The organism is Streptomyces sp. NPDC000878 (genome assembly GCF_053599695.1).
On sequence record NZ_JBSFMT010000058.1, the window covers coordinates 1 to 55540 of the forward strand.

Sequence of the window (55540 nt, forward strand, 5' to 3'; positions counted from 1 at the left end):
CCTGGGACCGGTGCGGGGCAAGCGGGGCCGGCCCCGGCGCAAGCCCCGCACGTTGTACGCCGACCGCGGCTACGACTACGACATCTACCGCCGCCTGCGCGAGCGCGGCATCACACCGAAGATCGCCCGACGGGGCGAGCCGCACGGCTCGGGCCTGGGAAAGGTCCGGTGGGTCGCCGAGTCCGCCATCGCCTGGCTCCACGGCCCCCGCCGCCTGCGAATCCGGTGGGAAGCACGCGACGACATGCACGACGCCTTCCTCCAACTCGCCCACTGCATGACCCTCGCCCGCAAACACCCCGCTTTCTGAAAGCACCCCTTAGGGTCGGCTGCGGCCTAGCATCTTTGTAAGTGAACGTACGTATTGGAAGGCGCGCCATGGCGAAGGCAGTTGAACGGCCTGCGCGGACCAGTGTGTGGCTCGAAGGGAAGACGCGCCGGAGCAACAGTGGCCGGGGCGGGCAGCCCTCGGGGCTCGACCGGGACCGGATCACCGAGGTGACCGTGCGGCTGCTGGACGCGGAGGGGCTGGCGAAGTTCTCCATGCGCCGTCTCGCCGCCGAGCTGAACGTGACGCCGATGTCCGTGTACTGGTACGTCGACACCAAGGACGACCTGCTCGAACTCGCCCTCGACGCGGCCTCCGCCGAACTGCGCCTGCCCGACCCGGAGACCGACGGCGAGGACTGGCGCGACCAACTGCGCATGCTGGCCGGCGAGTACCGCTCCCTGCTGGTCCGCCACCCCTGGGTGTCGCCGCTCGCCGGGACCTACCTCAACATCGGCCCGCACTCGCAGGCATTCTCGCGTGCCGTCCAACGAGTGCTGCGCCGCACCGGCCTGCCCCCGCGGGGACTGACGGGGGCCATCGCCGCCGTCTTCCAGTTCGTGTACGGGTTCGGCACGGTCGAGGGCCACTTCATCGCCCGCTGCGCGGACGCCGGTATGACCCAGGACGCCTACTTCCGGCACGCCATGAGCGCGGTCGGGGCCGCCCCGGAGACCGCCGAGTTCATCCAGGAGTCGGCGGACATGATGGCGGCGCGGGGCGGCGGCACGGTGGAGGAGATGAGAGAACGGGACTTCGACTTCGCCCTGGAACTGCTGGTGGCAGGAATCGAGACGATGGTGGACAGGGCCTGATCTTGTTCTTTGACCTTGGTCGCGGCTGAGTGCTTGCCGTGGGCAAAATTGCGGTGCGTGCGGGCACCACGCCGGTCAGACTCGCGGACATGACTGAGAAGATCACCCGTATCAACCCTGAGCAGCTGCATGAGACGCCCGGCTACCACCACATCACAGTGGTGGAGGCAGGCCGTACGGCCTATCTGGCGGGGCAGTGCCCGCTTGATCGGAGCGGTGACCTCGTCGGGCCCGGTTCTCTCGATACACAGATCGACCAGGTTGTCGCGAACGCGCTCGCTGCCCTGGCGGCGGTAAGTGCCCCGCCGCAATGCGTGGTGCGGTCAGTGATCTACGTGCGGAGCGACGAGAGAGACGTTCTCGGAGCCGCGTGGCGTCGGCTCGCCGACTCTGACCTGGGTCCGGCGTTCACCACGGCCAGCACGCTCTTGGGCGTCGCCCAGCTGGGCTTTTCCGGACAGCTCGTCGAGGTGGATCTCACTGTGGCGCTGCCTGACTGAGAACGGAGACTACGTCCTGGCGAGATCGGCGGTGTCGTCGGCGCACAGTGGGTAGAGGGCTGACCGGGCTTCCTACATCCGACCCGCCAGTTCGTTGGCCCCGGCGCCGTCGTCACTCAGCTGCGTTTCCCGAAGGTGGTCGACGAGCTGGACCACGGCGGTGTTGAAGCCGACCCCGGCCTTCAGCTTCTGTTCGCGCACCACATGTGGTCCTGTCGGCGCGCAGTGAACCAAGACCCGAACACGGCGAGTGCACAACTCGATGGGCGATCCGAACGAAAGGAGCCCCGTTCGAATCTGAGCCGGGCGAACTCAACCGGGCTCGTGCTGCCTACGCCTCCCCGGTCACCAACCGAGCCGGGAACCCACCGGTCGCCACCGGCCCCCACTTCACCGGCGTGACCCGAATGATCGACTTCCCCTGCTTCACCATCGCCGCGCGATACTCGTCCCAGTCCGGATGCTCCCCCGCGATGTTCCGGTAGTACTCCACGAGCGGCTCGACCGACTCGGGGGAGTCGACGACCTCCGCCGTACCGTCGATCTGGACCCACGGCCCGTTCCAGTCGTCGCTCAGGACGAGCAGGCTGACGTGCTCGTCCCGCTTGGCGTTGCGCGTCTTGGCGCGCTCGGGGTACGTCGACACGACGACCCGCCCCGAGTCGTCGACCCCGCAGGTCAGCGGCGAGGCCTGCGGGGAGCCGTCCGCCCGCCGGGTGAGGAGGATCGCCCGGTGGCGGGGCCGCACGAAGTCGAGCAGCTCGTCCAGGGACACGGCGGTGTTCGTAGCGATGTTCGGTGCCATACGGCCAGCCTAGGCGCAGAGGGTCGCAGGGCCGGCCGGACAGGCCAGTGCGGGCTTCGAGTGGTTCGGAGAACAGGTCGCACGTACGGCTGTGAGTGAGACCGGCCGGTTCTGGAGAAGGATCCGAGCGGACGGACAACGGAAGCCTGGGGGCGGGGAGCGGATGGACAACGGTTCGAGCAACCGTGAGAACGACGGCGAGAACGACGGCGCCGCAGACCAGTGGCCCCTTCTCCCCGACTGGATGTGGGACTGCGCCGACTGCGTCCGGCTCTACGAGGAGATGCGCCACGTACAGGCCGAAGTGGCCGGGCTGACGGCCGAGGACGCCTCCGTCGACTGGGACTTCACCGACAGCGTCCTGGGAACGCAGATCAGGCTCGGCCGTCATCTCGCCGACGCGCACGCCGAGTTGCTGCCCCCGTGGGATCCGGGCTGCGGAACCTGCGCCGAACGCCAGGAGTCCCTGGTGAAGGCGGAGGGACGGCCCGACTGGATGCCCGCGGCCGTGATGAACGCCGAGGAGCACCGAGCCCGGCACCTCTTCGTCCCGCCCCGCCTGCTCCGCCTCCTCTAGCCCGGCTCCATCAGCTACACCGTCGGCAGCGCATCCCCCTGCACCCCCTGCACCGCCTGAACCTCGATCTCCACCCGCAACGTCGTACCGATCGCCGCGATCCCCGCCCGTACCACCTGGTTGTAGTTCATGGCGAAGTCCTCGCGCCGCAGCTCGGTCGTCGCCCGGAACGCGGCCCGCGTGCCGCCCCAGGGGTCGGCGCCGGTGCCGAGGTAGACGAGGTCGAGGTCGACCGGACGTACGACACCGCGCATGCTCAGCTCGCCGTGGACGGTCCAGCGGTCGGTCCCGGCGGCCGGGGTGAGCCCCGTCGAGCGGAACGTGACATCCGGATACCGTTCGGCGTCCAGAAAGTCGGGGGACCGAAGGTGATCGTCCCGCGTCGCGTTCCCCGTATTGATCGAGGCGGCCGAAATCACCGCCTCCACCCGGGACTTGGCGACCTCGTCCGGCGCGATCTCGATCGTCGCCGTGAACTCGGTGAACCGCCCGTGCACGCTGGAGATGCCCAGGTGCTGGGCGACCGCCCCGACGGACGAGTGGGCCGGGTCGACGGTCCACGCCCCCGGCGGCGGCAGTTCGGCGCCGCCGCCCAGCCGGGCGAGGGTGACGGTCCCGACCTCGGTACGCCCTCCCCCAGAGGGGGTACCCCCAGCGGTGACGATCGCACTGGACGCGGTGGGCGCGTACCCGACGGCCGTCACGATCACGGTGTACGCGCCGGGCGCGAGCGGGGTCGCGTCGCGCACGACCCCGTCCGCGTCGGCCCCGGCCCGCAGCACCTGCTGCCCGGTCATGTCGGTCACGGTGACGACGGCGTGCGAGACCGCCCACCCGTCACGGGTACGAACCCGTGCGTTGAGGCCCATGTCCCGCTACTCCCCGCCCGGGTGGGCGAGTTCGATGTCGTGGCCGTCGGTTCCGTTGCCGGTGACGGTCAGGGCGGTGGCCGCCGGCGGGTAGCCGGTCGCGATGACCGTGTACTCGCCGCTGTCCAGATCGGTGAAGGCGTACGCCCCGTCCGCACCGGTCGTCGACGTGCCGACCACGTTGCCCGCCGCGTCGACGAGCGTGACCCGCGCGTCCCCGAGCGGCCCGTGCGGCGCCCGTACGACACCCTGGACGTGCGCCCCGGACGCCAGTTCCACCTCGACCCGGGTGACCCCGGCGCCGCCGACCTCGACGGGCAGCGCCCGCGGCCGGTACCCGGCGGCGTTCACGGCGACGGTGACGACACCCGGCACCAGCTCGGCGAACGTGAACTCGCCCTGCTCACCGGTGGTCCCGGTGGCCAGCACATCCCCGCGCACATCGGTCACGATCACCATCGCGTCCTTGACGGGCGACCCCGACTCGGTGGCCCGCACCAGCCCGCCGAGCCCGCTGGTGCCGCTGAGCAGGATGTCGTACGAGACCGGCTCGCCGTTCACGACGACGGTCGAGGCCTGCGGCTGGAACCCGTCCGCCGAGGCGATCAGGACGTACGAGCCCGTGCCCGGCGCGTCCAGCGCGTAGCCGCCGTCGACCTGTGCGACCGCGCGGCCCAGCTGACGTCCGGAGAGGGAGATCAGCGTGACGGCGGCCTGCGGAACGGGCGCGCTCTCGGCCCCGCGCACGTGACCGCGTACCGGAATCCCGGCGGGGGCGGCGGGTGAGTCGGCAGCAACCGTGGCGACGGCGACGGCCGCCGGCTCCGTCTCCGTGACCGGAGTTGAAGGGGCACCCTTCTCCTCGACAGCGGCCCCCGAGGCCTCCGCAGCCAGCGCCAACGCGCCCTTCGTCCGCAACGGGACCTCCTTGATGAAGACGGAGAAGACGAGCGCGAGCAGGGCGGCCGGGGCGGCGTAGAGGAAGACGTCGCCGATGCCGTGGCCGTACGCGCCCTCGATGACCGTGCGCAGCGGCCCGGGCAGTGAGTCGAGGTCGGGGATGGTGTTGGAGGTCGAACCGGAGAGCGCCGAGGCGTACTTCGGGTCGAGGGTGGTCAGACCGTCCTTGAGGTGGTCGGCGATGCGGTGACTGAGGACCGCGCCCAGTGCGGAGACGCCGATCGCGCCGCCGAGGGACCGGAAGAAGGTGACGACGGAGCTGGCGACGCCCAGGTCGGAGGGGTCGACCTGGTTCTGCGTGCACAGCACCAGGTTCTGCATCATCATGCCGACGCCGAGCCCGAGCAGGGCCATGTAGATGGCGACGTGCCAGTACGGGGTGTCGTAGCGCAGGGTGCCGAGCAGTCCGAGCCCGGCGGTCACCAGCACACCGCCGGCGAGCAGCCAGGCCTTCCAGCGTCCCGTACGGGTGATGACCTGGCCGGAGACGGTCGAGGCGACGAACAGGCCGCCGATCATCGGGATCGTCATGACGCCGGACATGGTCGGCGACTTGTCGCGGGCCAGCTGGAAGTACTGGCTGAAGAAGATGGTGCCCGCGAACATCGCGACGCCGACGAAGAGCGAGGCGAGCGAGGCGAGGGTGATCGTGCGGTTGCGGAAGAGGCGCAGCGGGATGATCGGCTCGCTGGCCCTCGACTCGACGAGGACGAAGATCCCGAGCAGCGCGACCGTGCCGCCGAGCATCGCGTACGTCTGCCAGGACACCCAGTCGTACTTGTCGCCGGCGAAGGTCACCCAGACGAGCAGGAGGCAGACGGCCGCGGTGATGAAGAAGGCGCCGGTCCAGTCGACCTTGGCCTGGCGCTTCACGACGGGCAGGTGCAGGGTCCGCTGGAGCACGATGAGGGCTATGACGGCGAAGGGCACGCCGACGTAGAAGCACCAGCGCCAGCCGAGCCAGCTGGTGTCGGTGATGACACCGCCGATCAGCGGGCCGCCGACCATCGCGGTCGCGAAGGTGGCGCCGAGGTAGCCGTTGTAGCGTCCGCGCTCACGCGGGGAGATCATCGCCGCGAGGATGATCTGGGCGAGGGCCGACAGACCGCCCATGCCGATGCCCTGCACGGCACGGAAGCCGATGAGCATGGCGGCGTTCTGCGAGAGTCCGGCGGCGGCCGACCCGAGCACGAAGATGACGAGCGCGAGCTGGATCAGCAGCTTCTTGGAGAAGAGGTCGGCGAGCTTGCCCCACAGCGGGGTGGACGCGGTCATCGCGAGCAGCGACGCGGTCACGACCCAGGTGTAGGCGCTCTGGCCGCCGCCGAGGTCCTTGATGATGTCGGGCAGAGCGTTGGAGACGATCGTCGACGACAGGATCGCGACGAACATGCCGAGCAGCAGTCCGGTCAGCGCTTCCATGATCTGCCGGTGCGACATCGGCGCGCCGTCGGCGGAGCCGTGGGAGCCTCCCCCGTGCTTGGCGTGAGCCCGCACACCGGCTGGTGTGGTCGTTGCCATTGAGCTTCCTTGTCTGTTTCCGCGCGTGTACGTCTTCTGTGTGTTGCTGCTGTTACGTGTGCTGCGTCGTCTGGTGGGCGTGAGGGTGGGCGTGGGCGTGGGCGCCGAAGCTGTCCCGGAGCCGCGCCATGAGCCGGACGAGCTGTCCGACCTCCTCGTCGCTCCAGTCGGCGAGCCGGTGGGCGAGCAGTTCGGTGGTCCGCCGCGACAGCTCACCGATCTGCGCGTGCCCGGAAGGGGTCAGCCGCAGGATGCGGGAGCGCTTGTCGGCGGGGTCGGGGAGCCGTTCGATCCAGCCGCGCCCGGCGACGTGGGCGACATGGCGGCTGGTGACGGACATGTCGACGGCGAGCAGCTCGGCGAGCCGGCTCATCCGCATGTCCCCGTGCCGGTCGAGCAGCGTCAGCACGGCGGCGGAACCGCCGGGACACTCGGGCGGCATGATCCGCCCCAACTCCCGCTTCACGGCCCCGAAGGCACTGAACTGACGCACCAACTCCTCGTACTGCGCCTGCTCGGCCATCACACCCCCTGAGTTGGGCCCTCTATTCGTTGCTTGGGGCAACCATAGAAAAGATTGGTTGCTACAGGCAAATTAAATAGGGAGGAGGCGGACTAAAAACTTGGCAAAGGCAAGTATTGGCGAACGTAAACGCGCAGGTGGGAGCGGTGAGGAAGGGGCCCCACTTGGGTGAGCCCCGCCAGGTTCGCTAGGGTCTCCCACCATGGCCAACACCCAGGGCCCCGAGGGCAACTACGACCCCGCGGGCAGCACCCAGATGTTCCGAGCGTTCGTCGACGAGACCCCCCAGGGCGGCAGCCGCCAGGCACCCGCCCCGGCGGGCCCCCGCATCGGCCTGATCATCGGCGTGGTCGTCGCCGTGGCGGTTGTCGCCGCGGTGGCTTGGCTGGCGCTGAAGTAGAGCTGAAGAAGTAGAGCTGAGGCAGCGGCGCCAGGACGTACGCCGATGGACCCCGGAGTCGACGGAGACGACTGGGTCAGCACCTCCATGCCCTATCTGGCGCCTCGGGCGAACGGGCAGGGCGACGCCTGGAGCGAGCAGGCCGCGGCGCAAGGGCGCCGGGGAACCCAGCGCATCGTCCACGCGGGGGAGGTGCCGGCCTCCGACGAGGTCGCCGGCCTGCTCGGCGTCCCCGAGGGCGAGGCCGTGGTCGTACGCCGTCGGGTCATCGAACTCGACGGCGAGCCCTGCGAGTTGACGGACACCTACTACCCCGCGCACATCGCCGGCGGCACCGGGCTGGCCGGCGTCGCCAAGATCCCCGGCGGGGCCGTCACCCTGCTCGCGCGGCTCGGACACGTGGGCGTGCGGGTACGAGAGGACGTGACGGCCGGGCTCCCGAACGCGGCGGAGCAACAGGCGCTGCGCATCGGCCCCGACGCCCCCGTCCTACGGCTGACCCGGCTCACCCTGGACGCCGAGGACCACCCCCTACAGGCCGACCTGATGACGATGCCGGCCCATGGGCAACGGCTGCGCTACGAACTGCGGATCGGTTGACTCGCCCCCCACCGCACCGCAGCCTCGACGCCTCATCGCGACGGCCGGCTGAGCGACCGGGCCGAGCAGGCCGCCGGAGCAAGGCCGACCCTGGTGCCTGAGAACCGGACCGACCTTCAGCGGGGCTGCGGATATCCGATCTCGGAGATGTCCTGGGCCAGGTCCGCCAGGTCGACCTGCGCGTTCAGCGATGACACGAGTTCCTGGCCCAGTGGGCGCAAGGCGTACACGTCACTCACCGCTCCCAGGTCCACAGAGACCTCGTAGTAGTCCTCGGCGAAGCGCTGGAACGCTTCAGGGGAGCGGTTGACCAAGAGTTCGAACAGACCCGCGGCCCCGTCAGGGTCGGCACGGTCCGGAGGAAAGTCGATCGTGCCGTGGTGCCACTGATTGTCCGTTGCCTCTCGCCACATGCAAGCCGTCGCGACCGGCACGCCGTCCTCGTCGGTGAACGCTGCTTCCTCGACGAAGGGCTTGAAGACACCCGGAACGTCGTCGATCACTCCTGGCCACGGCTCGCCGTCGTTGCCATACGGGCTCATCGGCGATTCGTGATCGAAGCCGCGTACGTAGGCTCCGGCCGCCGAGAACACGATGGAGTACTCGTCTCCCGACCCGTTGCGCATCGAGGCCATCTCCTCGCCTTCAGCCCAAGCGGCGTTGAACGAGTAGTACCGACTTTCCCAGTCCGGGCTCAGGATCGCATCGAGCATCGCAAGGGAGCGGCACAGGTCCCGCAGGTCGGCGATGGTGGGAAGCCGGCGGGCCACGTCATGGACAGTCACGGGCTCATCCAACCGGATGCCTCTGACACCAGTGTCGCCCCTACCCCCACTCCACCCCGACGACGCGCGTCTCCACCCGCATCCCCCAAGGCACCCGCCACGCGTCCACGCACACCGTCCAGGACCCTTCCCTCGTCTCCCCCGCCCCGATCGGCACAGGAAGCGCCACCCTCGACTCGATCGTCGCCCAGTCGATGCCGAGCAGGTCGATGATGTGCGTGCCGAAGGTCACCGTGCCCGAACGGACCGGTGTGCCACCGGTGTTGTGGAAGGCGAGCGTCACTTTCTCGCACCAGCGTTTGTCCGTGGCCTCGCGTACGGGCGCATCCGTGGTCAGGTGGGCGGGGCCAACGGGCGGGGACGGTACCGGTTTTGGTATCGGTGTTGGTGTCGACGTCGAAGTGGACGCAGGCGCAGGTGCAGGCTCGGGCGCAGGGTTCGGCGTCGTCGACGGGGAACTCGTGCTCGTACGGGCGGAGTTGCCGCCCTCGTCCTCAGAAGCCGGTGATCCGGGGCCCGTTGTGGATTCGCGTGGCCGGCTCTGCTGAACCGGGGGCGAGTCGGGCGCCGTTGCCCGCTCGCGTCCCTCCAGCGGTACGAACGTCACCTCCCCGGTGGGAGCGACCGCCGTACCGCCGATCGCCGGGCGCTCGACCGCGACGTACCCCTCGTCCTGTCCGTCACCGCCCGCGCAGGCCACCAACAGCCCTGCCAGAGCGCAGGTTGCGACGGCCGCCGAGGTGGTCAGGGCGAGGGTGCCCCGGCGGGCATGCGTGCGCGTCGGTCGAAGCATCGCGACATCGTCGCTGATGCCTCGTCAGAAGTGAACCCTTGGACGGGGATCGCGCCGAGCCGGCGGGCCGGTGGCCGTCCGGCTCGGCCGTCGGCTCAGTCGGAGATCAGGCCCTCGCGCAGCTGGGACAGGGTCCGGGTCAGGAGGCGGGACACGTGCATCTGGGAGATGCCGACCTCCTCGCCGATCTGCGACTGGGTCATGTTGGCGAAGAAGCGCAGCATGATGATCCGGCGCTCGCGCGGCGGGAGTTTGGCCAGCAGCGGCTTGAGGGACTCGCGGTACTCCACGCCCTCCAGCGCCGTGTCCTCGTAGCCGAGGCGGTCGGCCAGGGAGCCCTCGCCGCCGTCGTCCTCCGGGGCCGGGGAGTCCAGGGACGAGGCCGTGTACGCGTTGCCGACCGCGAGGCCGTCGACGACGTCCTCCTCGGACACGCCCAGGACCACGGCGAGTTCGGGGACCGTCGGCGAACGGTCCAGCTTCTGGGAGAGCTCGTCGCTGGCCTTGGTGAGGGCCAGACGCAGCTCCTGGAGGCGGCGCGGGACGCGCACCGACCACGAGGTGTCGCGGAAGAACCGCTTGATCTCGCCCACGACCGTCGGCATCGCGAACGTCGGGAACTCGACGCCGCGTTCGCAGTCGAAGCGGTCGATCGCCTTGATCAGACCGATGGTGCCGACCTGGACGATGTCCTCCATCGGCTCGTTGCGGGAGCGGAAGCGGGCCGCCGCGTAGCGCACGAGGGGGAGGTTCAGCTCGATGAGGGTGTCCCGGACGTACGCACGTTCGGGGCTGTTCTCGTCGAGGGCGGCGAGCCGCAGGAACAGGGAACGGGACAGGGTGCGGGTGTCGATGGCTCCCGTGGCCGGCGGAGCCGGCGGGAGGGCCGGGACGGCCGGGGCTGCCTCTGCCTCGACCTCCACTACGAGGGCCGGGACGTCGTGAAGCTCGGCGGGCGCCGACTCGCTCTTCGTGAGCGTGAGCACCTTCGAGCTGCCCTGGTCTGCGGACATGCCACCCCCTTTGGGTCGCGGACGGTCGCGGCGGACGCTCCCGTCTGAGGAACGCAGCCTTCACCTGAATACCGGAGCCGAAGCCACGGCAAACGCTCTTCCGGCAGAATGTCACATGTCGGCAACACGCTGTAGTGACATGTCGACATGTAAGACACGAAACAGCCCTGGAAAGAGGGGGTCTGACGGTTTTTCACCCCAGAACTGTCAGGAAGTACGCCACTGGGCGATTCGCTCTCCCAGGTGACGTCTCGATCCTGTGTCCGGTTGTCCCCGGACCGCCCCCTGGTGACTCGTGTGACTCCTGCGGCAAGGCCTGCGGCTAGGCCCGCGGACAGGCCCTACGCCTCGATGCGGTTCGCCGAGCGCAGTCGCGCGAAGCTGCGGGCCAGCAGCCGGGACACGTGCATCTGGGAGACACCCAGTTCCGCGCTGATCTGAGACTGGGTGAGATTGCTGTAGTAACGCAGCAACAGGATCCGCTGCTCGCGCTCGGGGAGCTGGACCAGGAGATGGCGGACCAGGTCGCGGTGCTCCACGCCGTCCAGCGCCGGGTCCTCGTAGCCGAGCCGGTCGACCAGACCGGGCAGGCCGTCGCCCTCCTGGGCCGCCTCCAGTGAGGTCGCGTGGTACGAGCGGCCGGCCTCGATGCAGGAGAGCACGTCGTCCTCGGAGATCCGCAGCCGCTCCGCGATCTCGGCGGTCGTCGGGGTACGCCCGAACGCCGTCGTCAGATCCTCGGTCGCCCCGTTGACCTGCACCCACAACTCGTGCAGCCGGCGCGGTACGTGGACCGTGCGGACGTTGTCCCGGAAGTACCGCTTGATCTCGCCGATGACCGTCGGCATCGCGAACGTCGGGAACTGCACACCCCGGTCCGGGTCGAACCGGTCGATGGCGTTGATCAGCCCGATGGTGCCGACCTGGACGACGTCCTCCATCGGCTCGTTGCGGGAGCGGAAGCGGGCGGCGGCGTAGCGCACGAGCGGGAGGTTCGCCTCGATGAGCGCCCCCCGCACGCGGTTGTGCTCCGGCGTACCCGGGTCCAGCACCTTGAGCTGGCCGAAGAGCACCTGGGTGAGCGCCCGGGTGTCCGCGCCGCGGCTGCGCTGTGGGGCGGGCTCCTGGGGAGCGACCTCCAGGGGGGTGGCCTCCTGCGCTGCGGCCTGCGGTGGTGCGGCCTGCGCGGGGGCGGCCTGCTGTGGTGCGGCTTCCTGGGGTGGCGCAGTACTGGCCGACACGGTCAACGCCACCTCTTCATCGGTCAACTCATCCGTCAAAAGCGGTCATAGCATCACAAGACATGTGCACTGTGTGCAAGCACCCCATAACACCGTGTTGAGGGAGGGTTGGTGCATAAGACGCGAAAAGGCCCCGCACCTTTCCGGTGCGGGGCCAGTTCGCGGGGCCGGTTCCGTGCTCGGCTCAGAACTCGTAGTCGGCGATCACCCACGTGGCGAACTCACGCCAGAGCGCGGCGGCTGCCTGGTGGTCCGGGTGCTCCAGGTACCGCTTGAGCGCGTCCGCGTCGTCGACCGCCGAGTTGATCGCGAAGTCGTAGGCGATGGGGCGGTCGGTGATGTTCCAGGCGCACTCCCAGAAGCGGAGTTCGTCGATCCGGCCGGACAGGGCACGGAAGGCGTCGGCGCCCGCGACGACCCGCGGTTCGTCGCGCTGGACGCCCTCGTTGAGCTTGAAGAGGACCAGATGGCGGATCACTTGTACTCCCTGTACTTCTCGTACTCCCCGTACCCCGGGACTGTCACTTGGCGCCGTCGGCGATCCAGGTCATGAAGTCCCCTATGGCACTCGCCGCGTTCGAGATTCCCTCGAACGCCATCTGGACGTAGTCGGCCGCCTTCGACGGGTCCGTGATGATCACGTACAGCACGAAGACCACGAGTACATAGACGGCTATCTTCTTCGAATTCACCGCCACCGCGGCCTCCCCTCGGAACCGACCAGACCCCACCCGACTGATGTCGCACGAAAGGCCCCGCCGTCCGGCGAGGCCCTTCTACAGCGGTAGCGGAGGGATTTGAACCCTCGGTGACTTGCGCCACACTCGCTTTCGAGGCGAGCTCCTTCGGCCGCTCGGACACGCTACCGAGAGAGACCTTACAGCACGGTACGGCGTGGTCTGAAATCCGTATTCGTTGATCCTCGACGATGCGGCCGAGGTCAGCGGTCGTGTCGGGAGGAGTTGCGGAAGAAGTCGGTCAGGAGGCGCGCGCAGTCGTCCGCGAGGACGCCGCCGATCACCTCGGGGCGGTGGTTGAGGCGGCGGTCGCGTACGACGTCCCAGAGGGAGCCGGCCGCGCCCGCCTTCTCGTCGCGGGCGCCGTAGACGACCCGGTCGACCCGGGACTGCACGAGGGCGCCCGCGCACATCGTGCAGGGCTCCAGCGTCACGACGAGCGTGCAGCCGGACAGCCGCCACTCCCCGAGGTCGGCCGCGGCCCGCCGGATCGCGAGGACCTCGGCGTGCGCGGTCGGATCGCCCGTCGCCTCGCGCTCGTTGTGCCCGGTCGCGAGGACGGTCGTACCGTCGGCGGCCAGGACGACGGCACCGACGGGGACGTCACCGCCGAGGACGGCCCGCTCGGCCTCGGCCATGGCGAGCCGCATCGCGGCCCGCCATGGATCACGTACGGGGTCGGGCGGCCCCTCGACGGTCAGGCCCTCTTCGTTCAGCGCACCGTCTCCAGGACCTCCGACGCTCCGAGGGCGTCGGCGATCGCGCTCAGCGCGTCGTCGGCGTCCAGGGCACGCAGTTCCTTCTCGCCGACACCGAGGTCGTCGAGGATCTCGGTGTCGCCGACGGGGCCGTGCGGTACGGCCTCGGCGGAGGTGTCGTCGTCCTCGTCGTCGTCGGCGGAGCCGGTGGCCGGACCGGAGTCCGACTCACCGTCCTCGGTGCCGTCGAGGTCGAGGGCGTCCAGATCTGTCTCGTCGGCGTCCGGATCGCGGCCGAGCAGCTCGGCCGTGAGCAGGATCTCGCCGTACGAGCTACGGGCAGCGGCGGCGGCGTCCGAGACGTAGATCCGGGGGTCGTCCTCGCCGTCGACGCGGACGACGCCGAACCAGGCGTCCTCCTGCTCGATGAGCACCAGCACCGTGTCGTCCTCGGGGGAGGCTTCACGGGCCAGTTCGGCCAGGTCCGACAGGGTTTCCACATCGTCGAGTTCTGTGTCGCTCGCTTCCCACCCGTCTTCGGTGCGCGCGAGCAGTGCGGCGAAGTACACCGTGACTCTCCCACTGGTCCTAGGCGTGCCGGTTGGGGGTCCCCCCGGCGGAGGCTTTGGGTGGGGAATGCTCTGCGCCGAGCCCCACCCACTCGGAATCGTGGCAGAAACGGAGCGTTCAGGGGACGTCTTCGGCACCCTGTGTCCGGCTCTTTTGATCGCTTGTCGGCCGAGCCCTTCACCAGCGCTCTCGTTGCCGCCACCAGCGGATCGTAACCGGCTTCCCCGGCCGCCCCCGCACGGCCACCCCCTCAACGCGCGTACTACCAGCGGAATGTACGCATGCGCATGGCGTGGCGGAGACGGGCGGTCTTGGCGCGGCGGGGCTGGACACGGTCGCGCAACTCGCGCGCCTCGGTCAGCTCGCGCAGGAAGACGGCCCGGCGCCGACGCCGCTCGGCCTCGGTCTCCGACGATTTCTGTTCCCGGGGTTCCCGGGCGGGTTCCCGGTTCGGTTCGCGGTCAGGCATAGGCAGACACCCCAGTCCGTCCCCCCTGGTCCATCCCTCCCACTTTCCCTCCGTCGGGCGGTTTGATGCCAGCGGAAGGGTGATCGGGGAGCTGAGCCCCCGCACAGGAGCACGGCTACTGTTAGGGCCATGCGTCTTCACGTCGTCGACCACCCTCTGGTCGCTCACAAGCTCACCACGCTGCGCGACCAGCGCACCGACTCCGCGACCTTCCGCCGTCTCGCCGACGAGCTGGTCACCCTGCTCGCCTACGAGGCCACGCGCGACGTGCGGACCGAACAGGTCGACATCACGACGCCGGTCGCCTCGACCACGGGCGTCAAGCTGTCCCACCCGCGCCCGCTGGTCGTGCCGATCCTGCGGGCCGGTCTCGGCATGCTGGACGGCATGGTCCGGCTGCTGCCGACCGCCGAGGTGGGCTTCATGGGCATGGTGCGCGACGAGGAGACGCTCCAGGCGTCCACGTACGCGACCCGGATGCCGGAGGATCTCTCCGGTCGCCAGGTGTACGTCCTCGACCCGATGCTCGCCACCGGCGGCACTCTGGTCGCGGCGATCCATGAGCTGATCAAGCGCGGCGCCGACGACGTGACGGCCGTGGTCCTGCTGGCCGCCCCGGAGGGCGTCGAGGTCATGGAACGCGAGCTGGCGGGCACCCCGGTCACCGTAGTGACGGCCTCGATCGACGAGCGCCTCAACGAGCACGGCTACATCGTCCCGGGCCTGGGCGACGCAGGAGACCGCCTGTACGGCGCAGCCGAGTAGCCCCGAGCAGGAGCGCCCCAAAGGGGCGCGGGGAACTGCGCGACCAGCCACGACGGCGCCGCAGCCGGACGGACAACACATCGCCGGCTCGTTTCAGCGGAGTGTGCGTCTAGCAACCCTTCGGGGTGCTGGAGGGCGCCGGTGCGGGAGCGGTCAGCGCGGCCAGCGCCTGGTCGGCCTCCGACTTGTTCGTCAGCGCCGTGAACTTCGTCCCGATGAGCAGGTCGACCTCGGTCGCCGACGCCCGCGCGTCCGTCTTCAGCTGCGCGCCGGCAAGCTGGGTGCCGAGCACGGGCAGCGCGGCCTGGGCGGCCGACTTCGCGCCGAGCACTATTCCGGCGCCGGCGATCTTCTTGTCGTAGGCCTTGGTCGCGTTGCCGATGTCCCCGATGCGGAAACCACGCTTCTTCAGCTCGTCCGCCGCCTGTTTGGCGAGGCCGCTGCGGGGCGTGGCGTTCAGGACGTTGACGGTGATCTGGCCGGGCTTCAGCAGGGTCCTGGAGGCGGTCGTCGCCGTGGGCGAGGGGGTCGCCTTGGTGGCGCAGTCCGCCTTGGCGCCCGCTGCCGTTGCCTTGCTGCCGCCGCCGGTGAAGACGTCGATGAGCTGCAGGGTGCCCCAGCCGATCAGGCCGAGGGCGGCGACGGAGGCCACGAGTCCGAGCACGAATCTGCGGCGTCCCCGGGGTCGGCGCATCCGCGGGTACTTGTCCCCCGTGATGCGGTACTGGCCGCCCATTCCGGGGGGAGTCAGCATGCTCATGGGCGCAGCGTAGTGCGCCCGGACGGTGATGCCTACTAAATGATCATTGACCTGGCCCGGGTAGTACCCGAAAGGGCCAATAAGGCCAGTGAAAGAAGTGAAAGAGGGCCGGGAAGGGCCGTCAGTCCAGTTCCAGCACGCGGGCGTGCAGCACCTGGCGTTGCTGGAGGGCCGCCCGGACCGCGCGGTGCAGACCGTCTTCCAGATACAGGTCGCCCTGCCACTTCACGACATGCGCGAAGAGGTCGCCGTAGAACGTGGAGTCCTCGGCGAGCAGGGTTTCCAGGTCGAGCTGGCCCTTGGTCGTCACGAGCTGATCGAGGCGGACCGGGCGCGGCGCGACATCCGCCCACTGGCGGGTGCTTTCCCGGCCGTGGTCGGGGTACGGCCGGCCGTTTCCGATGCGCTTGAAGATCACACGGAAAGCCTACCGGTCCAGACGTTCCGGGCGCAGCTTCCCGGCTTGGGCTGTGCAAGGCAACTGCGTGCAGATCATGGCCAATATCGGTCAAAAGGGGTGGGTGTGATCTGGTTGCTGGCACATTCCCCCTATGGATGATCGAAAAACAGCTGTCGGGTATGTGCGGCAGAGTCTCGGCCGACCGGACAAGTCGTCCGGGTCCGTGCGGGCGCAGCTCACCGCGTGCCGCGCGGAGGCGATCGCGCGTGGCTACCGCTACGAGGGCGCGTACGTGGACGAGGCGGTTTCGGCGTACCGCGCGGATTCAGTCCGCCCGGAGTTCGAGCGCATGCTGGCCGATGTGCGGAACGGCCGCGCGGACGTGGTGGTCGTCAACTATCTGAGCCGTCTGACCCGGCAGGACGCGGATGCCGCCCGGTCTCTTGCCGCCGGACTCCACGGGCTCGGCGTAACGGTTGTCTCGGTGGCCGAAGGCGCTTACGGCCCCGGCGCTACGGAGGATTTGGTCCGACACCTGGAGGCGGCACATCAGGAGAGCGTGAACCGGGCGCGTCACGTGAGCGACACGAAGCGGGTCCTGCGGGAAGCAGGGTCATGGGTCGGCGGTGTGCCCCCTTTCGGATACGCGGTGACCGAGGCCCGCAGGGACGGACTGACGATTCGGCAACTGATCGTGGTGCCGGAGGAAGCCGAGGTCATTCGCGATGTCGTACGCCGGATCCTTGCCCACAAGGATGAAGAGGTGTCGGGCGGGGAACGTCACCCCGGCTCGCTGTCGGGCATCTGCGCGGAGCTGAACGCGGCGGGAGTGCGGACGAAGACCGCACGGCTCTCTGACAAGTGGCGTGCCGGAGGCTCCACCGCGGTGGAGGGCAGACGTGGGCCGTCACTCTGGGAGGTGTCCACGCTGAAACGGATCCTGAGGGATCCACGGCTGATCGGGCACGTGGTGGAGCCGGTCTACGGTCCGCAGTCGGCGGACGGCGCCAGGGCCCGGCGCTCTGTCGTCGGGTACCGCAGCCTCGTGGACCCGCAGACGCGGATGCCGGTGATGAGCCATGAGCCCGTCCTCGACATCGACGACTGGGAGCGGCTCCAGTCCTGGCTGGACACGAGAGGGCCGGGGACGGGCGGTCCGAGGTCTGCTTCTCTCCTGAGTGGACTGGGTGTCCTTCACTGCGTGTGCGGGGCGACCATGGTCAGCAACGGCACCGTGGGCGCCACCGCCTCGTACCGCTGCTCCCGGCCCAAAGGGGCGACGGGGGGACACCACGGAGGGAACAGCATCAAGCGCGCGCATCTTGAGGAGTACGTGGCCCGGCGAGTCCTCTCCGAGGTTGCTCGTGCCGACGGGGGGCAACCGGGAGCGGTGGAGCTTCTTGTCTCGGCCGGTACCCGATTCGGTTCGGCTGCAGATCTGCTGAGCAAGTCGAGAGCGTACGGGGCAGGCGGGTGGCCATCGGCACCGCTGACCGAGAAGCGTGACTTTCTGCGTTGTTTCGTCGACCGCATCGAGGTGGCCAAGGCGTTGGCGCGAGGCAACAAGTGGGAGCCGTACGACGCCGGTTGTCGAACGACTCTCACCTGGGCCGGGTCGCTGTCCCGTGGGTGACGGGGCAGGCGGCACGGCGGAGGCGGTAGCCACCGGGGTCCCGCCCCCGCCGTCCGGTCAGTGGCCCGGCTCCTTCGGGGTCTGCTGCGGCTTGGCTTCCTTCACCTGAGGTACCTGGGCTTTCGGTGCGTTGCGTACGGCCTCGGCGCGCAGCAGGGCGCGCAGGACCGCGTAGGGGTCGATCGCCATGACGGTGTTCCTGTCCTGTCCCGTATGTCGTACGGAGTGACTGACTGATGGACCGGGGAGCCGGTTCTGTCAGCAGCGCAGGACCACCGAGCGCGGGGCGCGCAGGGAAGGGGAGGCGGGCGGCGTGTGGGTCGGCAGGGGCCGGGCGGTGCGACCCGGGGCCGGGGCGGGTACGGGCCGCAGTGGTACGACGGAACGGCCGGTGCCCCGTGTCACCGGCCGCAGCACGGTGTCCAGGACGTCGTACTCGAAGACCGCCGAGCCGCTCTCGGCCGCCGCCACGGAGACGGGCACCGTCTGCGCGCCCGCGTGCCCGCCCGGCATGGACAGGGCGAGCAGCAGGACGAACGCCCGCAGCCAGGCACGCCGACGGGCGGGACCGAGGGCCTGCGGTGCGACGGTGCTCACGGGGTTTGTCTCCCGTGCGGAGTACGTCGTTCATCACCCCGGCGGGGAGAACCGCCCGCTCGGCCTACTTGCCGGAGGCTTTCGCCGCCTTGGCCGCCGCCTTCATCTCCTGCTTGTGGGCGCGCACCTTGGTCAGGGACTCGGGGCCGGTGATGTCGGCGACCGAGCGGAAGGACTTCGGTTCGCCGTAGGCGCCGGCCGCCTCGCGCCAGCCCTTGGGCTGGACACCGAGCTGCTTGCCGAGGAGGGCCAGGAAGATCTGGGCCTTCTGCTTGCCGAAGCCGGGCAGGTCGGTGAGGCGCTTGAGCAGTTCCTGGCCGGTCGCCGCGTCCCGCCAGACCCCCTCGGCGTCACCGTCGTAGTGCTCGACGAGGAACTGGCAGAGCTGCTGGATGCGCTTGGCCATCGAACCGGGGTAGCGGTGCACGGCCGGCTTGTCGGAGAGGAGCGCGGCGAAGGCCTCGGGGTCGTACGCCGCGATCTCGTGCGCGTCGAGATCGTCGGCGCCGAGACGCTGGGCGATGGTGGCCGGCCCTTTGAACGCCCACTCCATGGGCACTTGCTGGTCCAGCAGCATGCCGGTCAGCGCGGCGAGCGGGCTGCGGCCGAGGAGCGCGTCGGCCTCGGGGTCCTGGGCGAGGTGGAGAGTGACGTCCATGGTCCGATCATGCCCCGACGGTCGCCCGGCCGCGTGTGGGACATGGCTCCAAGGAGGGCCGGGCGACTCGTACGACGGTCAGAGGTATACGTACGGGCTGGTCAGGGACGTGCCGAAGAGGGCGTCCGACCAGCGGACCGTGATGCCGGTGTTCTTGCCGCACAGGGTGTGGGAGCCGCCCACGACCGGGCCGGAGGCCGAGCCGCGGGCGAGCCAGAAGCAGCCGTCGGTGTTCTCGCCGGGGATGCCGACGACCGTTTCCGCCCGGCCGTCGCGGTTCAGGTCGGTGAGGTGGACCGAGGTGCCGAAGTAGTCGTACGTCTCGGCGGTGTCGGGCACGCCCACCGTGTTCTCGGTGTAGCCGGCCGCCTTGGCCGTCGTCAGGCCCTTGGCGGAGCCGCGCAGGAGTACGGCCGTACCGGCGCCCGACTTGCCCGCGACGCCCTCGTTCGGGGAGCCGATCAGGACGTCGGCGTATCCGTCCTTGTTCACGTCGCCGATACTGAGGGACTGGCCGAACATGTCGGCGTTCTCGGCGCTGCCCGGGACGCCCGGGGTGTCCTGGTGGAAGACCTTCGGGCGCTGGGTGGTGGTGATGCCCTGGGCGCTGCCGTAGAGGACCTCGATCTCGCCGCCTCGGTGGGCGCCGCTCGTCGACGAGGAGAGGTAGTTGTCCATGGCGATGCCGGTGACCAGGTCGCCGTAGCCGTCGCCGTTGATGTCGCCGATGCGGCCGGTGTGGCCGTGGGCGTAGGGGAGTTTGAGCGCGGCGTTCTCCCAGGGGGCCGAGTCGATCGGCGGCCCTTGTTCGAGGTACACCGGGCCGCGGCTGTTGCCGTCCGTCGGCCCGGGCAGCCAGAACCGTTCTGCCCGGCCGTCGCCGTTGACGTCGCCCATCACCACGCCCCGGGCGTCGCCCAGGCGCCGGTCCAGATAGTTGGCCACCGCCTTCCCGGTGCGCTTGAAGGGGCCGGTGTAGGAGGTGGCCTCGCAGCGGGAGCCGATGGTGAGTTCGGGGGCGCCGTCGCCGTTCATGTCGCCGGTGGTGATGTTCGTGCCGAAGCCGCAGAACGTCCGGTCCGCGCCGTAGCCCGCGGGCGGGGTGATCTCCGCGCCGCCCTTGAGGCCGCCCTGGCCGCCCCACACGACGCTCACGGAGCCCCGCACGTTGTTGTTGCCGACGGCCTCGGACGGTGAGCCGATCAGCAGGTCGGCGTAGCCGTCGCGGTCGAGGTCGGCGGCGGTCACCGTCTCGCCGAAGCGGTCCCCCTGCTCGGGGTTGCCGGGGATTCCGGTGGTCGCCTGGGTGAGGACGGTCCGGCGGGTCACGCTCACCGTGGACTTCCCGCCCCACAGGACGACGACCGCACCGGCCGCCTCCACACCGCCGTTCGCCGCGCCCGGTGCGCCGATGGCCAGGTCACGGTAGCCGTCGCCGTTGAAGTCGTCCTGGACGGCGGCGGTGTTGGCGCCCTTGTACGGGGCGGCGGCCGACGCGGCCGTGGGGGTGAGCGTGGCGGCGACGGCTGTGGTCAGCACGGCTGTCGCCATGACGGCTCTGCGCAACGGAACTCCTTGGTGTGGACAGGCTCGAACACCAGTCGCCTCTTTGGACACAGGGGTCTCACGGAAGGTTGCGCACCGCCCGGGGCGTTCCCAGGTCGTTATGACAGCCGTTCGCCATGACAGCGGTTCGTTTCTACGGCCGCCAGTACCCCACATCGGGCTCGGGCGGCGGCGGGTCGTGGTCGATCCCGATGTGGGGAACGAGAAGGCCGTCGCCCGTTTTCTGCGGCAGGGGTTCGTCGCCGGGCCGGTTGTCGTCCTGCCCGAGATAGACCTGCCGCACGTGTATCTGCCCGAGAAGCGCGCCCAACTGGCGTTTCTTCCCCGGGAGGTAGCTTTTCCCGGGTGACTCCAGAGAACCCGGTGAACCCCGACGACCTGATCGCCCACTACGGCCTGGAGCCGATCCCGCGTGAGGGCGGGCTGTTCCGGCAGACGTGGGCGGGGCCCGCGCGCACCGACGGGCGGCCGGAGGGCACGTCCATCGTCGCGCTGCTGACCTCCGCGCCCGGCGACTTCTCCGCGCTGCACCGGCTGCCGTCGGACGAGATCTGGCACTTCTACCTCGGCGATCCACTGGAGATGCTGCTCCTCGCACCGGACGGGACGTCACGGGTGGTGGTGCTCGGGCCCGGTGTCCTACATGGGCAGGAGCCCCAGCTCACCGTGCCCGCCGGTACCTGGATGGGGGCGCGGGTCGTCGCGGGCGGCGCGTGGACCTTCTTCGGGTGCACGATGGCGCCCGGGTTCACGTACGAGGGGTACGGGCACGGGGATGGTGTTGAGCTGGCCGCGCGTTATCCGGCCGAGGCGGCTCGGATCGGGGCACTGTGTCGCCCATGAGACAGATGAACCTCTTGGAAGGCCAGGTCGCCCTTGTCACCGGCGGCGGTGGCGGGATCGGGCGCGGGATCGCGTCGCGGTTCGCGGCGGAGGGGGCCGCCGTCGCCGTGCACTGCCGGACGTCTGACGAGGGCGCGCGGGACGTGGTCGCGCGGATCGGGGCGTCGGGCGGGCGGGCCGTCGTACTGCGGGGTGATCTCAGTGACGAGGACGAGTGCCGGCGGGTGGTGCGGGAGGCCGCCGAGTGGGGTGGCGGGCGGCTGGACGCGCTGGTCAACAACGCCGGTGTGCAGCCGGTCCAGGAGCTGGCCGGGATGACGGTCGCGGACTGGCGGGCGGTCGTCGACACGAACGTTCTGAGTGTCTTCGCCTCTACGCAGGCCGCCGCGGAGGTCATGCGGGGGCAGGACGGAGGGGGGAGCGTCACGCACATCGCCTCCATCGAGGCCGCGCATCCGGCGCCCGGGCACGCCCACTACAGCGCCTCGAAGGCGGCGGTCGTGATGCACGCCCGGTCGGCGGCTCTTGAGTACGGGCCGTACGGCATCCGCGTCAACACCGTCTCGCCCGGGCTCGTCGACCGGGAGGGGCTGGCGGACGACTGGCCGGACGGGGTGCGGCGCTGGCAACAGGCGGTGCCCGTAGGGAGGTTGGGGCGGGCCGAGGACATCGGCGACGCGTGCGTGTTCCTCGCCTCGCGGCTGGCGTCCTGGGTCAGCGGGCACGACCTGGTCGTGGACGGAGGGATGTCCGCGCGTCCCACGTGGTGAAGGCCACGGCGAATCCCGTGTCGGGCCGGTGAGCGGGGCGTCAGGATCGTCCGTACGTATACGAGAGCCGGATTGTCCCGGAGACGGAGAAGGTACGTGGGCCGACTACGGAACGAAGGGCGCGATGACCGACGAGCCGCAGGGGGCGAACACCCAGGGATCGACGGGTTCAACGGGTTCGACGGATTCAACAGAAGCGGACTCCGGGGACTCAGGGGACTCCGGGGCGCCCGGGGACTTCAAAGGGTGGTGCTGCTGGGCACCATGCTGGTCCTGTTCCTCCTCGTCGGCGGGGCGGGTACCGCGTCCGCGCACGCCGCTCTCCGAGACAGCGACCCCCGTGACGGAAGCGTCCTCGAGTCCGCGCCCCGACAGGTCACCCTGAGCTTCACCGAGGCCGTCGGGCTGCTCGACGACTCCTTCCGCGTCTTCGACCCCGACAGCCGGCGCGTGAGCACCGGCGAGGCCGAGCATGTGAAGGGGCGTTCCGACGCGGTGCGGGTGAGCCTGCCCGAGGGGCTCGGCGAGGGCACGTTCACCGTGGCCTGGCGGGTCGTCTCGGCGGACAGCCACCCCATCTCGGGCGCCTTCACCTTCTCCATCGGCGAGCCCTCCGCGACCCCGGCCACGATCGACACCGGCCCCGCCGAGAACGCGGCCACCAGCGCCCTCTACGACATCGTCCGCTATCTGGCGTACGCGGCCCTGGCGCTCCTCGTCGGCACGGTTGTCTTCGTTCTCCTCTGCCGCCCCTCCACCACGGCCCCCCTGCGCAAACTGGTCCTGACGGGCTGGTGGACCCTCCTCGTGTCCAGCGTCGCGCTGCTTCTGCTGCGCGGTCCGTACGAGGCGGGCACCGCCCCGGCCACCGCCTTCGACCTGTCGACCCTGGAACGGACCGCGAGCAGCAGGCCGGGTCTGGCACTCCTGGCCCGGATCGCCCTGCTGGCGGCGACGGCCGTACTGATGGCGGTGGTTGTACGTCGACGACAGCGTGACGGGGACAGTGGCAAACCGGCCCTCCTTGCCGCCGGGGGCGCGCTCGCCGTCGGTCTCACGCTGACCTGGGCCGCCGCCGAACACGCGTCGGCCGGTATCCAGGTGCCGGTCGCGATGACGTCCTCGGTGCTGCATCTGCTCGCCATGGCAGCCTGGCTGGGCGGCCTCGCGGCCCTCCTCACCAGCCTTCAGGCGGCGGAGCCGCTCCCCGCGTCCAGCGTCGCCCGCTTCTCCAAGCTGGCCTTCGCCTCCGTGACCGTCCTGACCGTCACCGGCGTCTACCAGTCCTGGCGCGGCCTCGGCTCCTGGGACGCGTTCACCGGTACGTCGTACGGCCGCATCCTGACCGCCAAGCTGTGCGCGGTGGTGTTCCTGCTGGTGGCGGCCGGGTTCTCGCGGCGCTGGACGGGGCAGTTGCTGGTGCCGGAGGCGGCGGAGGTCTCCGAGGCGAAGGTCGTGGAACGGGTGCCGGAGACGGTGGGGGGTCCGGCGACGACGGTGAGCGCGGGTGACGGTGACGCTTCCGGCGACGGGGCATCCGACGACGTACGCCCGGAGAGTTCCTCCTCCCCGTCTCCCTCCGACTCCTACCGTCGTCGGCTTCGCGGCTCCGTACTGGCCGAAGTGGCCGTCGGGGTAGCAGTGTTGGTGATCACGACGATCCTGACGGCGACCCTGCCGGGGCGCGCCGCCGCCGAGGCTGCGGAGGCCGCTCAGGACGCGCCCGTGCCCGGGGTGATCAGCGCGTCCACGACGACGATCCCCTTCGACGTCGGTACGCCGGGCGGGCACGGCAAGGTGCAGGTCACCCTCGAACCGGCCCGGGTCGGCGAGAACAGTGTGCAGGCTGTGGTGTTCGGGCCCGACGACGGTTTCGCGATCGTCCCCGAACTCCGGATCTCCTTCTCCCTTCCCAGCAAGGACATCGGCCCGCTCAACGCCGAGGTCACCGACCAGGGCGGCTACTGGGGCACCAACACCCTTCAGCTGCCGATCGCCGGCACCTGGACGATGAAGGTGACGATCCGGACCTCGGACGTGGACCAGGTGAGCGTGTCCCGGAAGGTGAAGATCAGTCCCTGACCTGGGCAAGGTGGTTGGCGAGGGTCGTGACCGACGTGAGGATCTCGGCCGGTGGCCGCGCCAGGTCGACCGCGTGGGTGGTGAGGGTGATGCCGGCGTTGCGGATCGGGTGGGGGACGGGGGCGTCGCCCCGCTGGGCCGCGTAGACGAGGTGGCCGTGCGGGAGGGCCAACGCCGTGCAGTAGCTGAGCAGTTGGTACAGGTGCTCGTGGGGCGGCGGTTCGGCGCCGAGGTCGCGGTACTTGGCGTCGACGACGGTCAGGGGGCGTCCGGCGCGGTAGAGGACCAGGTCCGGGATGATCCGGACGCGGGAGCCGAGGTCCAGGTGGTGGCGCCGGTCCTGGCGGGCGACGCGTATCCGGTGGGGGACCAGGGCGGCCGTCAGCGTCTCGGTGAGGAACCGTTCGAAGACCCGGGCCAGGTCGAGGACGAAGCCGTCGGTCGTCACGGGGGCGGGGCCGCTGTGCGGGGTGATGCCGCGGTCGGTGAGGATCAGCTCCGCCAGGCGCAGGGCGGGCGCGTAACGGGAGTTGAGGCGGGTCGGCGTCCAGGCGGGGAGCGGGGCGCCCGGGCGCAGCGGGGTGACCTCGGGGAGGCGTCCGGCCAGGTGGCGCAGGGTGCGGCGGGCCGTCTCCGTGACTCCGGGGAGGCGTTCCAGGCGGTGCAGCGCGGCGAGCAGGACGCGGTTCTCCGCGATGTCGGCCGTGAAGTCGTCGTAGCGGACGGCCACGGGGAGCGGGAGTCCCGTCCGGCGCAGCTGGTCGGCGGTGCGTATCCGGCCGCGTACGACGGGGAGTTCGTCGTCGGTGACGCGGTAGCCGTGCAGGACGCCGGGGTCGAGGGCGCGACGGGCGGCGCGGGCGTAGGCGTCGGCGAGGGCGGGGAGCAGGGCGTCGTCGGACGCGGATGCGGTGACCGGCTGGTCCTGCCAGGGGGTGCCCGGGGCGTGGGTGAGGAGGAACAGCAGCTGGGAGACGGGGAGTTTGGGGCGGATACGGAGTTCGACGGTGCCGTCGCCGCGTCCGAGCCGGACCAGGCCGACGCGTTGCCGGCCCGACACACGCCAGAGCCCGCCCGCGGCCGGGGTGAGCCGCACGAGGTCCGGGCGGGCGATCAGGGTGGCGACCTGGGCGGGGCGCAGGGCGACCTGGACACCGCGGCCGGTCTCGGTGAGGGAGATGGGGGCGATCGTGACGGTCACCGGGGCTACTCCGATGTGGAGGGCAGGGAGGCGCTGAGGGAGCCGAGCCCGTACTCCTCCTCCACGTCCACGCCCGTGCCGTACAGCTGGTCCTCCAGGAGGGGCAGGATCTGGGTGCTCCAGATCAGCTCCAGGCCGTCGGGGTCCGCTGATTGACGGTTCATCAGGTACGACGGTCCGATCGCCCGGTCCGGGTCGGCGAGGCGGGAGTTGAGGGCGTCCAGGAGGTCGGCGGGGCGCTCGGGCAGGCCGTGGCGGTCCAGCCAGCGGCGCAGCAGACCGGCGACGGGAGGGCTGTCCGGGGAGAGCCTGCGGAAGGCGAAGCGGCGGCGCATGGCCGCGTCCACGAGGGCGATGGAACGGTCGGCGGTGTTCATCGTGCCGATGAGGTAGACGTTCTTGGGCAGGTCGAACTGCTGCTCGGGCGAGTACTGGGTGATGATCGGCTCCTCCCGGTACTCCAGCAGGAAGTACAGCTCGCCGAAGACCTTGGCGAGGTTGGCCCGGTTGATCTCGTCGATGACCAGGACGTACGGGTTGGCCGGGTCCTGCCGCGCCCGGTCCACCAGCAGCTTGAACGGCCCCGGCACCACCTCGAAGGCCACGGTGCCGCCGTCGCCCCTGACCGGCCGGAACCCCTCGAAGAAGTCCTCGTAGGTGTAGGAGGGGTGGAACTGCACCAGCCTCGTCCGGTCGGGCCCGGCCACGTGCTGGGCGAGCCGCCGGGCCAGGAAGGTCTTGCCGGTGCCGGGCGGGCCGTACAGGATGATCTGCCGCATCCGCTCCAGCTGGCGGGCGGTGTCGCGCAGCCAGCGGACGTCCATGAGCAGGTCGTCCGCGAGGTCCTCGCCGACCGGCGGCAGCTCGATCGGGCGGGTCACATCGGCCTTGAGCAGCTCCTCCTCGACGGAGTCGGTCAGGCCCGCGGCCTCGGCGAGTTCGGCGGCCACCGTGCTGATGTCGTAGACGGTGGGCGGGCGTTGGAGCTGGCTCTGCACCTGCTCCGGGAGGTCGGCGCGGCGCAGGGGGCGGGTGGCGGTGGCCCACTTGACCGGGCGGCGGCGGGCCCGGTCGGGGCCGTCGGAGAGGTCGTACCGGGCCGGACCCTCGATCGTACCGACGTGCACTTCGTCGGGGGTGACGGTGACGACGACGTCTCCCTGCTTCATCTGGGAGAGGAACAGGTGGAGTTGGCCGGTCGCCTGGCCGCGAACCTGCGCGGTGGCGTCCGGCATGCCAGCGGAAACGGCTTGCTGGATCGCGGGTTTGGTGGCGCCCGGGGGAATCTCCGGCATCTCGCTGAAGCCGATCGAGCAGTAGCCGTGGGCCAGCCAGTCGGGGACGAAGTTCTGCCCGCCGACATTGGACCCCCTTACCAGCCAGCCCTGTTGACCGACCTGGGCCGCGCCACGGCGCCAGTGGCCGAGCCAGGGTTCGGCGAAGAAGTTCACCGGGTCGTCGGACTCCTGCTGCAACAGGCCGCGAAGAGTGAGGAGATCGCGGTCGTCGTCGCCGGTGGGGTCCGGTAGGCGCTTGCTGTAACCCGCCAGGATGCGCTGCTTGCTCCGGCTGCTGGCGATCGGGAGGAAGGCCTCGGGGAACAGGAGCGCCTGGAGGACGTGGAGTTGGGAGCGGCCCTTGTTGTGGCCCATGCCGGTGAGGACGGAACGGCAGGTGTCCCGGAAGAGCCACGGATCGGCCGGCACGGCACCGGCCTCCGTCAACCGCTCCACCAGCAGCACCAGGAACTGGAACTGCGCCCACCGATAGTTGAGGAACGCCTGCCCGCCGTTGATGAACCCGGTGAGCGGGGCGCCGAGTTCGGCCGGTATCGAGATCTCCCGTCCGGCCCAGGACAGCACCTCGTTCAGGATCTCCCGCTTCCTCGCCACTCCTATCTGCTCGGGCTTCAGCGGTACGAGGTTCACGTAGAGGAGTTCGGCGGCGAGGACGATCGTCTCGTCGGGGGCGCCGGACAGCTGCCGTTGCAGCTTGACCAGGAAGGTGTCGGAGGACTCGTCCGGCTGGTCGACGAACCGGTGGCGCAGGTCGGTCACCGTCTCGTGCGTCCAGATCTCCAGCCCCGGGACGAACGCGGAGCCCCCGCCGCTCAGCCCGTCCCGCAGGACCCGCTGCACCGCCGCGACAACCGGACCCCCCTCAACTGTCGTGCCGTATACGCCCGTTCCTGTCCCGGTCTGTTCGATCACGCCGCTCATCGTAGGCGCCGACCCGGAACCACACCGCCAGGACGATCGGATACACCAGGTAGCCGAATCGGGTGGCCGGTATCAGGCACATCGCCAGGCCCAGGCCGATGGCCAGGCGGTCCGCCGCCGCCCGGACCGTGTGCGGCGGCCGGACCACGAGTGACGCGGCCACCGCGACGGCGCTCGCGACCAGCAGCGCGACCGCGAGGACGAAGCCGTGGGGGACGTACTCCGCGAGCAGATGACCGGGGAGGGGGCTGGTCGCCGGGGACTGGATGCCGCCCTTGCCCAGCGGGAACAGCACCACGTGCTCGACGAAGGCGTGCGGGTCGGCCAGAGCGACCGGTATGACAGCCGCCGCTGCCGTCAGGAGGGCGGTCGCCGTAGCCCGTACGGCCGTGCTGCGGCCCGCTGTGACGGCGATCAGGATCAGGGCGACGGGGAGGAGGGGCCAGGCCGTCCACTTCAGGGCCGCCGCGGCGCCGATCGCCAGCCCGGCCGCGACCCCGGACCCGGTGCCGACCCTGGCACTGGCACCGGGTCCGGAACCGGCCCGGCCAGCCAGCGCCAGCCCCAGGCACATCAGGCCGATCACCGGCAGGTCGACCCCGCCGACCGCGAGGGGCAGGGCCACGGCCGGGAAGGAGAGCAGCAGCGCCGTACGGGACGAGCCGGCGCTCTGTCCCGTACGGGTCGGGCCGGCTGTGTGTCCCGTACGGGATCTGGTCGTCGCGTACATGCAGGTCACGAAGGCCGCGCAGAACCACAGGCGGGCGTCCGTGAGGGGGGCCAGGGGCGTGTCGCCCAGGAGGGCGTGGGGGAGGCCGAAGAGGGTCATGCCGGGCAGGTACGGGTTGTAGGCGTCCAGGGTGGTGGGGTAGGCGGGGTACGGGCTGCCCGTGTGCAGGAGCAGGGCGCCCGAGTGTTCGACGACCCCGACCTCGGACTGGGCGCCGCCGAGCACGATCAGCAGGGCCAGGGGGAGCAGTACCGCGCCGACGGTAGCCGCGCGCAGCGCCCGGCCCGGCCAGGGGCGCGGGTCACGGGCCGCCAGGATCGCCGCCGTGCCGTAGCCGAGGGCCGCGCAGACGCCCCACACGCGGTGCGGGGTCAGGGACGTGACCAGCGCCAGGCCGAGGGCGAAGGCGGCGCAGGCCAGCAGGTGGACGACGTCCCAGCGGACCGGGGGTGCGGCGAGGGACTTTCCGGTTGCCGGGGGCGCCGGTGCGGGTGCCGTGACGGTGGTCGTGCTGGGCATGGGCGGGCTCCTGCCGGCTCCGGCTGACTGTCGGTGAGGTGATCGCCAGACGTGAGTGCCTGGGGGCGAGTGCCTGGGGCGATGTCACCAATGTCGCTTCCGGACCGGCCTGCCCGCCTCGGCTGAATGGTCACTGTTCGTGACCGACGGGAGCGCGTCCCTCGGCCGATCGGCCGAGGGAGTGAGCCGCGAGATATGCGTGGGCTGTTTGCCATCTATCTGTTAGCAAAGCTTCACATTCTGATGTCCATCACGTTTCAGGAACGGAGGGCATCAGCTCTTGACGCATGACAGGACATGGGGCTCTTATTGCCGCCACGATGTTTGGTCAAGTTGATTTCTGGTCGTTTTAGATCAGCATGGACCCAGCGTAGTCGTGACCTTGCTCCCCGTTTTGGGGGGTCTGTCCTCAGGAGCCGTCATGCACCACACTCCCTCCGGTCTGTCCGTCCCCGGTCCGAGCCGCCGCACCCTGCTGCGCGGGATCGGCGGCGCGGCGGCACTCGGCGCTGCCGTTCCGCTGCTGAGCGCCTGCGGCGACAGCGACTCGGGTTCCGACGCGAAGACCGTCACCCTCGGCTCGAACTCGTCGGACGCCGTGCCGAAGAAGGCCTTCGCGGAGATCTACGCGGCGTTCACGAAGAAGACCGGCATCAAGGTCGACGTGAACACGAAGGACCACAACACGTTCCAGGAGCAGATCAACTCCTACCTCCAGGGCACCCCGGACGACGTGTTCACCTGGTTCGCTGGCTACCGCATGCAGTTCTTCGCGGGCAAGGGCCTGGCCAGCCCGATCGACGACGTGTGGGCGAAGATCGGGGGCAACTTCCCCGACGCGATGAAGCAGCTCAGCAAGGGCGCGGACGGCAAGTACTACTTCGTGCCGCTGTACACGTACCCCTGGGCGATGTTCTACCGGAAGAGCGTCTTCAAGGAGAACGGCTACGAAGTGCCCACCACCTGGGCGCAGTTCATCGCCCTGTGCAAGCAGATGAAGGCTGACGGCCTGGTCCCGATCGCCTTCGGCGACAAGGACGCCTGGCCCGCGCTCGGCACCTTCGACCAGATCAACTTCCGTACGAACGGATACGAATTCCACACCGAGCTGATGGCCGGAAAGGCATCCTGGACCGACGCGAAGGTTCGCGCCACGTTCGACAACTGGGCCGAAATTCTCCCCTATCACCAGGAGGGCTCGACCGGGCGAACCTGGCAGGACGCGGCCCAGACGCTCGTCTCGAAGAAGGCCGGCATGTATCTGCTGGGCACTTTCGTGGGCCAGCAGTTCACAAACGCGACCGACCGTGAGGACCTCGACTTCTTCGCCTTCCCGGAGATCGACCCCTCCTTCGGGCAGGACACGGTCGAGGCGCCCACCGACGGCTTCATGCTCAGCAAGTCACCGAAGAACAAGGCCGGTTCGGTCCAGCTCCTGGAGTACCTGGGCACCCCGGAGGCCGAGCAGATCTACCTCAAGTCCGACCCGAACGTCGTCGCCGCCTCCACCACCGCCGACACCTCCTCGTACAGCGCCCTGCAGAAGAAGGCGTACGAGATGATCAGCGGCGCGAAGAGCCTCACCCAGTTCATGGACCGCGACAGCCGCCCGGACTTCACCTCCACGGTGATGCAGCCCGCGCTGCAGAAGTTCATCCGCGATCCCAAGGGCATCGACAGCCTGCTCTCGTCCATCGAGCGCCAGAAGAAGACGATCTTCGCCTCGTCATGAGCACCTTCGATTCGAATCCCATGGTCCCGGGGGCGGCGGCCGAGCCGCCTCCGGGCGGTACCGTCACCCCCTCCTCCCCGCAGCGACTCAAGCCGCCGCAGGGGCACAAGCGGCTCCTCACCCGCAAGGACAGGGTCGCCCTCGGCTTCATGGCGGGTCTGCCGACCATCCTGCACATCGCCCTCGTGTGGGTGACGGCCCTCGCCTCGGTCGCGCTGGCCTTCACCACCTGGGACGGCATCGGCTTCGGCTCCATCAAGTGGGTCGGGCTGCAGAACTTCCGCGAACTCTTCGACAGCAACCCGCAGTTCTGGCCGGCCGTCCAGCACAACGTCATCTGGTTCGTCGTACTGATCCTGATCCCGACCCCGCTCGGCCTGTTCCTGGCCGTCCAGTTGGACAAGAACATCCGCTTCAGCCGGGTCTACCAGACGGCGTTCTTCCTCCCCGTCGTGGTGTCGATGGCCGTGATCGGCTTTGTCTGGCAGCTGATCTACAACCCGGACACGGGCCTGATCAACAGCCTCATCGGCGCCAACAAGCCCGGCCACTACATCGACTGGATCGGCGACCCGGACCTCAACCTCTGGGCCATCCTCGTCGCCGCCGCCTGGCGGCACACCGGCTACATGATGATCCTGTACCTGGCCGGTCTGAAGGGCGTCGACCCGTCGCTGCGCGAGGCGTCCTCGCTCGACGGCGCCAACGAGTGGCAGACGTTCAAGAACGTCATCTTCCCGACCCTGCGCCCCACCAACACGATCGTCCTGGTCGTCACGATCATCGAGTCGCTGCGCGCGTTCGACCTCGTGTACGTCTTCAACGGCGGCGCCCAGGGCACCGAGTTGCTGTCGATCCTGGTCACGAACAACATCATCGGCGAGTCCAGCCGGATCGGTTACGGGTCCGCGATCGCCGTCGTGCTGCTGCTGATCTCGCTCGTCGTGATCATTCCGTACCTGGTCAGCACCTTCCGGAAGGAGCGGCGAGCATGAGCGCCTCCACCCTGGCCGTGAAGGGGCGCGCCCCGGTCCGCCCCGCCCGCGTGCTGCTGCACGTCTTCCTCGTCGTCATGTCGCTGGCCTGGCTCGCGCCGCTGCTGTGGGCGATGTACGCGGCGCTGCGTCCGTACGCCGAGACCAGCGACAAGGGCTATGTCTCCTGGCCCGACAAGCTGAGCTTCGCCAACTTCACGAACGCGTTCGAGCAGTCGGACATGACGCACTACTTCGTCAACACCCTGATCATCGCCGTACCGGCGGTGCTGCTGACGCTGTTCCTGTCGTCGATGGTCGCCTTCTACGTCAGCCGCTTCGACTTCCGCGTCAACCTGTTCCTGCTCCTGGTCTTCACGGCGGGCAACCTGCTTCCGCAGCAGGTCATCATCACCCCGCTGTACCGCCTCTACCTGCTGGTGGACCTGCCGGGGATCACCGACTCCGGCAAGCTGTACGACTCCGCGCTGGGCCTCGTCCTCATCCACATCGCGTTCCAGTCGGGCTTCTGCGCGTTCGTGCTGGCCAACTACATGCGGATGCTGCCGCACGAGCTGACCGAGGCCGCGCTGGTCGACGGCGCGTCCGTGTGGCGGATGTACTGGCAGATCGTGCTGCCGCTGTGCCGCCCCGCGATGGCGGCTCTGGCCACGCTCCTCTCCATCTGGATCTACAACGACTTCTTCTGGGCCATCGTGCTCATCTCCACCGGCGAGAACATGCCGATCACCTCGGCCCTCAACAACCTCTCCGGCCAGTACTTCACCGACCCCAACCTGGTCGCTGCGGGTGCGTTGTTGACCGCGATCCCGACACTGATCGTTTACTTCGCGCTGCAACGGCAGTTCGTCAGCGGTCTTACCTTGGGCGCCAACAAGGGCTGAGGCCCGCCAGTCGATGGGCTGTTCAGTTCGATGAGCTGTTCGGTTTCACGGGCTGTTCGCCCGGCTAGTCGAAAGAGAACGACAAGTGTCCCTCCCCTTCACGCCCGTTGCCTCCATACCCGTGGACATCCGTCGCGCCCGCGTCCACGAGGAGGGCTGGCAGTCCTGGAGCCCCAGCGGCGCCTACGCCCCGGGCGACAAGCCGTACCGTCCGACGAACGACAACTGGGCGACGGTCTGCTACCGCCCCGGACATCCCGTCCCCGAAGGCGTCTTCCAGGGGGAGGGCCTGCTGGCCCTGGACCCGGGCGACGGCTCGCCGGTACGCCTGTGGGCGGCACCGGACCCGACGCGCCAAGTCCCCTCCATACGCCTGGAGTTCAGGGAGGACGGCCGGGCGGAGGTGAGCGCGAACGGCCCGGTGACATCGGTGACGGATGAGGGTGACATCCAGTCGGCACTGGCGAGTTGGGCCGAGGGACGCGGACTCCCGGCACCCCGCCCGGCGCCCACGGTCTGGTGCTCCTGGTACGAGTACTTCACCGAGGTCACCGAGGACGACATCCACGAGAACCTGCGCGCGATGGACGTACTCGACCTGCCCATCGACGTCGTCCAGATAGACGACGGCTACCAGAAGGCCCTCGGCGACTGGCTCACCCTCTCCGGCCGCTTCCGCTCCCGGGCCGGCATAGCCGACCGCATCCGCGTCAACGGCCGCCGGGCGGGTATCTGGACGGCCCCCTTCCTGGTCGACCCGAGCAGCGAGTTGGTCGCAGCTCACTCGGACTGGCTGGTACGGGACACGGAGGGCGCGCTGCTGCATGCGGGCCGCAACTGGGGGCACGACCTGTACGTCCTGGACACGACCCACCCGGCCGCGGCGGCCTACCTGACCGAGGTGTTCACGACCCTGCGCGCCGAGGGCTACGACTACTTCAAGGTCGACTTCCTGTACGCGGGCGCGCTGGAGGGCGTACGGCACGGGGGCGGGGCCGGAGAAGAGGGAGCCCTGGCCGCCTACCGCGCAGGAGTCGGCCTGATCCGCGAGGCGATCGGCCCGGACTCCTACCTCCTCGGCTGCGGCGCCCCGATCCTCCCCTCCCTCGGCCTGTTCGACGCGATGCGGGTCAGTGCGGACACTGCCCCGCACCGCCGCCCCGAGGCCGGCGACTACTCCCAACCCGGCCAGGACGCCGCCGAGTTCACGGGCGTCGGACGCCAGTGGCAGCACGGCCGGCTCTGGGTCAACGACCCCGACTGCCTGATGGCCCGCCCGGCCGTGGAGACCCGGGAGCGCTGGGCGGCACACGTCGAGGCGACCGGCGGCCTGATGGCGTCGAGCGACCGGCTGTTGTCCCTGGATGAGTGGGGGGTGGAGACGACTCGCCGTCTGTTGGGTGGGATTGACGGATAAGGACGCCAATAGGCGGTCCCGTACGCCCTCTTGATGAGGTGTCAGGTGGCTCATACTCTGCTCTCCTGGATCGATGAGTTGACCAGGGGGCAGGGTTGGCCACGGAACCGTCTGATCAGTCCGAACCAGCCGAAGCGTCCGTACCTTCTGAAGCGTCCGTACCTTCCGGGCCGTCGGACGAAGAGATTCTCCGGGCCGTCGAGCGTTACCGCTCCGGGCGGGGCCGCCCTGAGCATCTGATCGTTCCCGGCGCGGCGCATGTGACCCCTCATCCACTGCTCGACTTGCGTATCAGACGCAGGTTCGAGGAGTGGGGCAAGCCTGAGGAGAGGGAGGAGCCGGGAAGAAAACTGAAGCAGATCTCCCGGCGGCCGGCCTACACGGACCTCGGCACCCGTGTCGTCCCAGTGCCCGCGGGTTTCGCCCGGTCGGATCCGGTGACAGTGGTGCTCGCGGGTTCCATCGCCGAGAAGGAGTGCCCGGACTGCGACGCAGGCTGGTTGGCATGCGACACGTGCAAGAGGAGCGGCACGCAGAAGTGCCCGGAGACGGTGAAGTGCCCTGGCTGCCGCGGTGGCACCGACGCGTGCTGGTCGTGCGGCGGCACAGGCAAAAAGGGCCACCGGAAGCCGCCCCCGAAGGGTCAGAGAAAGGCGCGAACCACCTGTTGCAGGCGCTGCGGCGAGCACGACATGGCATGCCCCGAATGCTTCGGTGAGCAGACGAAACAATGCCCTCTCTGCAACGGGACGGGAAACAGGTCCTGCGACGATTGCAACGGCAACAAACGCGTCAAGCACAAGCGGTGCGAGGCCACCGGGTACTTGACGACCTTCACAGCGGTGGTGATCAAGCACCCCGTGGTGCCGGACCCGAAACGGATCCTGCCCCCGGCCCACCTCTGGTGGCAGACCCGGCGGGCAGGCTGGCGCCAGGAGATCTTGACCAGCCCCGCCGCCGAACTGCCGGCCGACCTGCCGGAAACCCTCCGCCCCGAGGTCGAACGCCGACTGGCCTTCGCGAAACGGGAGGTACTACGCGAGGCGACCCTCCGCTTTCTGCCGGTCGCCCGTGTCGAGGTCGTCGGGGACCCGGAGTGGGTGTACTTCGCCTTCCCCGAACGCCCAGGGACCGGCGGCGGACTCAAGGTCGTACGGCGGCCCGCGAGGCAGCGGCTTGTCCGGCTCGCTGCCATCGCATCGACGGCGGTCGTGATCGCCGTACTCGTCACATGGCTGGCAATGACGGCAACCAGCTGAGCGCGTGCCTGACGCCGGGTGCTACTCGGCTTCGAAGATCTCCGCCGCGGATGTGGCGGTGACGGCGCGGGTGAGCCAGGTGTCCAGGAGGCCGAGGTCGCTGCAGCCGGTGATCCGGTCGTGGGCTTCGGCGGGCACGTGAATGCCGCGCTGTTCCAGGACGAGCAGTATGGCGTTGGCCTTGCCTTGGGCGACGCCTTCCGCGCGGCCTTCGACGCGGCCCTCGTCCCGGATTTCTTCCGCGATGTAGGACTTGTAGAAGGAGAGGTCCACGGCCACCAGATTCCTCCAGAGCTTCCTGGCCGGGCTGTCGCCCAGCCCCTGTGCGACGAATTCGATGATCGGGTCGGCGTCGTTCTCGGACACGTCCTGCTGCAGGGCGGCGGACAGTGCTTTCAGTATGGCATTGATGTCCGGATCGGCCGCGTGGGTAATGGCGGACAACGCGGCCATCACGAGGTCCTCGCGGGCCTCGGCCGGGTCGGTGATCGCGGGCGTGTTGTGTGGGCCCACGACGAGGGGAGTGAGGGTGAGCGTGGGCAGTCCTGGCGGCCCGCTGGCCACCGGTTGCTGGGCCCACTTGGCGGTGGCGTGGTCCTGGCACACGACCATGAGTGCGGTGGGCAGCCCGTACGTGGTTCACAAGTACGACGTGTAGTAGGCCCAACTCGCGTGCTTGGACGGGACCTTCTGCCGCTGTGCCTCGATGGCGAGGAGGTAGGCACTGCCGTCCGCGCTCTTCAGACGTAAGACGGTGTCCACGCGACGTTCGACTGGGTTGGTCTCGGTCAGGTCGGTGGGCATGACGGTGACTTCCACCGGGGTGGGGAGGGAGAAGCCGAGCACGACGGAGAGGCGGCCGAAGAGATTCGGATCGTGCTGGAAGATGCGGTGCATCGCCTCGTGGGGCGGGCTGACCATGAGGGTCTTTGTGGGTGTGAGGTGGTACGAGTCGCACGGACGGGTATTGCCTCTGGCACATGCAGAAACAAGTCCCGCTGTGAGCGTAGGAGTTCAACAAGGCCTGTCAGCAGCAAAGTTGGCGATGTTCACCCTGAGGAGTGAAGGGCCCCGGGAGCAGGCCGGAGCCGGTTTGCCGAACCGGCAACAGGTCTCGCGTACGCCGTGCTGCCACCGCACGATTGCCGGTGACCGCCAACGTCCGCCCACCGACGACGTACGGAGGCCCCGTGCCCCACCCGCACCCCCTCACCCACCGCCTTGTCCCCTCCCCCGCCGGCCGTGTCCACCTGGTCGAACAGGGAAGCGGCCCCCTGGTCCTGTTGCTGCACGGGTTCCCGGAGTCCTGGTACTCCTGGCGGCACCAGCTCCCGGCGCTGGCCGCCGCCGGATACCGTGCCGTCGCCATCGACGTACGCGGCTACGGCCGTTCCTCGCGCCCCGAGGAGACGAGTGCGTACCGGATGCTCGACCTGGTCGAGGACAACGTGGCTGTCGTGCACGCCCTCGGGGAGCGTTCCGCCGTGCTGGTCGGCCACGACTGGGGTGCGACGATCGCCGCGACCTCCGCCCTGGTCCGCCCGGACGTGTTCCGCGCCGTCGCCCTGCTGAGCGTGCCGTACGCCCCGCCCGGCGGCCCCCGTCCCAGCGAGGTGTTCCCCCATATCGGCGGCGAGGACGAGGAGTTCTACGTCTCCTACTTCCAGGAGCCCGGCCGGGCCGAGGCCGAGATCGAGCCCGACGTACGAGGCTGGCTGGCAGGCTTCTACGCCGCCCTCTCCGCCGACACCATGCCCGAACCCGGCGCCCCGGACCCGCACTTCGTGACGCGCGGCGGAACCGGCAACGGAGCGGGAGGCGGCACCTTGCGCGAACGCTTTCCCCGCGACCGACTGCCGGCCTGGCTCACCGACCACGAACTCGACGTCTACGCCGAGGAGTTCGAGCGCACGGGTATGACGGGTGCGCTGTCCCGCTACCGCAACATGGACCGGGACTGGGAGGACCTGACGAACGGCGGCCACACCGGCGCCCCCATCACCCAGCCGTCACTGTTCATCGGCGGCTCCCTGGACGCCTCCACGACCTGGCTGGCCGACGCGATCAACGCCTACCCGGTCACCCTCCCCGCCCTCAGCGGCTCCCACATCCTCGATGGCTGCGGCCACTGGCTCCAGCAGGAACGCCCGGTGGAGACCAACGCACTCCTGACGGACTGGCTCGACTCCCTGCCCGCCGCCACTACTACCACCAGCGATGGCGGTCACTGAGGATCCGCCGGTCACCGAGCGGCTGCGTGGCCAGGGCGTTGCCGTTGGGGAAGACCTCGCGGTAGTGCTCCAGGGCGGCGGCGGACGCCTGCACGGGGTGGGTCAGGACGTTCCAGCGCACGCCCGGGGTGTAGGGGCAGACGGTGGTGGAACCGAGGTAGCGGTAGGACTCGGTGCAGGTCGGCAGGAGGGTGTCGAGCTGTACGTCGGGTACCTCCCAAGAGTCCTCGGAGGACTCGGAGGACTCGGAGCCTTGGGAGTCCCCGACTCTGCGGGCCGAGGACAGCAGTTGGTCCAGGGAGTCGTTGGCCTGCCCCGGATGAACGAAGACGGCGATGACCGTGTACTCGACCTCCCCCGACTCGACCTTGCGCTTGTACTTCATGTGCTGCTCCAGCGGGAACGCCACCCCACCGACGGTGTGCTCGGACGGCGTGTGCCAGTGCACGTCGACCAGCCGGTAGGTGTCGTCCCCCACACTGAGCAGACACTTCTCCCCGCGCGACGGAACAGCCTTCACCGTGCCCTCGTTGTCCCGGGCGCAGCCGTGACAGTGCAGCTCCGGACCCTCGTAGTGCAGTTCCATGTCCAGCCTCGCCGGGTGCTGGAACCGCAGCGGCGGCAGGGCCGAGCAGTCGGTGTCCTGCGGACGGATGTCGACGGGACTCTGCGGAGGCGGGCAGTTGTCGGCTGACGATGAGGGCGCGGTCTGGGACATGGGTGTACACCTTCGGCTGTGAGTCGGAGGGCGCGGCGCAGGACTGGCGGGAGCCACCGCATAGCCTCCCCGCACCGCCACGCCCGAACTCGCAAGATCACCCGTACTGCTGAACGGGCAGCACGATCCTCAAAAGGGCCCTCGAAGCCGTCGGGATGGAGCGGGTGGGCCCCGTGGGAAAGGGCGCGAGGAGCACCCCCTTCCCTCGGCAGGCGAAACAGCCATCCGCTGGTCACACCAAGTGATCAGCAGCCGATGGCGCCGTCAGCGTGACGTACGGTCGCGGCTGCAACCGAAGCGGTACTTGTGGGGTCTGGACCAGTGATCCGCAATTCGCCGGTGAGGAGACAGAGATGACCCCCTTGATCCCCTGGAGCAACGAGAGCCTCGGTTCGTGTGCCGTCGTCGACCCATACGCCGCACATCCCAGTGACGATGCCTGGCCGACTGCCGCCCAGCCCTGCGATGACATCGACTACTTCCTGCCGCCGCCCAACCCCGCCCACCGCCTCAACTACCTCCTCACCCCGCACGACCACCAACGCCTCGCCCTGCACGCGGCACTCACCGTCGCAGGCATCCCCCCGATGCCCGAAGACCGTGCCGTCATCGACCAGTTGAGCGCCCTACCGGCAGACGTCAACAACACCCTCCAGCGTTGGCTGCACCACGCCCAGTGAGAACCGCCTCCAGCCACGCCGCGGCGAATCCCTGTTTCTTCGGAGGAGCGCCGGGCCCGTCAGAACACACGTCACCGGAGCACACGTCCCCGGGCTCCGGTGACGTTCACTACGCCGTTTCGGCGTGATCTGACGAGACAGTGCGCGCGACTCAGGGCTGCGCCTGCTTCAACAGTCCCTTGACGGACACTTCCGAGTTGACGGAGAACCAGCCGAGGCCGTACCTCTCGGCCTCTCTATTCACTTCGTCGTCGTCCAGGCCTTCGTAAATGTCGTAGATCGACTCGCTTATCTTCTCTTCCTTGAAGTTGAACGAGGAGATGTGGGCATCTACCCCCTCTTCCGGTGACCAGAAAGCCGCCACATACCGTGGCTTGCGCGTCACATTGATCAAGTTGTTGTTGTAGCGCACCCTGCCGTGATGTATGACGTGCTCACCACAGTCGTCGGGCGGGCAGTAATACCTCCCTTCCGACTCAAGCCAGGAGAGTTTTTCGTAAAAGAATTCATCGTCGAGCTTTCCACGGTCCTTCCTCAGGGCGGCGAACGAAAGAACGGCGTTCAGCGTTTCGTACTCGGTATCCTTGGGGAGCGTGATCACCGTCTCCATCTTGTACTCTTCCCCGGGATCCAGTGTCTCCCCAGGGCCATTGAACTGCCCGGATGAAATGATCTCATCCACGACTTTACTCTCGAAGACCTCTGACTCCGGGGCCCATCCGTCCTCTCTGCTGTCTTTCCATTCCTTCATCCCCTCGCCCGACTCGGAGAATTCGGCCAAGCGCCCCCAGACCGTATAGTCGTCGACGACGATGTAGACCGGGATCCCTCCGGTGTTCTTCGCGTAGAGCTTGAGGGGGAGGTGAATGTAAGGTGAATCGGCGTCTGTCTGCGGTGTCCCGAATTCTGATTTCAGGACGAAGTGGCGGGGGGCGGCGATGGGCTGATAGAGAATAGAGTAACCCAGGCTGATGGCTGTCAGGAGCGCCGTGACGGTAACTCCTGCCGCGAACTTCCTGGGGTGCGGTATCCCTCTCCACACCTTTTCGTGGATTAGGGTTCGGAGGGCCCACAGTGACCAGAGCCACAAGGCAAGAAAAAGCAGGACAGTGGCTATGAATTCTCGTTCCTGCAGCCACAGGAAGAGGAGGAGGGTCGTGGTGGCCAGCGTCATGAGCACGCCGAGAAGGACCAGTGCTCCGGACAGCCTGACCTGTCGGCAGCCCCAGTGGTCGACGACCGCAGGCAACGCGAGGCCCTGAACTGCGCCGGCCAACAGGAACAGAACACCGACCAGACGTTGCGCGAAGGTCAGTGCTCCCAGGGCGTCCGCCCAGCCGATGACAGCGTGCAGAGTCAGCGAGCCGAGCAGTCCCACCAGCATGAGGGTGATGACCGCACGCCGTCTCCATCCCCTGTCGTCAGGCCAGACGCTGCTGTCGCCACCGCGCCAGTGGACGCGCGAGCGGTCGTCGAGGTCCATGTCGTCGGGGTAGCCGAGGGAGTGGAGTACCTTCCGCAACCCGCGGAGGGACCAGGCGGTACCCACCGTCTTGCCGTGGATGGTGATCCGGCGCAGACCGCGCGGGTCAGGCGGCTCGATGACCACCCATGGTCGTATGCCCATGGGACCAGGCTCGGCGTCCCGCCCGCCAAGCGCACGCCGAGCTGCTGCGTTCGATTGGGTCAGAGGTTTGGACGAAGGTGCTCCAAACCGTGGGGGAGACCGTGAAGGAGGGGCGGGTGGTGTCCTTGGAGGTGTGGACATGGACGGCATGACCGGTCGGCGCAAGATGGCCGTCATGGAGAACCCGGTCGAGAAGATCAAGGTCTGGTTTCGGTTCGTCCCTCGCGAGGGGTGGTTTTCGCAGGACACCGAGGGACTGTGGGCGACGAAGCTCGGTGACGACACGGCGAGCGTGCGGAACGTCCCCTTCCTTCAGGACGGGGTGGCCGAGGGTGACGTGGTGCGGTACCGGATCGGCTCCGACGGGCTCAACTGGGCCGTCGGACGGGTCAGTTCCTCCGGCAACTGCACCGTTCGTGTGGTGCCTGTGCCCAGCGGTCCTCTGGGACGCAGTCCGAAGGCCGTGCATCAGCGGCTCTCGGCGTTCGGACTCGGCGGAGAGGTCTTCAGCGAGGACTTCCCCATGGTGGCGTTCACCGTCCCGGCAGGCGCGGACTTCGCCGGGATCAAGGCCCTTCTGACGCGGGGCCAGGAGGAAGGATGGTGGCACTACGAGGTCGGCTGTGGCACCGACGAATGGTGGAACGCCTGAGCTTGTGAGCTTGCCAGGGTCGGCCCTGTGCCCGACAACGGAGTCCGTGCCTCGTCTGTCTTCTCTCGCCCCTCAGCGCGACACCCGTGGCGCCGCTCTCAGAAACCCCTCGTCCTCCGGAGTGACCCACCCCCGAGGCCCCGCGGCCCGTAGTACGGCATCGAGTACGTCCTCCACCCGTGCCGCGTAACTGTGCGAGAACCACGGCATGTTGGCCTCCACCACCGCCCACCGCTCGCGCCCTCCCCGGTCGGGATCCCGGACGAGGCCGACGTCGACGGTGGCCGCGCTCGGGAGGGAGTGGTGCTCCTCGGTGAGGAGGTGGTTCGCGAACCGGCGTATCTCCGGCTCGTGTACGTCCCCGTCGAGCGGTGCGGGATCGAGGCGCCCGTACACCGCGTACCGGCTCCCGGCCGCCACCCGCCCGTCGAGGACGAACAGGCGGTACTCGACCGCGAACGTGACGATGTCCGACAGCAGTACCGCCGTGTCCGGGGCCACTCCCTCGCCCGTACGAGGGAGTCGCGAGCCGTCCGCGTACGCCGCCGCCGGGAACGACTTGTCGCTCGGCGGCTTCGCGAACACCGGGCGTCGGGTCTGCCACGCCTCCGCGAGGGTCGTCAGCTTCACGCGCCGTCCCGTGAACTCCTCCGGCAGCCCCGCCAGCCAGCCGTCGGACGGTTCCAGCAGTCCGAGGGCGAGGGCGTCGGAGATCCGGTCGGCGGCCAGCGGGCCCCCGTACCAGTGCACCGCCGCTTCAGCCGACGCCGTCAGGGCCCCCGCGTCGGCAAGCGACCGCACCTCCATCCCCCGCCCGGCCGCCGCCTCCGCGAGCAGCACCGTCGTACTGGTCCGCTGTCCCGAGGTGAGGAACACCGGCCTTCGCCCGTCGCTGCCGCTCACAAGTCGTCTCCCCTCCTGGGTCAGCTCCCGTCCCGGGCCAGGTATCCCTCCACCCGCCCCATCCCCCAAACCTCACCGATCTTGTGCCGGATGTCGAACAGATTCGCCGCGTGGACCCCCGCATCCCGGTCTCCCACCGCCTCCTCCACCACCACCGGAACGAACCCGTGCTGCATGGCGTCGAGTGCCGTCGCCCGTACGCAGCCGCTGGTCGTCAGGCCGGCGATGAGGAGGGTGTCGATGCCGTGGGAGGTGAGGTATGTGGACAGGGCGGTGCCGAAGAAGGCGCTCGGGTACTGCTTCGTCACCGTCAGGTCCGTGGCCGTCGGGGCCAGGCCCTCGATGAAGTCGCCGTACGGGCTTCCCTCCGCGAACACCCGCAGGCTCGGCACCTTGCGGTAGAAGAGGCCTCCGTCGCTGCCGTCGGGGCGCAGGACCACGCGTGTCACGATCACCGGGATTCCGGCCCGGCGGGCCAATGACAGCAGCTCTCGCATCGCCTTCGCCGCGTCCTCCGCGCCCGCCCCCGCGTAGAGGGGGCAGGCCGGATCGACGTACGCCCGCGCCGGGTCCACGAGGAGGAGGGCGGGGGAGGGGCCCGGCGTCAACTGGCCTGCCAGTCCCGCCCGTTCGTAGTCCTCCTCTTGGGACTCCTCCTCCTGAAGCCCCTCCCCGACTGTTCCCGGCACCGCACTCACTCCGAACTCCCCCTCCCCGCCCGGCATTTCATCAGCGGCTGGATGCGCGTGCCGAAGTTCTCCAGGCCCTCCAGGAAGTCGTCGAAGACCAGCATGATGCCCTTCGTGCCCGACACCCCGGCGACCTCGTCGAGCATCCTCGCCACGCTCTCGTACGAGCCGACCAGCGTGCCCATGTTGAAGTTGACCGCGCCCTCGGGCAGGGCGATCGTGCGGGCCGTCGAGGTGCCCGTGGACGTCGTGTCCGCGTCCGTCTCGCCGGCCATGTACGCCAGCGCCGCGCGGTCCGCGTTGTCGTGGTAGTCCTGCCACTTGGCCTGGGCTTCCTCGTCCGTTTCCGCTGCGATGATCATGAACAGCGACAGGGCTCCTACGTCCCTGCCCGTCCGTTCCGCCTCCTCCACCAGCGTCGCCGTGCTGCCCGACAGCGCCGTCGGGGTGTTCACGCCGCTGCCCAGGATGAAGTTGTACTCCGCGTGCTCCGCGGCGAACTTCATGCCGGTGCCGCTCTGGCCGGCCGCGACGATGTCGATGTGGCCGTTCGCCGGGCGCGGGGAGAGGACGCAGTCGTCCATCTCGTAGAAGTCGCCCTTGAAGTTGGTGACGCCGTCGCGCCACAGGTCCTTCATGACGGTGACGTACTCGACGGCGCGCGCGTAGCGGTTGCCGAAGTGGTCGTCGCCCGGCCACAGGCCCATCTGCGCGTACTCGCCGGGGGCCCAGCCCGTCACGATGTTGATGCCGAAGCGGCCGGGGGCGATCGAGTCGACCGTGACCGCCATGCGCGCGACGATCGCGGGTGGCAGGGCCAGGATCGGGGTGGAGGCGTAGAGCTTGATGCGGTCCGTGACCGCCGCCAGGCCCGCCATCAGCGTGAACGACTCCAGGTTGTGGTCCCAGAACTCGGTCTCGCCGCCGAAGCCCTTCAGTTTGATCATGGACAGGGCGAAGTCCAGGTCGTGGGCCTCCGCCTTCTGCACGATCGCCTTGTTCAGCTCGAAGCTCGGCATGTACTGCGGCGAACTCTTCGAGATCAGCCAGCCGTTGTTGCCTATGGGGATGAAAACGCCGATGTCCATGTCACTCCTCGGTCGGGTTGGCGGGTGAGCCGGTCGGTTTGGCGGGTGAAGCGGTCGGTTCTTGAGGTGAAAGCGGTCGGCTCTTCGGGTGAAGTGCTCGATGTGAAGCGCTCGACAGTCAGTTACGTTCAAATCTCAACTGTCCGTCAATGGGACGCTACATCGTCGCTATGACGGTGATATGTCACACAACTTGCCCTGGCGGCACGGTTGTTGGTGCCCGTGCGCCTCCCGTGGGGTCTGCCCCGAGGCACGGTGAAGGTGGCCGGAGGTGTAGGTGAGATTCCTGCAAAGCCGCGCATCAGGTGGGCTGGAAACGGTAAAACTTCAAGCATGAACGCACGGCTGGCACTGCTCAGCTCGGTGGATCCCGGGGTCGCGGAGAGCGAGGTCTTCCGGCTGGCTCTCCAGCACGCCGTGGCCGAGCTGGGCGCGCTCGGGGGAACGATTCACCTCCGAGGTCCCATGTCGGCCCTGCGCCTGGTGTCGGCCACCGGGCTGCCCACGGCTCTCACCGGCCCCTGGGAGATCATCGACCAGGAGGGCCCACTGGCCCCCGCCCGCGCCTTGCAGGAGGACTACCGCGAGGGGCACGGGGTGTGGATCCCCGGGGTGGCGGCCGAGCGCGCCGACCCCACGGTCCCTGTCTGCCCGTCGAGCGCGCCCATACCCGGCAGCGGCCTCGCCGCCGTTCCCGTCATCCGCGGTGACCGCAGCATCGGCGCCCTCACCGTCATCACCGGCGACCGCGGTGAACCGACGCCCGCCCAGTGGCAGTTCCTGCGGGCCGTCGTCGCCTGGACCGAGGAGCGCATGGTCCAGGCGCCCCTGCCGGCCGGCCCCGTCCACTCCGAGCTGAGCGGCGACCGGCTGCGCCAGGCCCTCAAGGAGGTCCGGGTCGGCTCCTGGGACTGGCACATCACCAACGGCGAACTCATCTGGGACGAAGCCGCGATGGAGCTGTACGGCACCCGGCCCGAGGAGTACACCGCCCGCGTCGAGAACTGGATGCGCTGCGTCCACCCCGACGACCTCGGGCCGACCCTCGCCCTCGTCGACCAGGCCATCCGCGGCCACTCGGTGTTCGAGGCCGAGTACCGCGTACTGGGCCTGGACGGGACGTACGGCTGGCACCAGGCGCGCGGCCGGGCGACGTACGACGAGAACGGCGAGCCCCTGCGGATGATCGGCATGGGCTGGGACAGCAACGAGTCGCGGACCGCCCGGGACGCGCTCGGCCGCGCCCTGCGGCACATGAGCGACGGGTTCCTCGCGGTCGACGACACCTGGCGGATCACCTTCGCCAACCTGGAGGCCGAACGCACCCTCGGGCTCTCCGAGGACGAGCTGTTCGGGCGCATCCTCTGGGACCTGCCCACCGTGCGGGAGCTGCCCGGCCTGGAGGGGCGCTGCCGCAAGGCCGCCGCCGAGGACAAGCCGGCCGGCTTCGACATACGCGTGCCCGGCACCGGTCGCCGCTACCACCTCCGGCTGGTCCCGGGCCCCGACGGCCGCACCCTCTACCTCCAGGACGTCACCGAGAAGCGGCGGCTCGCGGAGGAGAGCCAGGCCGCCGAGCGTGCCGCGTCCGAACGTGCCGCTCGCATAGCGGAGTTGACGGCCTCCCTCGCCAAGGCGACGACCTCGCGGGACGTCGTCGACGCGGTCGCGCGGCGCGTACTGCCGCCGTTCGCCGCCTCCGGACTCATCGTCCAGACCATCGAGGACGACCGGCTCTGCACCGTCGGGGCCATCGGCTACCCGGACGCCTTCCTCACGGAGGTCGCCGACCGGCCGCTGACCCCCGGCCTGCCCTGCCACGACACGATCCTCACCGAGACCCCCTTGTTCCTGTCGTCCCGGGCGGAGTTCGCCGCCGCCCGTCCCGGACTGGCCGACATGCCCGACCGCGACGGCAAACACGCCTGGGCGTTCCTGCCGTTGACCGCGTCCGGCAAGACCTTCGGGGTCTGCGTGGTCAGTTTCGACCGCCCGCGCCGCCTCACCGACGAGGACCGCACCCTCCTCACCACCATCAGCGCCCTCGTCGCCCAGGCCCTGGAACGGGCCCGCCTCTACGACGCCGAGTACAGCCGCTCCCGCGAACTCCAACGCGGCCTGCTGCCCCGCGAGTTGCCCGACCTGCCCGCCTGCACGGCCGCCGCCCGCTACCTCCCCGCCGCCCAGGGCATGGACGTCGGGGGCGACTGGTACGACGTCATCCCGCTCTCCGGCGGCCAGGTCGCGTTCGTCGTCGGCGACGTCATGGGCCACGGCCTGCCCCAGGCGGCCACCATGGGCCGGCTGCGCACCGCCGTCCACACCCTCGCCGACCTCGAACTGCCCCCCGACGAGATCATGAGCCACCTCAACGACATCGTCGGCAACATGGGCGAGGAGTCGTACGTCACCTGTCTGTACGCCCTCTACGACTCCATCACCCAGACCTGTTCCATCGCCCGCGCCGGGCATCCCCCGCCCGCGGTCGTCCACCCCGACGGCACGGTCTACTTCCCCGACCTCACCGCCGACCCGCCCCTCGGCGCCGCCGAACCCCCCTTCGAGACCGTCGAGTTGAAGGTCCCCGAGGGCAGCCTGCTGGTGCTGTACACGGACGGTCTGGTCGAGTCGTCGAAGCGGGAGATCGACGAGGGCATGGGTCAACTGGCCCGGCTGTTAAGGGGTGCGTACGAGGCGGGCGAGCAGGACGACCTCGGACAGCTCTGCGACACGCTCACCGCGGGGCTGCTCCCCGCCGAGCACCCGAGCGCGGACGACGCGGCCCTGCTCATCGCCCGGCTGCACGCCCTGACCGGCGACCGGGTCGCCTCCTGGCCGCTGCCGGAGGATCCGAGGGCGGCGGGTCAGGCTCGCCGGCACGTCCGTGAGCAGCTCGCCGTCTGGGGCCTGGACGACCTCACGGCCACCACGGAACTCCTGGCCAGCGAGCTGGTCGGCAACGTCGTACGGCATGCCAAGGGGCCCCTCCAACTCCGGTTGCTGCACGGCGCCGAGCTGATCTGCGAGGTGTTCGACGGGAGTCTGACGATGCCGCGGATACGGCGGGCGACGGAGACGGACGAGGGGGGTCGGGGGCTGCAGCTGATCACCGCGCTGTCGCAGCGGTGGGGGACGCGTTACACGCCCAACGGGAAGTGCATCTGGACGGAGCAGGCGTTGCAGCCGCCGGTGGAGAGCAGGGGGACGGGGCCGGCGGAGGGTGATGCGCTGGAGTTGATGTTCCTGAACCCAGGGGAGTTCGATGACTTTCCGGAGTTGAGAGGGCTCGGTGACCTGAACTGAGCCCTCCCTGGTTGTCTGGTGGTTGGGTCGCTGCGGGGCGGTGGGGGCTGGTCGCGCCCACGCGGCGGAGCCGCAAATGTCACAGCCCCGCGCCCCTACAGGGCGCGTCCCCACCGGAGTTGGACAGTCAGTTCTGGTAGACCCTGTCGTTGCCCGGGCCGCCCGAGAGTTTGTCGCTGCCCGGGCCGCCGTGCAGGGTGTCGTTGCCGCTGTTGCCCCAGAGGGTGTCGTTGCCCTTTTCGCCGTACAGGCGGTCGTTGCCCCTGCCGCCGTAGAGGACGTCGTCGCCCGACCTTCCGTACAGGACGTCGTTGCCGTCCCCGCCGTTCAGGGTGTTGTCGGCGCCGTCCTCGTCGACGTCGCCGGTGAGCGAGTCGTTGCCGGCGTCGCCGTAGCAGGCGACCGAGCAGCCGGTGAGGACATCGTTCCCGGCGCCGCCGCGCGCTCCGTTGCCCCACACTCCGCCCCCTCCGACGGTGCGGTCGTTGCCGTCCTGGCCGTAGAGCACGGTGTAGCCGTTGCCGATCAGCAGATCGTTGCCCTTGCCGCCGTAGACCGTGGCGTACGCGTGGTTGTTGGCGGCGATCGTCGCGGTGTCGTTGCCGTCGCCCAGGTCGACGTCGTAGATGTCGGTGTCGTCCGAGCCCACCGGGATGTGGACCGCGCAGCGGGCGAACGTGCTGTCGGTCGCCGAGGGGTGCACGCACTCGTACTTGTCCGCCGCGCTCTTGTCGATGGTGATGGGGGCACGGTCGCGGAAGGTGAGGAGGTAGTAGACGTCGTTCCCGCCGTCGCGGTCGTCGATCCTCATCGAGACCGTCAGCCGGTTCGTCTGGCCGGTGGCGGCCTTGTACCAGAGCTCGCCGGCCGTCTGGCGCAGGGTGCCTGCGCTCGGCGTCGCCGCCTGGGCGGGGGCCGTGAGGGCGGCGGCGCCCAGGGCGAGGGTGAGGGTGAGAGCGGTGGTCGTGGCGGTGGCGATCCTTCTGTGTGTACGCATGCCGAACAGCCCCTTCGCGGGTGTCGTGCCGTGGGTTTGTGATTACCCGTTAGACAGCGGATCCGGGGCCGAGGTTGTGCTCCGGAGCGAACCCTCGTCCCCGTTCGCCCCTCTATAGGAGGGGGGTTGATGCGCAGGAGGCGCCAGCGAGACGAGGGGACAAGGAGTCACGTGCCGGTCATGGGCCAGCGGGGGCACCTCGTGCTGCTGGCTGCCTGGACGATCCTGTGGTTCGTCCTGGTCGAGCCGCACGGCGGGTTCTCCTGGCACTATCTGCGCACCGGCGGGGAGTTGATCTACGAGCGCCCGGGCAGCCCCGACGGCGGCCTGAACCTCTACGCCCACCACCCCGAACTCCAGATGGGCCCCGTCAGCTTCCTCGCGGCGGGCCTGCTGAACCCCTTCCCGGAGCACGTGGGCCAATTCCTCGCAGCCGCCGTGATGTCGTTCCTCGGCCTGGTGATCCTGGTGGTGGCCGGCCGCAGCGCCGCCCAGTACTTCCTGGGCACCGGCACCAACCACCAGCGCCTGCGCCAACGCGTACTGATCGCGGGCCTCGCCTTCATCCCGATGTGGATCGAGGTAGCGGTCCGCTTCGGTCACCTGGACGACGTCCTGGCCCTCTTCTGCACGGCTCTGGCCGTACGGTCCCTCACGCGTGCGGACCCGACCGCGACCGGCGTCTTCCTCGCCCTGGCCGTGGACTCGAAGCCGACGGCGATAGCCTTTCTCCCCCTCCTGCTGGCCCTGCCAAGGCCGAACTGGCCACGAGCCGCCCTCTGTTGCGCGGCCCTGATCGCGGTCGTCTGGCTGCCGTTCTTCCTCGGCGCCCCGCACTCGTTCGCCGCCGCCGAGTTCGTCATCCCCAACCAGCCCGCGTCCGCCCTGCGCCGCCTCGGCGTCGGCGATCCGGTGACCCCGCCCTGGGTCCGCCCCGCCCAGGCAGCCGCCGGCCTGGCCCTGGGCTGCGTCGCGGTGTGGCGCGGACGCTGGCCCGCCGTCGTCCTTCTCGGCGCCAACGCCCGCATAGTCCTCGACCCGAGCGTCTACACGTACTACACGGCGTCGGTCCTGCTCGGCACCCTCCTATGGGACGTGATCGGGCAGCGGCGACTGGTGCCCTGGTGGAGCTGGATCGGCCTGATCACCCTGTACGGCAGCGTCTTCGCCGTCCCCGACGACACGGCCCGGGGCCTGGTCCGCCTGGCCTTCGTCGTCGTCTCCACGTCGTACGTCCTGTTCTGGCCGGTACGGGACCGACGGCGCAGGCGCTCCCCCGTGTCACCGGCCCCTGCCCCTCAGGCCTCGGCGGACTTACCGAGCCGCGACTCGGGGCCTCGGGGAGGGGGAGGTAGCTGCTGGTGGTCCGGGTATAGGTGCGGTCGTGTAGGCCGGTGCCGGTCAGGGTGTCGAAGTTCTCCGCGTAGCCGTACGTCTCGCTCAGGGCACGGAAACGGGCGCTGATCTCGTCCGCCAACGCCGAGTAAGCACCGGCCACCCACTACAACCCGGACCAGATCGCCCGCTACGCCGACCTGTCGATCAACGCGGCCCGATCCGCAGAATCCTCTTCCCCACCACCTTCCGCTTCAACGACTTCCGCGAACTGACCGTCCCGGTCACCCTGAAGAAGGACACGAACCGCCTCACGTTCACGGCGGAGGAACTCCCCGACTTCGACGGCGACACCTACAACCAGTACGACCAACGCTCCCCGTACGCACCGGTGATCGACCAGGTGGCGGTTACGCGGCTGGCGAAGAAGCAGCCGGCTGAGACAGCAGGCTGTCGGAGGGTCCCGCCGCGAAGGGTGGGGCCCTCCGAGGTCGTGCGCGGCGAGGTGCTGGCGCCGGATACGAGATGGGAACCCGTGAGGAGTTGGCCGCCCCCAACACGCTTTCCAATGTGCTTTGACCGTACGGGAGTGTCCGTGGGGGTTCACGCGGCAGGTCGGACGGGGTGCACGTGCGGAGCTGACGGTGGCGTCCGCCAGCGCGCTGGATAAAAACCCGACCAACAAGCGGTACTGAACGGGACAGGGAGGAAGACCATCGGCCGGTTGCGTGGGACGTGGGCAGTCTCGTTGGACGATGCTCCCGAACGGATTTCAAGAGCGTTGCCTTGGGCCGCTCGGGCACCCGCCTACGGCCTGTTCATTAGGGGCGGAGCGGGTACAGGGTGCCGACCTCGCACGGTTCGCGAGCAGCGTGTTCCACACGGGATCCACTGGCGGTGTTTTCCGCCCGAAGACCTGCGACCTTCTGATCCGTAGGATCGGGCGGCTCGTTGGGAGGGCGGCCCACCTCCTCCCGGAGTGATCGCCGACGGTCGTGATCACCGGCCTCTGTGTGCCGTCGTTGCCGTCAGGGTTGCCGTCACTTCCGGATCGCCGATGACTGCCCCGCCGTGCAAGCGGAAGGTTTCACAGAACCCTTGGCCACGGATATCCTCCGGCGATGTCGAATCAGTCAGTGACAGCGGGAGTCGCTCTCGCCGGTGTGATGGCGCACTGCGGCGGAAACCCGGTCGGCGCCGTGGAGTTTCTGGTGAAGGCGATAGCCTCCGCGCCGGCGGCCCCGGAGCCCTATGCGGCCCTCGCCGAGTTGTGGCAGGACCGGCGCTCGGAACTGAAGGAGAGCCTCGAAGGGGACGGCTCCTTGAGCGCTGTGCTGGCGCAGGCGTACTTCCTGTTCCTCGACAGGGACATGAACAACGCGGTGATGGCCCTTGGCTCGGTTACGGGGGTACGGCCCGACGTGGCGTGGGGCATCGCTCCCTGGTTCGGCGATCCCCGGTTCCTCGGCGCGGTGAGTGCCGAGGCGTTGGCGGAGGCGTGTCTGCGGACGTTGGACTACGGCCACAACCTGAACACCGAAGAGATGCGGGAACGGTTCGCTCCCTGGTTCCATGCCCTCGACGTGGTCTCCGAACGCAGTCCTGTACCGGAGTCGCTGGCTGCTATGGCCCGGCTGCCCCGTGCCTGCGGCTGCTACGAGTTGGCTTTCACCCTCTGCGACCGCGCCGATGCCGTCGATCAGGTCATGTGGACTGCGGTCGCACGAGCGAACACCTGGCGCGCGATGGGCGACCTGGAGAGGACTGTGGCGGCCTTCGAACAGGCCCTGACTCTGGATGCCACCAACTGGTCCCTCTACCTGGACCTTGCCGACGTGCGTGCCTTGCAAGGCGACTTCGCCGCAGCGGTAGCCCTCGTCGAACAGGGCGTGCAACACGAACCACACGAAGCCTCCCTGCGCGCAGCGGGTGCCGCCTATCGCACGCGCCTGTCCGGCTCGTCCGACGACCTGCGTGCCCTGATCGACCTCGCGCCTGAGCTCCCGAACACCTCCTACCGGGACCTACTGATCGACTACGCGTGCGCGGGTTCAGGTCTGCCCCAGAGACTCGTGGCCAAGGCCCGCCGCATCAGCGAGAACTGAACACGCGCGCTCTGACAGGACGCTCAAGAGCTGATCTCAGTACGAAAACAGAGAAGAGGCGCCGGGGCGATCTCCCAGGGGCGAATCCGCAACCTGCTGATCCGTAGCTCTCCGGTGAAACGTTCCTTGACGGCCATACCACTGCCCGACGCGCCGGAAGCTTACGGGGCCATGATCACTCGCACCAAAGCAGCTCCAAACCAAAGCCGCCCCATCGACCTGAATTCATCACTTCAGGAAGCCTCCTCCTCACCCTGAATACCCTCCGGAAGGAATTGCGCATACTTGCGGCGGAGGAAATCAATTGCCTCATCTCGCGAGGGATCGACTTGTAGTTTATCCTGATAAAAATGCAAGGCCCGTCTACGCTCTTCGATGATCGACCCCCAATGTTTAACCCAGATGCGCAAATCTAGATCATCGTCTTCGTGAATCAACCCCACAGGCTGCCCCTTCTTCCGGGACAATCGCCGAACGTCATCACTGACTGCGTTCGCCACGAGAACGAAGTCCCATTTGGTTCCCGCATCTCGGAACCGTTGATCATTGGCGACAGCCATGGCGTAAGACTCTATCTGCTGACGCTCTTTGTACCCTGCGATAACAGACGGCCTTTTTAGCTCAACGATGAGATGATGTTGATGCTCGCTGTCTTGAATTGTCTTCGAGAGCATGAGATCGACAATTGCCGTCTTGCGATCTTCAAGCTTCACATCTGCTATGTTCAGCGTGTCGCGACCGAGATACGCAAGATGCCGGTTCAAGACTTGCTTGATGCTTTGATCATCTACTCCCATTTGGTACTGCTCACCGAATACCCATGCCTCCGCCGCGAGTATCCGATGAAGTTGACTTCGCTCCAATACTTCTTTCTTCAAATCGGCGTCGAAGAGGAGTAGCTCCAGACTTCGCAGAAAGTCGAGCCGATCGGTTACCGTCTGAGCTGAGGAGATTACGGATGCAAGCGATGCGCGATCGAGCAATACCGCTAGGTCATCGAGTTCCTGGTTGCTCAGATCAAGAACATCACGCAGCACCTTCTTCAGGGAGGTTGGCGAATGCTCAAGCGATTCGCGAATGAGTCGAAGCGAAAGTTTCTTCGCTGCCGGTTCCGATCCGATGCCTGGGATCGCCTGCACTGCCACGACGTCGAAAAGATCCCGCTTAACTTCTTCTAGCGGAGTGGTTGGACGTCCCGAGAAGGGGTAAACCTGCTCGGCGCGCCACTGATCTACTACTCGCTGTCTACGTTCCTTAGCGCGCTCCCTGAAGTACTTGCGAAGCTCCGCTCGGGCCGTATCCAGAATTAGCCCATACCGCGGGTGTCCCAGTTCCGCCAACACGACTTCCGACCCCTGAAAGCCATGCCAGGTGATATACGCAGAGAAAGAGAATCCCGGAGCATGTATACCTGCCTTGTACTCAGTCAGCGCTGCTCCGCTGGTATCGCAAAAGAAGATCTCATTTGGCCAGTCTTGTCTCCACTCCACGATCTCCAGAATGGGTGGATTCTGGTCACCCTCGTCCGGCGAGGACAGCGCGATCAGCTTTATCCTGTCAATCACTTCGCCAGGAGTAACCGCCCGGCCGTCATACTCCAAAGAGACATCGCGGAACCTGTTTAGATAGCGGGCAAATTCCTTCGCAAGCCTACTCTGCGCTTTCTCACTCTTCAGGCTAACTAGGGAACCTGAGGTCCCTTCCACCGCAACCGTTGTGCCCGTTTCGTCCGTACTGATAAGCGAGTCGCTAATACTGAACCGCTCGGGAGTGGTCGAATTTGCTTTAATCTGGTATCGAATTCTCCCATTAATGTCATCGACGACAGTAGTCCATGTCACTTTTGGACCGAGCGCGAATGCCCTAAATCTTCCTTCACCGTTACTGCCATGCAAGGGCCGCTTATGGCGCCTAGTGACCCTGGTCTGGGATTTCCAAGATCCTCCGAGGCTGCCGAACTCGTGTTCACTCTCGGATCGCTGAATTCCAAGCCCATTATCCTCTACATAGATCGACTCGACGCCGTCCATGTCGTTTCGACGCAGGATGACCTTGACTTCTTTCGCGTCTGCATCTAGAGAGTTCCAAATCAGCTCAAAAATGGCATGCAATGGCTTGGTGGGGCGTACCAAGCGCTCGATATGATCTCTGCGCACCTCAACAGTCACATCCGGCATAAACGCATGATCCCATACAGCCTTTTTGTGGTCTATGGGGCATGCGGAAGTCAAGCGTGTGTTCGACTGATTGTGATCTTGCTCGGGTGACCGCCGAGAGGCGTCTCACTCCGTCTGGCTGGGCGCCAGCCAACGGGTGAGTTGGTCAGCGACGCTTCCCGAGAGAAGGCAGCCCACCGGACACCGTCCACACACTGCTATCCACACGCACCTCACGCACAGGCTGCTTCGTCGAACGCGCCCGCTTCCTTTGGTTCCCGCGACGAGCTGGCTCCGATTCGCGCTTCGCTCGGGCTCTCTCGGCGGCTTGACGAGCCATAAGCTCAAGTGCGGCCTGACGCTTTGCCATTTCCCCTTTGTGTCGCGCCATAGCCTCAGAAGGTGACTCGCCCGCAGACGGTTTGGTCATGATCCCCCCTGAAACGCACTGCTACACCGTGCTCGAAATAGTCCGCTCCATGACCCGCCTGCGCAAGGAGAGCGCGCCAGAACCCTGCCAGATCGTGCGGGGAACCACCACGGGGAACAGCGGGGACTGGCCACCGAGACGGCCATGGTGCCAAAACCACTGCACCGAGCCAGGGCAGCAACCGCAGTCCTAAGACCCGAGCAAGCTGACGCCCCCTGGTGTGCCCCATCCACTACTCCATCCCCCTCCTGACGCTTGGCCGCTCCTGTCGGAGAGGGAGCATGCGAGAGACATCTCGTCAAGGTGACGTGAAAAGAGCCGAACGGGCGCCCACCCTCCTGATCGGTCTGAGATCCTGGAGTCCGATCGAGAGGGGCCGCAGGTATGGAGTGGAAGACCCACGGTGAGCGACGGATCTACACGAACAAGTGGGTGAATCTGTGTCTGGTCGACGTCCAGCAGCCTGACGGGCGCAGGTGGGAGTACCACGTTGTTCGCCTCCGGCACTTGGCCGTGGCCGCTGTGGTCAACGACCGTCAGGAGGTGCTGATGATGTGGCGGCATCGCTTCATCACCGACTCGTGGGCGTGGGAGTTGCCCATGGGCCTGGTCGAGGAGGGAGAGTCTCCTGAGGAGGCGGCGGCCCGTGAAGTCCTGGAGGAGACGGGTTGGCGCCCCGGTCCCATCAAGCCCCTGATCTACGCCGAGCCGGCCAACGGGATCACCGACTCGCAGCACCATGTCTTCCGCGCGGACGGCGCGACCTACGACGGTCCGCCCACGGAGAAGAACGAGTCGGATCGCATCGAGTGGATCCCCCTCAGTGAGGTGCGCGGGATGATCGACCGCCGCGAGATCGTGAGCAGCGGATCCCTCGTCGGCCTCCTGTACGTGCTCATGGACGAAGCGATCCGCTGACCGGTGGGAGGAGTTCCCGTAGCCGTGCCTCGAAGGCCAGGGCTACGGGCTCCCGCCTTGTGGGGCCAACTGCTCGTAGAACTCCCGGAGATGGCCCGACACGCGCTCGGAGGACACCGCCGAGGCGGGCTCCAGGGCTTGTGTGGCGGTGTGGCACGCCTGGGCAAGCTTGCCTTGGTCCAGTTGCGTACGAGCCAGCCAGAACGCGTGAAACGCACGCCCGCGCTGGTTGGTGCTGTTCTCTCGCCGCAGAGCATCCGCGATCAAAGGCTCGGCGGTCGCTGCCTCCCCGAGTCGGCCGTGAGCGATGCCGGTGTCCACTATGAGCTTCAGCTCGTCGAAGTAGGTCACCCACGACGGGTCCGGGTCGTTCGCCTGGATCTGCTCGAAGTGGTGGTGCGCTTCCCCGATCGCCCGGTGAGTGGAGTCCCGGTTGCCGAGGGTGGCGTGGGCGAAGGCTTCTCGCATGGACAG

Annotated in this window: 53 protein-coding genes, 1 tRNA gene and 4 pseudogenes (1 of these 58 cut by a window edge); 25 read left to right on the top strand and 33 right to left on the bottom strand. The window is 68.6% G+C overall.

Annotated elements, in window-relative coordinates; all coding sequences use genetic code 11:
• The 3 genes from ACWDR4_RS36030 to ACWDR4_RS36040 form a co-directional block, all read left to right on the top strand.
• A partial coding sequence (locus ACWDR4_RS36030) for a transposase (protein ID WP_450414728.1) occupies window positions 1-310 on the top strand: 310 nt, incomplete at its 5' end.
• 68 nt (window positions 311-378) lie between these two features.
• Window positions 379-1143, top strand: a complete 765-nt coding sequence (locus ACWDR4_RS36035) for a TetR/AcrR family transcriptional regulator (RefSeq protein WP_450414729.1) — start codon at window positions 379-381, stop codon at window positions 1141-1143.
• A gap of 89 nt (window positions 1144-1232) precedes the next feature.
• Entirely contained in the window at window positions 1233-1643 is a 411-nt protein-coding gene (locus ACWDR4_RS36040) for a RidA family protein (protein ID WP_450414731.1), read from the top strand.
• Window positions 1644-1715: 72 nt separating this feature from the next.
• Here ACWDR4_RS36040 and ACWDR4_RS36045 read toward each other — a convergent pair whose 3' ends face one another.
• On the bottom strand, window positions 1716-1844 hold the full coding sequence (locus ACWDR4_RS36045) for a hypothetical protein (protein ID WP_450414822.1): 129 nt from the start codon (window positions 1842-1844) through the stop codon (window positions 1716-1718).
• A 130-nt stretch (window positions 1845-1974) separates the two neighbouring features.
• On the bottom strand, window positions 1975-2448 hold the full coding sequence (locus tag ACWDR4_RS36050; protein WP_450414732.1) for a PPOX class F420-dependent oxidoreductase: 474 nt from the start codon (window positions 2446-2448) through the stop codon (window positions 1975-1977).
• A gap of 163 nt (window positions 2449-2611) precedes the next feature.
• Here ACWDR4_RS36050 and ACWDR4_RS36055 point away from each other — a divergent pair, with 163 nt between their 5' ends.
• Window positions 2612-3025: a hypothetical protein gene (locus tag ACWDR4_RS36055; protein WP_450414733.1), complete on the top strand. Its 414-nt coding sequence runs from the start codon at window positions 2612-2614 to the stop codon at window positions 3023-3025.
• Between the two features lie 14 nt (window positions 3026-3039).
• On the opposite strand, the gene ACWDR4_RS36060 is transcribed toward ACWDR4_RS36055, so the two are convergent.
• Genes ACWDR4_RS36060 through ACWDR4_RS36070 form a run of 3 tightly spaced genes read right to left on the bottom strand, consistent with a single transcriptional unit; the run spans window position 3040 to window position 6898 of the window.
• Window positions 3040-3894 (bottom strand): YceI family protein, encoded by an 855-nt coding sequence (locus ACWDR4_RS36060; RefSeq protein WP_450414734.1) that lies wholly within the window; start codon window positions 3892-3894, stop codon window positions 3040-3042.
• Between the two features lie 6 nt (window positions 3895-3900).
• Complete coding sequence (locus tag ACWDR4_RS36065) at window positions 3901-6375, bottom strand: MFS transporter (protein ID WP_450414736.1); 2475 nt, start codon at window positions 6373-6375, stop codon at window positions 3901-3903.
• Between the two features lie 52 nt (window positions 6376-6427).
• The gene (locus tag ACWDR4_RS36070; RefSeq protein WP_450414738.1) at window positions 6428-6898 is read right to left on the bottom strand and encodes a MarR family winged helix-turn-helix transcriptional regulator; all 471 of its coding nucleotides are present in this window, start codon (window positions 6896-6898) and stop codon (window positions 6428-6430) included.
• Window positions 6899-7100: 202 nt separating this feature from the next.
• Between ACWDR4_RS36070 and ACWDR4_RS36075 the strand changes: the two genes are divergently transcribed.
• On the top strand, window positions 7101-7298 hold the full coding sequence (locus ACWDR4_RS36075; RefSeq protein WP_369029032.1) for a hypothetical protein: 198 nt from the start codon (window positions 7101-7103) through the stop codon (window positions 7296-7298).
• Between the two features lie 45 nt (window positions 7299-7343).
• Complete coding sequence (locus tag ACWDR4_RS36080) at window positions 7344-7898, top strand: GntR family transcriptional regulator (protein ID WP_450414740.1); 555 nt, start codon at window positions 7344-7346, stop codon at window positions 7896-7898.
• A gap of 116 nt (window positions 7899-8014) precedes the next feature.
• Here ACWDR4_RS36080 and ACWDR4_RS36085 read toward each other — a convergent pair whose 3' ends face one another.
• The 10 genes from ACWDR4_RS36085 to ACWDR4_RS36130 form a co-directional block, all read right to left on the bottom strand.
• Entirely contained in the window at window positions 8015-8683 is a 669-nt protein-coding gene (locus tag ACWDR4_RS36085; RefSeq protein WP_450414741.1) for a hypothetical protein, read from the bottom strand.
• A 40-nt stretch (window positions 8684-8723) separates the two neighbouring features.
• Window positions 8724-9476: a hypothetical protein gene (locus ACWDR4_RS36090; RefSeq protein ID WP_450414743.1), complete on the bottom strand. Its 753-nt coding sequence runs from the start codon at window positions 9474-9476 to the stop codon at window positions 8724-8726.
• 95 nt (window positions 9477-9571) lie between these two features.
• A complete protein-coding gene (locus tag ACWDR4_RS36095; RefSeq protein ID WP_450414745.1) occupies window positions 9572-10489 on the bottom strand; it encodes an RNA polymerase sigma factor SigF in 918 nt (305 codons plus the stop codon).
• Between the two features lie 341 nt (window positions 10490-10830).
• Complete coding sequence (locus tag ACWDR4_RS36100) at window positions 10831-11742, bottom strand: RNA polymerase sigma factor SigF (protein ID WP_450414813.1); 912 nt, start codon at window positions 11740-11742, stop codon at window positions 10831-10833.
• Between the two features lie 172 nt (window positions 11743-11914).
• On the bottom strand, window positions 11915-12208 hold the full coding sequence (locus ACWDR4_RS36105) for a Dabb family protein (protein ID WP_450414747.1): 294 nt from the start codon (window positions 12206-12208) through the stop codon (window positions 11915-11917).
• Window positions 12209-12251: 43 nt separating this feature from the next.
• Complete coding sequence (locus tag ACWDR4_RS36110) at window positions 12252-12428, bottom strand: hypothetical protein (RefSeq protein WP_450414748.1); 177 nt, start codon at window positions 12426-12428, stop codon at window positions 12252-12254.
• A gap of 84 nt (window positions 12429-12512) precedes the next feature.
• A tRNA-Ser gene (locus ACWDR4_RS36115) sits at window positions 12513-12597 on the bottom strand.
• 73 nt (window positions 12598-12670) lie between these two features.
• Entirely contained in the window at window positions 12671-13117 is a 447-nt protein-coding gene (gene tadA, locus ACWDR4_RS36120) for a tRNA adenosine(34) deaminase TadA (protein WP_450414750.1), read from the bottom strand.
• Between the two features lie 62 nt (window positions 13118-13179).
• Window positions 13180-13734, bottom strand: coding sequence for a tRNA adenosine deaminase-associated protein (locus ACWDR4_RS36125; RefSeq protein ID WP_389349119.1), 555 nt, complete (start codon window positions 13732-13734; stop codon window positions 13180-13182).
• A gap of 263 nt (window positions 13735-13997) precedes the next feature.
• On the bottom strand, window positions 13998-14204 hold the full coding sequence (locus tag ACWDR4_RS36130; protein ID WP_450414752.1) for a hypothetical protein: 207 nt from the start codon (window positions 14202-14204) through the stop codon (window positions 13998-14000).
• Window positions 14205-14333: 129 nt separating this feature from the next.
• On the opposite strand from ACWDR4_RS36130, the gene upp reads away from it, so the two are divergent.
• Window positions 14334-14969 carry a uracil phosphoribosyltransferase gene (gene upp, locus ACWDR4_RS36135; protein WP_450414754.1) on the top strand — a complete coding sequence of 212 codons (636 nt, stop codon included), beginning with the start codon at window positions 14334-14336 and terminating at the stop codon, window positions 14967-14969.
• Window positions 14970-15078: 109 nt separating this feature from the next.
• Here upp and ACWDR4_RS36140 read toward each other — a convergent pair whose 3' ends face one another.
• Complete coding sequence (locus ACWDR4_RS36140; RefSeq protein ID WP_450414814.1) at window positions 15079-15705, bottom strand: LytR C-terminal domain-containing protein; 627 nt, start codon at window positions 15703-15705, stop codon at window positions 15079-15081.
• A 145-nt stretch (window positions 15706-15850) separates the two neighbouring features.
• Window positions 15851-16147: a type II toxin-antitoxin system VapB family antitoxin gene (locus ACWDR4_RS36145; protein WP_003999914.1), complete on the bottom strand. Its 297-nt coding sequence runs from the start codon at window positions 16145-16147 to the stop codon at window positions 15851-15853.
• Window positions 16148-16280: 133 nt separating this feature from the next.
• Here ACWDR4_RS36145 and ACWDR4_RS36150 point away from each other — a divergent pair, with 133 nt between their 5' ends.
• Window positions 16281-17762, top strand: a complete 1482-nt coding sequence (locus ACWDR4_RS36150) for a recombinase family protein (protein ID WP_450414756.1) — start codon at window positions 16281-16283, stop codon at window positions 17760-17762.
• A 57-nt stretch (window positions 17763-17819) separates the two neighbouring features.
• On the opposite strand, the gene ACWDR4_RS36155 is transcribed toward ACWDR4_RS36150, so the two are convergent.
• The 4 genes from ACWDR4_RS36155 to ACWDR4_RS36170 form a co-directional block, all read right to left on the bottom strand.
• On the bottom strand, window positions 17820-17951 hold the full coding sequence (locus tag ACWDR4_RS36155) for a hypothetical protein (protein ID WP_450414757.1): 132 nt from the start codon (window positions 17949-17951) through the stop codon (window positions 17820-17822).
• Window positions 17952-18020: 69 nt separating this feature from the next.
• Window positions 18021-18359 (bottom strand): hypothetical protein, encoded by a 339-nt coding sequence (locus tag ACWDR4_RS36160; RefSeq protein ID WP_450414758.1) that lies wholly within the window; start codon window positions 18357-18359, stop codon window positions 18021-18023.
• A gap of 64 nt (window positions 18360-18423) precedes the next feature.
• Window positions 18424-19017 carry an HhH-GPD-type base excision DNA repair protein gene (locus ACWDR4_RS36165; RefSeq protein WP_450414760.1) on the bottom strand — a complete coding sequence of 198 codons (594 nt, stop codon included), beginning with the start codon at window positions 19015-19017 and terminating at the stop codon, window positions 18424-18426.
• 78 nt (window positions 19018-19095) lie between these two features.
• Entirely contained in the window at window positions 19096-20583 is a 1488-nt protein-coding gene (locus ACWDR4_RS36170; RefSeq protein ID WP_450414761.1) for an FG-GAP-like repeat-containing protein, read from the bottom strand.
• A 157-nt stretch (window positions 20584-20740) separates the two neighbouring features.
• On the opposite strand from ACWDR4_RS36170, the pseudogene ACWDR4_RS36175 reads away from it, so the two are divergent.
• The 4 genes and pseudogenes from ACWDR4_RS36175 to ACWDR4_RS36190 form a co-directional block, all read left to right on the top strand.
• Window positions 20741-20932, top strand: a pseudogene (locus tag ACWDR4_RS36175) (GNAT family N-acetyltransferase); the annotation flags it as partial.
• Window positions 20933-20946: 14 nt separating this feature from the next.
• Window positions 20947-21426 carry a cupin domain-containing protein gene (locus tag ACWDR4_RS36180; RefSeq protein ID WP_450414815.1) on the top strand — a complete coding sequence of 160 codons (480 nt, stop codon included), beginning with the start codon at window positions 20947-20949 and terminating at the stop codon, window positions 21424-21426.
• 5 nt (window positions 21427-21431) lie between these two features.
• Window positions 21432-22196: an SDR family NAD(P)-dependent oxidoreductase gene (locus ACWDR4_RS36185; RefSeq protein WP_450414816.1), complete on the top strand. Its 765-nt coding sequence runs from the start codon at window positions 21432-21434 to the stop codon at window positions 22194-22196.
• A 249-nt stretch (window positions 22197-22445) separates the two neighbouring features.
• Window positions 22446-24278 (top strand): copper resistance CopC/CopD family protein, encoded by a 1833-nt coding sequence (locus tag ACWDR4_RS36190; RefSeq protein WP_450414817.1) that lies wholly within the window; start codon window positions 22446-22448, stop codon window positions 24276-24278.
• Here ACWDR4_RS36190 and ACWDR4_RS36195 read toward each other — a convergent pair.
• From ACWDR4_RS36195 to ACWDR4_RS36205, 3 genes are read right to left on the bottom strand one after another with little or no spacing between them, the layout of a single operon-like run.
• Window positions 24268-25479 carry an McrC family protein gene (locus tag ACWDR4_RS36195; RefSeq protein WP_450414762.1) on the bottom strand — a complete coding sequence of 404 codons (1212 nt, stop codon included), beginning with the start codon at window positions 25477-25479 and terminating at the stop codon, window positions 24268-24270. The genes ACWDR4_RS36190 and ACWDR4_RS36195 overlap by 11 nt on opposite strands.
• Before the next feature lie 5 nt (window positions 25480-25484).
• Window positions 25485-27689 (bottom strand): McrB family protein, encoded by a 2205-nt coding sequence (locus ACWDR4_RS36200; protein ID WP_450414764.1) that lies wholly within the window; start codon window positions 27687-27689, stop codon window positions 25485-25487.
• Window positions 27640-28947: a glycosyltransferase 87 family protein gene (locus tag ACWDR4_RS36205; RefSeq protein ID WP_450414766.1), complete on the bottom strand. Its 1308-nt coding sequence runs from the start codon at window positions 28945-28947 to the stop codon at window positions 27640-27642. Before ACWDR4_RS36205 ends, ACWDR4_RS36200 begins: the two co-directional genes overlap by 50 nt.
• 421 nt (window positions 28948-29368) lie before the next feature.
• On the opposite strand from ACWDR4_RS36205, the gene ACWDR4_RS36210 reads away from it, so the two are divergent.
• The 5 genes from ACWDR4_RS36210 (at window position 29369) to ACWDR4_RS36230 (ending at window position 35234) form a co-directional block, all read left to right on the top strand.
• The gene (locus tag ACWDR4_RS36210) at window positions 29369-30679 is read left to right on the top strand and encodes an ABC transporter substrate-binding protein (RefSeq protein ID WP_450414767.1); all 1311 of its coding nucleotides are present in this window, start codon (window positions 29369-29371) and stop codon (window positions 30677-30679) included.
• Entirely contained in the window at window positions 30676-31674 is a 999-nt protein-coding gene (locus ACWDR4_RS36215; RefSeq protein WP_450414769.1) for a carbohydrate ABC transporter permease, read from the top strand. The genes ACWDR4_RS36210 and ACWDR4_RS36215 overlap by 4 nt, the downstream gene beginning before the upstream one ends.
• Complete coding sequence (locus tag ACWDR4_RS36220; RefSeq protein WP_450414771.1) at window positions 31671-32558, top strand: carbohydrate ABC transporter permease; 888 nt, start codon at window positions 31671-31673, stop codon at window positions 32556-32558. Before ACWDR4_RS36215 ends, ACWDR4_RS36220 begins: the two co-directional genes overlap by 4 nt.
• Before the next feature lie 85 nt (window positions 32559-32643).
• Window positions 32644-33975 carry a glycoside hydrolase family 36 protein gene (locus ACWDR4_RS36225; protein ID WP_450414773.1) on the top strand — a complete coding sequence of 444 codons (1332 nt, stop codon included), beginning with the start codon at window positions 32644-32646 and terminating at the stop codon, window positions 33973-33975.
• A gap of 284 nt (window positions 33976-34259) precedes the next feature.
• Window positions 34260-35234, top strand: a complete 975-nt coding sequence (locus ACWDR4_RS36230; protein WP_450414775.1) for a hypothetical protein — start codon at window positions 34260-34262, stop codon at window positions 35232-35234.
• 21 nt (window positions 35235-35255) lie between these two features.
• Here ACWDR4_RS36230 and ACWDR4_RS36235 read toward each other — a convergent pair.
• Window positions 35256-36155 (bottom strand): annotated as a pseudogene (locus ACWDR4_RS36235) (hypothetical protein).
• A gap of 269 nt (window positions 36156-36424) precedes the next feature.
• Between ACWDR4_RS36235 and ACWDR4_RS36240 the strand changes: the two are divergent.
• Entirely contained in the window at window positions 36425-37465 is a 1041-nt protein-coding gene (locus ACWDR4_RS36240; RefSeq protein WP_450414777.1) for an alpha/beta fold hydrolase, read from the top strand.
• Here ACWDR4_RS36240 and ACWDR4_RS36245 read toward each other — a convergent pair.
• Window positions 37440-38183 carry a carbonic anhydrase family protein gene (locus ACWDR4_RS36245; RefSeq protein ID WP_450414778.1) on the bottom strand — a complete coding sequence of 248 codons (744 nt, stop codon included), beginning with the start codon at window positions 38181-38183 and terminating at the stop codon, window positions 37440-37442. The two genes, ACWDR4_RS36240 and ACWDR4_RS36245, sit on opposite strands and share 26 nt — an antisense overlap.
• A 353-nt stretch (window positions 38184-38536) precedes the next feature.
• On the opposite strand from ACWDR4_RS36245, the gene ACWDR4_RS36250 reads away from it, so the two are divergent.
• Window positions 38537-38863 carry a hypothetical protein gene (locus ACWDR4_RS36250; protein WP_450414780.1) on the top strand — a complete coding sequence of 109 codons (327 nt, stop codon included), beginning with the start codon at window positions 38537-38539 and terminating at the stop codon, window positions 38861-38863.
• A 151-nt stretch (window positions 38864-39014) separates the two neighbouring features.
• Here the strand turns inward: ACWDR4_RS36250 and ACWDR4_RS36255 are convergent, their stop codons facing one another.
• Window positions 39015-40490: a hypothetical protein gene (locus ACWDR4_RS36255; protein ID WP_450414781.1), complete on the bottom strand. Its 1476-nt coding sequence runs from the start codon at window positions 40488-40490 to the stop codon at window positions 39015-39017.
• Window positions 40491-40638: 148 nt separating this feature from the next.
• On the opposite strand from ACWDR4_RS36255, the gene ACWDR4_RS36260 reads away from it, so the two are divergent.
• Window positions 40639-41142: a DUF4265 domain-containing protein gene (locus tag ACWDR4_RS36260; RefSeq protein ID WP_450414818.1), complete on the top strand. Its 504-nt coding sequence runs from the start codon at window positions 40639-40641 to the stop codon at window positions 41140-41142.
• A 72-nt stretch (window positions 41143-41214) separates the two neighbouring features.
• Here the strand turns inward: ACWDR4_RS36260 and ACWDR4_RS36265 are convergent, their stop codons facing one another.
• Genes ACWDR4_RS36265 through rutA form a run of 3 tightly spaced genes read right to left on the bottom strand, consistent with a single transcriptional unit; the run spans window position 41215 to window position 43822 of the window.
• Window positions 41215-42045 carry an ATP-grasp domain-containing protein gene (locus ACWDR4_RS36265; protein WP_450414783.1) on the bottom strand — a complete coding sequence of 277 codons (831 nt, stop codon included), beginning with the start codon at window positions 42043-42045 and terminating at the stop codon, window positions 41215-41217.
• Window positions 42046-42065: 20 nt separating this feature from the next.
• A complete protein-coding gene (locus ACWDR4_RS36270; RefSeq protein ID WP_450414784.1) occupies window positions 42066-42743 on the bottom strand; it encodes an isochorismatase family protein in 678 nt (225 codons plus the stop codon).
• Entirely contained in the window at window positions 42740-43822 is a 1083-nt protein-coding gene (rutA, locus tag ACWDR4_RS36275) for a pyrimidine utilization protein A (protein ID WP_450414786.1), read from the bottom strand. Before rutA ends, ACWDR4_RS36270 begins: the two co-directional genes overlap by 4 nt.
• Before the next feature lie 333 nt (window positions 43823-44155).
• Between rutA and ACWDR4_RS36280 the strand changes: the two genes are divergently transcribed.
• A complete protein-coding gene (locus ACWDR4_RS36280) occupies window positions 44156-47125 on the top strand; it encodes a SpoIIE family protein phosphatase (RefSeq protein WP_450414788.1) in 2970 nt (989 codons plus the stop codon).
• A 127-nt stretch (window positions 47126-47252) separates the two neighbouring features.
• On the opposite strand, the gene ACWDR4_RS36285 is transcribed toward ACWDR4_RS36280, so the two are convergent.
• Window positions 47253-48122: a calcium-binding protein gene (locus tag ACWDR4_RS36285; protein WP_450414790.1), complete on the bottom strand. Its 870-nt coding sequence runs from the start codon at window positions 48120-48122 to the stop codon at window positions 47253-47255.
• Window positions 48123-48302: 180 nt separating this feature from the next.
• Between ACWDR4_RS36285 and ACWDR4_RS36290 the strand changes: the two genes are divergently transcribed.
• From ACWDR4_RS36290 to ACWDR4_RS36300, 3 genes and pseudogenes are all read left to right on the top strand, one after another.
• On the top strand, window positions 48303-49586 hold the full coding sequence (locus ACWDR4_RS36290) for a hypothetical protein (RefSeq protein ID WP_450414820.1): 1284 nt from the start codon (window positions 48303-48305) through the stop codon (window positions 49584-49586).
• A gap of 23 nt (window positions 49587-49609) precedes the next feature.
• A pseudogene (locus tag ACWDR4_RS36295) lies at window positions 49610-49884 on the top strand (cellulosome protein); the annotation flags it as partial.
• Window positions 49885-50578: 694 nt separating this feature from the next.
• Entirely contained in the window at window positions 50579-51562 is a 984-nt protein-coding gene (locus tag ACWDR4_RS36300) for a tetratricopeptide repeat protein (RefSeq protein WP_450414791.1), read from the top strand.
• Between the two features lie 233 nt (window positions 51563-51795).
• Here the strand turns inward: ACWDR4_RS36300 and ACWDR4_RS36305 are convergent, their stop codons facing one another.
• Complete coding sequence (locus tag ACWDR4_RS36305; protein ID WP_450414793.1) at window positions 51796-53739, bottom strand: ATP-binding protein; 1944 nt, start codon at window positions 53737-53739, stop codon at window positions 51796-51798.
• A 793-nt stretch (window positions 53740-54532) separates the two neighbouring features.
• Between ACWDR4_RS36305 and ACWDR4_RS36310 the strand changes: the two genes are divergently transcribed.
• The gene (locus ACWDR4_RS36310) at window positions 54533-55066 is read left to right on the top strand and encodes an NUDIX hydrolase (protein WP_450414794.1); all 534 of its coding nucleotides are present in this window, start codon (window positions 54533-54535) and stop codon (window positions 55064-55066) included.
• Here the strand turns inward: ACWDR4_RS36310 and ACWDR4_RS36315 are convergent.
• Window positions 55044-55540, bottom strand: a pseudogene (locus tag ACWDR4_RS36315) (helix-turn-helix domain-containing protein) (it continues 843 nt past the right edge of the window). The gene ACWDR4_RS36310 and the pseudogene ACWDR4_RS36315 overlap by 23 nt on opposite strands.

What these genes read in the sequence shown, in the direction of transcription:
- ACWDR4_RS36035 (WP_450414729.1), top strand. Translation starts at nt 379, where the DNA reads ATGGCGAAGGCAGTTGAACGGCCTGCGCGGACCAGTGTGTGGCTCGAA.
- ACWDR4_RS36040 (WP_450414731.1), top strand. Translation starts at nt 1,233, where the DNA reads ATGACTGAGAAGATCACCCGTATCAACCCTGAGCAGCTGCATGAGACG.
- ACWDR4_RS36050 (WP_450414732.1), bottom strand. Translation starts at nt 2,448, where the DNA reads ATGGCACCGAACATCGCTACGAACACCGCCGTGTCCCTGGACGAGCTG.
- ACWDR4_RS36055 (WP_450414733.1), top strand. Translation starts at nt 2,612, where the DNA reads ATGGACAACGGTTCGAGCAACCGTGAGAACGACGGCGAGAACGACGGC.
- ACWDR4_RS36060 (WP_450414734.1), bottom strand. Translation starts at nt 3,894, where the DNA reads ATGGGCCTCAACGCACGGGTTCGTACCCGTGACGGGTGGGCGGTCTCG.
- ACWDR4_RS36065 (WP_450414736.1), bottom strand. Translation starts at nt 6,375, where the DNA reads ATGGCAACGACCACACCAGCCGGTGTGCGGGCTCACGCCAAGCACGGG.
- ACWDR4_RS36070 (WP_450414738.1), bottom strand. Translation starts at nt 6,898, where the DNA reads ATGGCCGAGCAGGCGCAGTACGAGGAGTTGGTGCGTCAGTTCAGTGCC.
- ACWDR4_RS36075 (WP_369029032.1), top strand. Translation starts at nt 7,101, where the DNA reads ATGGCCAACACCCAGGGCCCCGAGGGCAACTACGACCCCGCGGGCAGC.
- ACWDR4_RS36080 (WP_450414740.1), top strand. Translation starts at nt 7,344, where the DNA reads ATGGACCCCGGAGTCGACGGAGACGACTGGGTCAGCACCTCCATGCCC.
- ACWDR4_RS36090 (WP_450414743.1), bottom strand. Translation starts at nt 9,476, where the DNA reads ATGCTTCGACCGACGCGCACGCATGCCCGCCGGGGCACCCTCGCCCTG.
- ACWDR4_RS36095 (WP_450414745.1), bottom strand. Translation starts at nt 10,489, where the DNA reads ATGTCCGCAGACCAGGGCAGCTCGAAGGTGCTCACGCTCACGAAGAGC.
- tadA (WP_450414750.1), bottom strand. Translation starts at nt 13,117, where the DNA reads ATGCGGCTCGCCATGGCCGAGGCCGAGCGGGCCGTCCTCGGCGGTGAC.
- ACWDR4_RS36130 (WP_450414752.1), bottom strand. Translation starts at nt 14,204, where the DNA reads ATGCCTGACCGCGAACCGAACCGGGAACCCGCCCGGGAACCCCGGGAA.
- upp (WP_450414754.1), top strand. Translation starts at nt 14,334, where the DNA reads ATGCGTCTTCACGTCGTCGACCACCCTCTGGTCGCTCACAAGCTCACC.
- ACWDR4_RS36140 (WP_450414814.1), bottom strand. Translation starts at nt 15,705, where the DNA reads ATGGGCGGCCAGTACCGCATCACGGGGGACAAGTACCCGCGGATGCGC.
- ACWDR4_RS36150 (WP_450414756.1), top strand. Translation starts at nt 16,281, where the DNA reads ATGGATGATCGAAAAACAGCTGTCGGGTATGTGCGGCAGAGTCTCGGC.
- ACWDR4_RS36155 (WP_450414757.1), bottom strand. Translation starts at nt 17,951, where the DNA reads ATGGCGATCGACCCCTACGCGGTCCTGCGCGCCCTGCTGCGCGCCGAG.
- ACWDR4_RS36165 (WP_450414760.1), bottom strand. Translation starts at nt 19,017, where the DNA reads ATGGACGTCACTCTCCACCTCGCCCAGGACCCCGAGGCCGACGCGCTC.
- ACWDR4_RS36185 (WP_450414816.1), top strand. Translation starts at nt 21,432, where the DNA reads ATGAACCTCTTGGAAGGCCAGGTCGCCCTTGTCACCGGCGGCGGTGGC.
- ACWDR4_RS36205 (WP_450414766.1), bottom strand. Translation starts at nt 28,947, where the DNA reads ATGCCCAGCACGACCACCGTCACGGCACCCGCACCGGCGCCCCCGGCA.
- ACWDR4_RS36210 (WP_450414767.1), top strand. Translation starts at nt 29,369, where the DNA reads ATGCACCACACTCCCTCCGGTCTGTCCGTCCCCGGTCCGAGCCGCCGC.
- ACWDR4_RS36215 (WP_450414769.1), top strand. Translation starts at nt 30,676, where the DNA reads ATGAGCACCTTCGATTCGAATCCCATGGTCCCGGGGGCGGCGGCCGAG.
- ACWDR4_RS36220 (WP_450414771.1), top strand. Translation starts at nt 31,671, where the DNA reads ATGAGCGCCTCCACCCTGGCCGTGAAGGGGCGCGCCCCGGTCCGCCCC.
- ACWDR4_RS36245 (WP_450414778.1), bottom strand. Translation starts at nt 38,183, where the DNA reads ATGTCCCAGACCGCGCCCTCATCGTCAGCCGACAACTGCCCGCCTCCG.
- ACWDR4_RS36250 (WP_450414780.1), top strand. Translation starts at nt 38,537, where the DNA reads ATGACCCCCTTGATCCCCTGGAGCAACGAGAGCCTCGGTTCGTGTGCC.
- ACWDR4_RS36255 (WP_450414781.1), bottom strand. Translation starts at nt 40,490, where the DNA reads ATGGGCATACGACCATGGGTGGTCATCGAGCCGCCTGACCCGCGCGGT.
- ACWDR4_RS36260 (WP_450414818.1), top strand. Translation starts at nt 40,639, where the DNA reads ATGACCGGTCGGCGCAAGATGGCCGTCATGGAGAACCCGGTCGAGAAG.
- rutA (WP_450414786.1), bottom strand. Translation starts at nt 43,822, where the DNA reads ATGGACATCGGCGTTTTCATCCCCATAGGCAACAACGGCTGGCTGATC.
- ACWDR4_RS36280 (WP_450414788.1), top strand. Translation starts at nt 44,156, where the DNA reads ATGAACGCACGGCTGGCACTGCTCAGCTCGGTGGATCCCGGGGTCGCG.
- ACWDR4_RS36285 (WP_450414790.1), bottom strand. Translation starts at nt 48,122, where the DNA reads ATGCGTACACACAGAAGGATCGCCACCGCCACGACCACCGCTCTCACC.
- ACWDR4_RS36290 (WP_450414820.1), top strand. Translation starts at nt 48,303, where the DNA reads ATGGGCCAGCGGGGGCACCTCGTGCTGCTGGCTGCCTGGACGATCCTG.
- ACWDR4_RS36300 (WP_450414791.1), top strand. Translation starts at nt 50,579, where the DNA reads ATGTCGAATCAGTCAGTGACAGCGGGAGTCGCTCTCGCCGGTGTGATG.
- ACWDR4_RS36305 (WP_450414793.1), bottom strand. Translation starts at nt 53,739, where the DNA reads ATGCCGGATGTGACTGTTGAGGTGCGCAGAGATCATATCGAGCGCTTG.
- ACWDR4_RS36310 (WP_450414794.1), top strand. Translation starts at nt 54,533, where the DNA reads ATGGAGTGGAAGACCCACGGTGAGCGACGGATCTACACGAACAAGTGG.